Annotated in this window: 54 protein-coding genes and 1 pseudogene (1 of these 55 running past the window's edge); 30 read left to right on the forward strand and 25 right to left on the reverse strand. The window is 64.2% G+C overall.

Annotated elements, in window-relative coordinates:
* Window positions 1-123: 123 nt before the first annotated feature.
* The 3 genes and pseudogenes from CSQ99_RS10960 to CSQ99_RS10970 form a co-directional block, all read left to right on the forward strand.
* A pseudogene (locus tag CSQ99_RS10960) lies at window positions 124-405 on the forward strand (ArsR/SmtB family transcription factor); the annotation flags it as partial.
* Between the two features lies 1 nt (window position 406).
* The gene (locus CSQ99_RS10965; RefSeq protein ID WP_099039078.1) at window positions 407-898 is read left to right on the forward strand and encodes an SRPBCC family protein; all 492 of its coding nucleotides are present in this window, start codon (window positions 407-409) and stop codon (window positions 896-898) included.
* Complete coding sequence (locus CSQ99_RS10970; RefSeq protein WP_099039079.1) at window positions 895-1524, forward strand: maleylpyruvate isomerase family mycothiol-dependent enzyme; 630 nt, start codon at window positions 895-897, stop codon at window positions 1522-1524. The genes CSQ99_RS10965 and CSQ99_RS10970 overlap by 4 nt, the downstream gene beginning before the upstream one ends.
* Window positions 1525-1592: 68 nt before the next feature.
* On the opposite strand, the gene CSQ99_RS10975 is transcribed toward CSQ99_RS10970, so the two are convergent.
* The 5 genes from CSQ99_RS10975 to CSQ99_RS10995 all read right to left on the reverse strand — a co-directional run bounded on the left by CSQ99_RS10975 (window position 1593) and on the right by CSQ99_RS10995 (window position 6091).
* Window positions 1593-2867 carry an MFS transporter gene (locus CSQ99_RS10975; RefSeq protein ID WP_099039080.1) on the reverse strand — a complete coding sequence of 425 codons (1275 nt, stop codon included), beginning with the start codon at window positions 2865-2867 and terminating at the stop codon, window positions 1593-1595.
* A complete protein-coding gene (locus CSQ99_RS10980; RefSeq protein ID WP_099039081.1) occupies window positions 2864-3973 on the reverse strand; it encodes a PLP-dependent cysteine synthase family protein in 1110 nt (369 codons plus the stop codon). Before CSQ99_RS10980 ends, CSQ99_RS10975 begins: the two co-directional genes overlap by 4 nt.
* Window positions 3974-4080: 107 nt before the next feature.
* Window positions 4081-4494 (reverse strand): putative copper homeostasis (lipo)protein LpqS, encoded by a 414-nt coding sequence (gene lpqS / locus CSQ99_RS10985; RefSeq protein WP_099039082.1) that lies wholly within the window; start codon window positions 4492-4494, stop codon window positions 4081-4083.
* A gap of 308 nt (window positions 4495-4802) precedes the next feature.
* Window positions 4803-5723, reverse strand: coding sequence for a M56 family metallopeptidase (locus CSQ99_RS10990; protein WP_099039083.1), 921 nt, complete (start codon window positions 5721-5723; stop codon window positions 4803-4805).
* Window positions 5720-6091: a BlaI/MecI/CopY family transcriptional regulator gene (locus CSQ99_RS10995; RefSeq protein WP_099039198.1), complete on the reverse strand. Its 372-nt coding sequence runs from the start codon at window positions 6089-6091 to the stop codon at window positions 5720-5722. Before CSQ99_RS10995 ends, CSQ99_RS10990 begins: the two co-directional genes overlap by 4 nt.
* A 274-nt stretch (window positions 6092-6365) precedes the next feature.
* Between CSQ99_RS10995 and CSQ99_RS11000 the strand changes: the two genes are divergently transcribed.
* The gene (locus CSQ99_RS11000; protein WP_176560975.1) at window positions 6366-7106 is read left to right on the forward strand and encodes a response regulator transcription factor; all 741 of its coding nucleotides are present in this window, start codon (window positions 6366-6368) and stop codon (window positions 7104-7106) included.
* Window positions 7103-8296, forward strand: coding sequence for a sensor histidine kinase (locus CSQ99_RS11005; protein WP_099039085.1), 1194 nt, complete (start codon window positions 7103-7105; stop codon window positions 8294-8296). The genes CSQ99_RS11000 and CSQ99_RS11005 overlap by 4 nt, the downstream gene beginning before the upstream one ends.
* A 12-nt stretch (window positions 8297-8308) precedes the next feature.
* On the opposite strand, the gene CSQ99_RS11010 is transcribed toward CSQ99_RS11005, so the two are convergent.
* Entirely contained in the window at window positions 8309-8998 is a 690-nt protein-coding gene (locus tag CSQ99_RS11010; RefSeq protein ID WP_099039199.1) for a DUF305 domain-containing protein, read from the reverse strand.
* Window positions 8999-9377: 379 nt separating this feature from the next.
* Between CSQ99_RS11010 and CSQ99_RS11015 the strand changes: the two genes are divergently transcribed.
* From CSQ99_RS11015 to CSQ99_RS11025, 3 genes are all read left to right on the forward strand, one after another.
* On the forward strand, window positions 9378-10088 hold the full coding sequence (locus tag CSQ99_RS11015; RefSeq protein WP_099039086.1) for a YcnI family protein: 711 nt from the start codon (window positions 9378-9380) through the stop codon (window positions 10086-10088).
* A gap of 384 nt (window positions 10089-10472) precedes the next feature.
* On the forward strand, window positions 10473-10646 hold the full coding sequence (locus tag CSQ99_RS31320) for a hypothetical protein (protein WP_245908859.1): 174 nt from the start codon (window positions 10473-10475) through the stop codon (window positions 10644-10646).
* Entirely contained in the window at window positions 10643-12016 is a 1374-nt protein-coding gene (locus CSQ99_RS11025) for a hypothetical protein (RefSeq protein WP_099039088.1), read from the forward strand. Before CSQ99_RS31320 ends, CSQ99_RS11025 begins: the two co-directional genes overlap by 4 nt.
* 136 nt (window positions 12017-12152) lie before the next feature.
* Here CSQ99_RS11025 and CSQ99_RS11030 read toward each other — a convergent pair whose 3' ends face one another.
* Window positions 12153-13082, reverse strand: a complete 930-nt coding sequence (locus CSQ99_RS11030; protein WP_099039089.1) for an SDR family NAD(P)-dependent oxidoreductase — start codon at window positions 13080-13082, stop codon at window positions 12153-12155.
* Between the two features lie 54 nt (window positions 13083-13136).
* Complete coding sequence (locus CSQ99_RS11035) at window positions 13137-14027, reverse strand: alpha/beta fold hydrolase (protein ID WP_099039090.1); 891 nt, start codon at window positions 14025-14027, stop codon at window positions 13137-13139.
* 303 nt (window positions 14028-14330) lie between these two features.
* On the opposite strand from CSQ99_RS11035, the gene CSQ99_RS11040 reads away from it, so the two are divergent.
* The 4 genes from CSQ99_RS11040 to CSQ99_RS11055 all read left to right on the forward strand — a co-directional run bounded on the left by CSQ99_RS11040 (window position 14331) and on the right by CSQ99_RS11055 (window position 19880).
* Window positions 14331-17174 (forward strand): ATP-binding protein, encoded by a 2844-nt coding sequence (locus CSQ99_RS11040; RefSeq protein ID WP_141562658.1) that lies wholly within the window; start codon window positions 14331-14333, stop codon window positions 17172-17174.
* 124 nt (window positions 17175-17298) lie between these two features.
* Window positions 17299-17703 (forward strand): YciI family protein, encoded by a 405-nt coding sequence (locus CSQ99_RS11045; protein WP_099039092.1) that lies wholly within the window; start codon window positions 17299-17301, stop codon window positions 17701-17703.
* The gene (locus CSQ99_RS11050; protein WP_099039093.1) at window positions 17700-18845 is read left to right on the forward strand and encodes an RNA polymerase sigma factor; all 1146 of its coding nucleotides are present in this window, start codon (window positions 17700-17702) and stop codon (window positions 18843-18845) included. The genes CSQ99_RS11045 and CSQ99_RS11050 overlap by 4 nt, the downstream gene beginning before the upstream one ends.
* A gap of 72 nt (window positions 18846-18917) precedes the next feature.
* The gene (locus CSQ99_RS11055; RefSeq protein WP_099039094.1) at window positions 18918-19880 is read left to right on the forward strand and encodes a tripartite tricarboxylate transporter substrate binding protein; all 963 of its coding nucleotides are present in this window, start codon (window positions 18918-18920) and stop codon (window positions 19878-19880) included.
* Here CSQ99_RS11055 and CSQ99_RS11060 read toward each other — a convergent pair whose 3' ends face one another.
* The gene (locus CSQ99_RS11060; RefSeq protein ID WP_176560976.1) at window positions 19881-20549 is read right to left on the reverse strand and encodes a VldE C-terminal domain-containing protein; all 669 of its coding nucleotides are present in this window, start codon (window positions 20547-20549) and stop codon (window positions 19881-19883) included.
* A 210-nt stretch (window positions 20550-20759) separates the two neighbouring features.
* On the opposite strand from CSQ99_RS11060, the gene CSQ99_RS11065 reads away from it, so the two are divergent.
* Window positions 20760-22079: an acyltransferase family protein gene (locus CSQ99_RS11065; RefSeq protein WP_099039095.1), complete on the forward strand. Its 1320-nt coding sequence runs from the start codon at window positions 20760-20762 to the stop codon at window positions 22077-22079.
* Here the strand turns inward: CSQ99_RS11065 and CSQ99_RS11070 are convergent.
* On the reverse strand, window positions 22076-24958 hold the full coding sequence (locus CSQ99_RS11070; RefSeq protein WP_099039096.1) for an MMPL/RND family transporter: 2883 nt from the start codon (window positions 24956-24958) through the stop codon (window positions 22076-22078). The two genes, CSQ99_RS11065 and CSQ99_RS11070, sit on opposite strands and share 4 nt — an antisense overlap.
* Before the next feature lie 135 nt (window positions 24959-25093).
* Complete coding sequence (locus CSQ99_RS11075) at window positions 25094-25744, reverse strand: cutinase family protein (RefSeq protein ID WP_099039097.1); 651 nt, start codon at window positions 25742-25744, stop codon at window positions 25094-25096.
* A 376-nt stretch (window positions 25745-26120) separates the two neighbouring features.
* Between CSQ99_RS11075 and CSQ99_RS11080 the strand changes: the two genes are divergently transcribed.
* On the forward strand, window positions 26121-27323 hold the full coding sequence (locus CSQ99_RS11080) for a DUF7159 family protein (RefSeq protein ID WP_099039098.1): 1203 nt from the start codon (window positions 26121-26123) through the stop codon (window positions 27321-27323).
* A 15-nt stretch (window positions 27324-27338) separates the two neighbouring features.
* On the opposite strand, the gene CSQ99_RS11085 is transcribed toward CSQ99_RS11080, so the two are convergent.
* The 5 genes from CSQ99_RS11085 to CSQ99_RS11105 form a co-directional block, all read right to left on the reverse strand.
* On the reverse strand, window positions 27339-27779 hold the full coding sequence (locus tag CSQ99_RS11085) for a DUF5078 domain-containing protein (RefSeq protein ID WP_099039099.1): 441 nt from the start codon (window positions 27777-27779) through the stop codon (window positions 27339-27341).
* Between the two features lie 10 nt (window positions 27780-27789).
* Window positions 27790-28125 (reverse strand): DUF732 domain-containing protein, encoded by a 336-nt coding sequence (locus tag CSQ99_RS11090; protein WP_099039100.1) that lies wholly within the window; start codon window positions 28123-28125, stop codon window positions 27790-27792.
* Complete coding sequence (locus tag CSQ99_RS11095; RefSeq protein ID WP_099039101.1) at window positions 28122-31031, reverse strand: MMPL/RND family transporter; 2910 nt, start codon at window positions 31029-31031, stop codon at window positions 28122-28124. Before CSQ99_RS11095 ends, CSQ99_RS11090 begins: the two co-directional genes overlap by 4 nt.
* Window positions 31028-31456, reverse strand: a complete 429-nt coding sequence (locus tag CSQ99_RS11100; protein WP_099039102.1) for an MmpS family transport accessory protein — start codon at window positions 31454-31456, stop codon at window positions 31028-31030. Before CSQ99_RS11100 ends, CSQ99_RS11095 begins: the two co-directional genes overlap by 4 nt.
* Before the next feature lie 166 nt (window positions 31457-31622).
* Window positions 31623-32219: a TetR/AcrR family transcriptional regulator gene (locus tag CSQ99_RS11105; protein WP_099039103.1), complete on the reverse strand. Its 597-nt coding sequence runs from the start codon at window positions 32217-32219 to the stop codon at window positions 31623-31625.
* 63 nt (window positions 32220-32282) lie between these two features.
* Between CSQ99_RS11105 and CSQ99_RS11110 the strand changes: the two genes are divergently transcribed.
* Genes CSQ99_RS11110 through CSQ99_RS11120 form a run of 3 tightly spaced genes read left to right on the forward strand, consistent with a single transcriptional unit; the run spans window position 32283 to window position 34603 of the window.
* The gene (locus tag CSQ99_RS11110) at window positions 32283-33116 is read left to right on the forward strand and encodes a mycofactocin-coupled SDR family oxidoreductase (protein WP_099039104.1); all 834 of its coding nucleotides are present in this window, start codon (window positions 32283-32285) and stop codon (window positions 33114-33116) included.
* Window positions 33117-33126: 10 nt separating this feature from the next.
* Window positions 33127-34326, forward strand: a complete 1200-nt coding sequence (locus CSQ99_RS11115) for a cytochrome P450 (RefSeq protein ID WP_099039105.1) — start codon at window positions 33127-33129, stop codon at window positions 34324-34326.
* A gap of 49 nt (window positions 34327-34375) precedes the next feature.
* On the forward strand, window positions 34376-34603 hold the full coding sequence (locus CSQ99_RS11120) for a hypothetical protein (RefSeq protein WP_099039106.1): 228 nt from the start codon (window positions 34376-34378) through the stop codon (window positions 34601-34603).
* 64 nt (window positions 34604-34667) lie between these two features.
* Here CSQ99_RS11120 and fadD1 read toward each other — a convergent pair whose 3' ends face one another.
* Window positions 34668-36245 carry a fatty-acid--CoA ligase FadD1 gene (gene fadD1, locus CSQ99_RS11125; RefSeq protein WP_099039107.1) on the reverse strand — a complete coding sequence of 526 codons (1578 nt, stop codon included), beginning with the start codon at window positions 36243-36245 and terminating at the stop codon, window positions 34668-34670.
* A 135-nt stretch (window positions 36246-36380) separates the two neighbouring features.
* On the opposite strand from fadD1, the gene CSQ99_RS11130 reads away from it, so the two are divergent.
* Entirely contained in the window at window positions 36381-37742 is a 1362-nt protein-coding gene (locus tag CSQ99_RS11130) for an aromatic ring-hydroxylating oxygenase subunit alpha (protein WP_099039108.1), read from the forward strand.
* Window positions 37736-39409, forward strand: coding sequence for an FAD-binding protein (locus CSQ99_RS11135; protein WP_099039109.1), 1674 nt, complete (start codon window positions 37736-37738; stop codon window positions 39407-39409). Before CSQ99_RS11130 ends, CSQ99_RS11135 begins: the two co-directional genes overlap by 7 nt.
* Before the next feature lie 34 nt (window positions 39410-39443).
* Here CSQ99_RS11135 and CSQ99_RS11140 read toward each other — a convergent pair whose 3' ends face one another.
* From CSQ99_RS11140 to CSQ99_RS11155, 4 genes are read right to left on the reverse strand one after another with little or no spacing between them, the layout of a single operon-like run.
* Entirely contained in the window at window positions 39444-40262 is an 819-nt protein-coding gene (locus CSQ99_RS11140; RefSeq protein WP_099039110.1) for an enoyl-CoA hydratase-related protein, read from the reverse strand.
* Between the two features lie 9 nt (window positions 40263-40271).
* Window positions 40272-41492: a CaiB/BaiF CoA transferase family protein gene (locus CSQ99_RS11145; protein WP_099039111.1), complete on the reverse strand. Its 1221-nt coding sequence runs from the start codon at window positions 41490-41492 to the stop codon at window positions 40272-40274.
* Window positions 41489-42562, reverse strand: a complete 1074-nt coding sequence (locus CSQ99_RS11150; RefSeq protein WP_099039112.1) for an acyl-CoA dehydrogenase family protein — start codon at window positions 42560-42562, stop codon at window positions 41489-41491. Before CSQ99_RS11150 ends, CSQ99_RS11145 begins: the two co-directional genes overlap by 4 nt.
* Window positions 42559-43713: an acyl-CoA dehydrogenase family protein gene (locus tag CSQ99_RS11155; RefSeq protein WP_099039113.1), complete on the reverse strand. Its 1155-nt coding sequence runs from the start codon at window positions 43711-43713 to the stop codon at window positions 42559-42561. The genes CSQ99_RS11150 and CSQ99_RS11155 overlap by 4 nt, the downstream gene beginning before the upstream one ends.
* Window positions 43714-43871: 158 nt before the next feature.
* Here CSQ99_RS11155 and CSQ99_RS11160 point away from each other — a divergent pair, with 158 nt between their 5' ends.
* Genes CSQ99_RS11160 through CSQ99_RS11190 form a run of 7 tightly spaced genes read left to right on the forward strand, consistent with a single transcriptional unit; the run spans window position 43872 to window position 49740 of the window.
* Entirely contained in the window at window positions 43872-44738 is an 867-nt protein-coding gene (locus tag CSQ99_RS11160) for a mycofactocin-coupled SDR family oxidoreductase (RefSeq protein ID WP_099039114.1), read from the forward strand.
* A gap of 25 nt (window positions 44739-44763) precedes the next feature.
* On the forward strand, window positions 44764-45084 hold the full coding sequence (locus tag CSQ99_RS11165; RefSeq protein ID WP_245908860.1) for a hypothetical protein: 321 nt from the start codon (window positions 44764-44766) through the stop codon (window positions 45082-45084).
* 38 nt (window positions 45085-45122) lie between these two features.
* Entirely contained in the window at window positions 45123-46061 is a 939-nt protein-coding gene (locus tag CSQ99_RS11170; protein ID WP_245908865.1) for a thiamine pyrophosphate-dependent dehydrogenase E1 component subunit alpha, read from the forward strand.
* Between the two features lie 21 nt (window positions 46062-46082).
* Window positions 46083-47081, forward strand: a complete 999-nt coding sequence (locus CSQ99_RS11175; protein ID WP_099039201.1) for an alpha-ketoacid dehydrogenase subunit beta — start codon at window positions 46083-46085, stop codon at window positions 47079-47081.
* The gene (locus tag CSQ99_RS11180) at window positions 47074-47310 is read left to right on the forward strand and encodes a biotin/lipoyl-containing protein (protein ID WP_099039117.1); all 237 of its coding nucleotides are present in this window, start codon (window positions 47074-47076) and stop codon (window positions 47308-47310) included. The genes CSQ99_RS11175 and CSQ99_RS11180 overlap by 8 nt, the downstream gene beginning before the upstream one ends.
* A 22-nt stretch (window positions 47311-47332) precedes the next feature.
* Window positions 47333-48196, forward strand: coding sequence for an enoyl-CoA hydratase-related protein (locus CSQ99_RS11185; protein WP_099039118.1), 864 nt, complete (start codon window positions 47333-47335; stop codon window positions 48194-48196).
* An 8-nt stretch (window positions 48197-48204) separates the two neighbouring features.
* Window positions 48205-49740: an acyl-CoA synthetase gene (locus CSQ99_RS11190; RefSeq protein WP_099039119.1), complete on the forward strand. Its 1536-nt coding sequence runs from the start codon at window positions 48205-48207 to the stop codon at window positions 49738-49740.
* Between the two features lies 1 nt (window position 49741).
* Here CSQ99_RS11190 and CSQ99_RS11195 read toward each other — a convergent pair whose 3' ends face one another.
* The gene (locus tag CSQ99_RS11195) at window positions 49742-50899 is read right to left on the reverse strand and encodes a Zn-dependent alcohol dehydrogenase (protein ID WP_099039120.1); all 1158 of its coding nucleotides are present in this window, start codon (window positions 50897-50899) and stop codon (window positions 49742-49744) included.
* Window positions 50896-52104, reverse strand: coding sequence for a cytochrome P450 (locus tag CSQ99_RS11200; protein WP_099039121.1), 1209 nt, complete (start codon window positions 52102-52104; stop codon window positions 50896-50898). Before CSQ99_RS11200 ends, CSQ99_RS11195 begins: the two co-directional genes overlap by 4 nt.
* A gap of 85 nt (window positions 52105-52189) precedes the next feature.
* On the opposite strand from CSQ99_RS11200, the gene CSQ99_RS11205 reads away from it, so the two are divergent.
* Genes CSQ99_RS11205 through CSQ99_RS11215 form a run of 3 tightly spaced genes read left to right on the forward strand, consistent with a single transcriptional unit; the run spans window position 52190 to window position 54773 of the window.
* The gene (locus tag CSQ99_RS11205) at window positions 52190-52546 is read left to right on the forward strand and encodes a Rieske (2Fe-2S) protein (protein ID WP_099039122.1); all 357 of its coding nucleotides are present in this window, start codon (window positions 52190-52192) and stop codon (window positions 52544-52546) included.
* On the forward strand, window positions 52543-53592 hold the full coding sequence (locus CSQ99_RS11210; RefSeq protein WP_099039123.1) for an amidohydrolase family protein: 1050 nt from the start codon (window positions 52543-52545) through the stop codon (window positions 53590-53592). Before CSQ99_RS11205 ends, CSQ99_RS11210 begins: the two co-directional genes overlap by 4 nt.
* Window positions 53589-54773 carry an amidohydrolase family protein gene (locus tag CSQ99_RS11215; RefSeq protein WP_099039124.1) on the forward strand — a complete coding sequence of 395 codons (1185 nt, stop codon included), beginning with the start codon at window positions 53589-53591 and terminating at the stop codon, window positions 54771-54773. The genes CSQ99_RS11210 and CSQ99_RS11215 overlap by 4 nt, the downstream gene beginning before the upstream one ends.
* A 10-nt stretch (window positions 54774-54783) precedes the next feature.
* Here CSQ99_RS11215 and CSQ99_RS11220 read toward each other — a convergent pair whose 3' ends face one another.
* Together CSQ99_RS11220 and CSQ99_RS11225 are read right to left on the reverse strand one after the other, a co-directional pair.
* Window positions 54784-55497 carry an SDR family NAD(P)-dependent oxidoreductase gene (locus tag CSQ99_RS11220; RefSeq protein ID WP_099039125.1) on the reverse strand — a complete coding sequence of 238 codons (714 nt, stop codon included), beginning with the start codon at window positions 55495-55497 and terminating at the stop codon, window positions 54784-54786.
* Between the two features lie 9 nt (window positions 55498-55506).
* Entirely contained in the window at window positions 55507-56316 is an 810-nt protein-coding gene (locus CSQ99_RS11225) for a FadR/GntR family transcriptional regulator (protein WP_099039126.1), read from the reverse strand.
* 106 nt (window positions 56317-56422) lie between these two features.
* Between CSQ99_RS11225 and CSQ99_RS11230 the strand changes: the two genes are divergently transcribed.
* A protein-coding gene (locus CSQ99_RS11230; RefSeq protein ID WP_099039127.1) for a CaiB/BaiF CoA transferase family protein crosses the window boundary here: on the forward strand, window positions 56423-57671 show its 5' portion. It continues 1049 nt past the right edge of the window; only the first 1249 of its 2298 coding nucleotides appear in the window; the start codon lies at window positions 56423-56425; its stop codon lies beyond the right edge, outside the window.

Here is a 57671-nt window from a genome sequence, read left to right on the forward strand (position 1 = left end):
GATGACCGACCAGCGCCTGGGCATCCAACAGTTCCCGATCAGCGCGCTCCATGCCCTGCATCAACTCATCATCCCAGCTCAACGCCCATTTCATAGAAGGCACGCCGATTATTCAGCGCCCTCCTAGCTGACGGCACGCGACGGGCAATCGTCGAGTGCCTGGCTGATGGCCCATTGGCGGTTGGTGAGTTGGCTCGCCAGCTGCCGGTGAGCCGACCCGCTGTTTCACAACATCTAAAGGTGCTCAAATCGGCCGGACTGGTACGGGACCGGGCCGCAGGCACTCGTCGCGTCTACCAACTCGATATGGGCGGCATCGAGGCGTTGCGGGCGGACCTCGACCAGTTCTGGGCGAAGGCCCTTGGCAACTTCAAGCAAATGGCCGATCAAGGAGAAGGAAAATAGAATGAGCTCATCGCACGTCGAACCGATACGGCATCAGGTCGCCGTCCATGCCCCGATCGAGCGCGCATTCGCGTTGTTCACCAACAAGTTTGACGCGATCAAACCCCGCGAGCACAACCTGCTCGCGGTCCCAATCGCCGAAACCGTGTTCGAACCTCGCGCGGGTGGGCATATATACGACATCGGCGTCGACGGCAGCCGGTGTCAGTGGGCGCGAGTCCTCGTATATGAGCCGCCATCTCGTGTCGTATTCACCTGGGACATCGGCCCGACCTGGCAAGTCGAGACCGATCTCACCAAGACCAGCGAGGTTGAAGTGCGATTCATTGCCGAGTCGGAGGAGCGTACCCGCGTCGAGTTGGAACACCGCAACCTCGAACGCCACGGCACCGGGTGGCGCTCCGTCGCCGACGGAGTCGACGGCGAAGCAGGGTGGCCGCTTTACCTGTCGCGCTACGCCGAGCAGGTGGGAACCGAGGTGACATCGCCATGAGTGCAGTGGATGAGAAGTCTTTGATGGATATGGCCCGTGAGGAACGTGCCGACCTCGCGACCTTTCTCGCGACGTTGACGCCCGTGGAGTGGACGGCGCCCAGCCTCTGCGATAAATGGAGCGTCAAGGATGTCGTCGCCCACATGGTGAGTTACGAGGACCTCGGTTTAGTCGGACTGATCACGCGCTTTCTGAAGGGTCGTATCGTGCGCGCCAACGAGGTTGGTGTCGAGGAGTTTTCACCGATGACACCTGAGGACCTGCTGGAGTTTCTCAACAACCATCTGCAACCACGCGGGCTGACCGCTGGATTCGGCGGAATGATCGCACTTGTTGACGCCACGATTCACCACCAGGACATCCGGCGTGCACTCGGTCACCCGCGCGTCGTACCCATCGACCGATTGGAACGGATTCTCCCGCTCGTCCCTAGCAATCCACGGCTTGGCGCCGGAAAACGAATACGTGGGTTGCGACTTCAGGCGACCGATGCGGATTGGACGCACGGCAGCGGACCAGAAGTGGTTGGTCCCGGTGAGGCTCTGCTGATGGCGATGACCGGTCGCCGCGTGGCCATCGATGAACTCACCGGAGCTGGCCAGCCGATACTGGCCGGACGCTTCTGAGCGCTACGAGGGACTCGCAGCTGGAGCAATCCGTTCCTCCCTCAACTGTCTCGCGGCGAAGTGGCTGTCTATGTTGTCCGCGATTGAGCGGTATACGTTGGGGTGCTGGACAATTCGGGGACCAGGCGTCCGGTTCGGTCGAGCCGGTATAGGGCTGCGGCAGCTGCTAACCCGACAGCTGTCAACGCGAGCCAGATGAGTTCTTCGTGGCCAGCGGTGCGGGCGGCTTGCATCAGCGCGCCGGTGGCCAGATTGCCGGTCAGAATGCCGATGCCCACGATCGTGTTGTAGAAGCCGTAATGCGTGCCGACCAATCGGTTGTTGGCCAGCGAGACAACGGTGTCCATCTCGAACGGAAACACTGCAGCGGAGCCAGCGGCAAGCACTGCTGCTGTAACGACCAGGGCGATGACTGCTGCGAGCTCGCCGAACCGTGCTCCGTTGGGGAACGCAATCATCGGCGTGAAGGCCGCTGCAAGGATCAGCATGCCGATCACCAGCGAATGCCCCGACCCCCAGCGCTTGGTGAACCACCGGGTGATGCGTAGCTGCCCCGCGACGGCCACGAGCCCCGACATGACGAAGATCATGGCAACGGTGAGCGATTCATGTTCGGGTACGAGGATTTTGGCGTGCAATGGCAGGGCCAGGTACACCTGGAAGGACAAAACGTAACAGCCGATCATTGCAGTGGAGAACAGTAAAAAGGACCGGTTCGAGAGGACGGTCCGCCAATCCTGCAGTACGGTGCTCTTCTCGGTTTGCGGTGTCGCACGATGCTGCGGCAAGGCGAACAGCTGGGCCACGGTCAGGACCGCGAAGACAGCCGCCGCCGATGCGGCGACTATGCGGAAGTCGAGGGCCAACAGCGCAAGTCCGACCAACGGTCCGGCAAGTATTCCCGCTTGATAGAAGATGTTGAAGGTCGCGAACGCCTCCACGCGTCGTGGTCCTGAATCGGCGGCAAGGTAGGCACGCACAGCTGGGTTGAACAGTGCGCCCGCGAAACCTGTTGCTGCGGAGGCGATCAGCAGTGCGGGTAGCGAATCGGCAACCACTAATAGGGCGAATCCGCCGGTGCGCAGTATGCACCCGGCAACGATCAGCGGCTTGAATCCCAGGCGGTCAGCGAGTGTACCGCCGACGATGAACATGCCCTGCTGAGAGAAGTTCCGTACGCCCAGCACAAGTCCGATTGCCCACGCCGCAAGGCCAAGCGGTCCGGCGAGGTATCCCGCCAGATAGGGCATCAGCATGTAGAAACCGACGTTGATGCCGAACTGGTTGATCATCAACATCCGGCTGGGCCAGCCGAAGCTGCGAAACTGCGCGGAGAATCTCATCGCGGCACCACTGTCGGATCCGCAATGGACGGCGTACGTGTCCAGGATGTGACGACATGATTGCGTGGATCGGTGATGAGTTCTGGATTTCGTGGCGGACTGCCGGCAAGCAACCCGTTGACGCCGCAGTAGTCGTCGTTGTAGACGGTGTCGAAGTAGCGTTGTGGCCCATCGGGAAAGATCGCCGCGACAGTTGCATTCGATGGATTCGTCCTCGCGACCCATCCGGCGACCAGGGCGACGGCGCCAACACTCCAGCCACCTGTGGCGTAGTGAGTAGCCGCCAGTGTGCGGCATGCCCACACGGCCTCCCGGGGAGCGACCCAGTGAACTTCATTGAAGGCGGCGTAGTCCACATTACGAGGGTAAATACTCGACCCCAGCCCTCGCATCAACCGGGGTCGTGCAGGCTGACCAAAAATGGTTGAGCCGATTGTGTCGACCCCGATGAGCTGCAAATCAGGATTGGTTTCGCGTAGCACGCGCGCGATCCCGGCCGAATGACCTCCGGTGCCGACGGAGCAGACGAGTATCTCGATCGCCCCTAGTTGCGCTGACAACTCTTCTGCAAGACCCCGATAGGCGTCGACATTATCGGGATTGTTGTATTGATCCGGGTACCACGCTTCGGGGTCTGATTCGAGCAGTTCCATCACCCGATTGCGACGTGCCTGCTGCCACCCGCCGTCGGGATGCGGTTCGGTGACGACATCGACATCAGCACCGTAGGCGGTCAGCATCCGCGAGATGATCGGTTCGAGTCCGGGATCTGTGACCAAAGTTACTGGGTGGTCGTACACGGTGCCGGCCAAGGCTAGCCCCAGTCCCAATGTGCCGCTTGTTGATTCGACGATGCGGCCGCCGGTACGCAGGTCGCCGCGGGCGCGGCCTCTCTCGACCATGTGTAGCGCTGGACGGTCCTTCATCCCGCCGGGGTTGAACCCCTCGAGTTTGGCCCAGAACCCGCGGCTGTCGTCGGTGAACGGCGCCGAGATTCGCAGGACAGGCGTATTTCCTATCATCGTCGCCGGCTTGTCGAAGCGTCGCAGGCGTTGATGATGGGTCGCGTAGTGGTGTGGTGAGTGAACGGACAGAGCATGGCTCATGAACGCGGGTCACTTTCGGTGATGCCACGACAATCCTTGCCGCGGCGGCTGACATGAGTAGCGGTCACCGACTCACGCCTCGGGGACGTGAGTCTGGCGCTACCGAATCAGCGGCGCGCGATGCAGAGCCGAAGCAGCAGCTGCTGCCCGGCGACGAGACAACTACCCCATCTCGGGGGGCCTCGGATGACAGATGACGCACCTGTGGCCAAGCGCAGGAATGCGACGCCGATAACGGCGACGAGGCCGATCGCAGCCAGCAGCGTCACCGAACGCGGCAGGGCCGCTTCGGCGAAAGCTACCGGTGTCACGGCGACGGAACCGTCTTGCACATGTGGATGCTCGACGACAGCAGCAGAGTCATTCAAGGAGTGGGATGACAGTGCATGCGGACCATGATGCGCCGGGGGGCTGTGGTCGGTGAGCTTCCATCCTGTTCCCGCGGCGAGCACGACGAGCACGACCAGTAGCGCGATGACGGCGTGCCGTCGCGCACCAAAGGGAGCGTCGTTGTACCTCACAATGCAGCCGACTGTAGCAGCGGATCGAGCTTGATTCGGAGACCCGCCGATTCGACGCCATGTTGTAATCGCGCCGCGATAACCGCGTATCGCTGGCTCATCGCGCCGCGCAGTCATTTCGGTCATTGGCCGAGTTTTATTGACCAGTAATGCTTTTGACGAAACCTTTATCATTCGCGCACAGGCATACATGCTGCTTATCTACGGTTCTGCTCCGTAGATTTCCGTTTGCCTACCGAATCGACACTCGCTGCATACGTGATTGCTCCAGATCGGAATCACCCCCTGGGGGATATCTGGCCGGCCGCTCAGTGATGACACAGCAGTTCGATGAGGCCCGGCGCGCTGAGCATCACGGCCATGCTTCCTGCGAGCATCAGTCTCTGGCTCCATTTGGCACGCCCGCGAGCGGGCTGTGCAAGCCGCATCGCTCGCGCTGCCACCGCAGTGCCGGCCGCTGCCAGTCCTTCGGCGGGCACTGGGTGGCGTGCTTCTGCCATGGCAAGCAAACCGCCCAGGATGGGGCTGACACCGTGCCGCCGGGCGGCAGCGTCGTCGGCGCACATCTCCAGCAGGTCAGCGACCGCACGAGCGCTCTGTTGCATTAATGGCAGTGGGAGAGCCGCAGCCATTGCTCGCAGCATCATCAATATCTGGTGGTGCCGACCCGCGATATGTGCCTGCTCATGCGCCAGGACGGCCGCGAGCTCGGAGCGGGCCAATGTCGACCAAGCAGCGCTGGTTACCACGATTGCGGGAGGGTGCCCGGACACGCAGTAGGCCGCCGACCTCTGGGCGTCGATGATGACCACGCCGGGACGCGAGGTCGGCCGGCCCACCAGCAGCACAGCATTGGCGTGCTCCCGGCTTCGAGACCTCAGTCGCGTGACCCACCGACTGGTTCTGACCAAGAAAATGATGGACAAAGCGGTGCCGGCGATCGTCAACGCGATGGATCCGCTGAGGCCGGGTAGCCCCCCGTGCTCGGAGAGACCGAACAGCTCCAGGCACAAGGTGACTGCCGACGTGCCCAACATGCCGTCGATCGCTGCCACACCGATGAGCGCGACGGCGATGACCCACGCGATGAGCGTCGCTGCGATCGCCGTCAACCACGCCGCCACTCCCATCTGAGGGCTGACGCCGGACTTGGTGAGCCGTCGCAGTAGTGATGGCGAAAGCCAAGCCAGCGCGGCGCCGTAAAGCAGCAGCCATAAGCCAGTGGTCATCGTCGCCTGTTACCGCCACGACGCAACGCCGAGCGCAATTGTGCAGATTCTTCAGCGCTCATTTGCTCGACGAAGAAGGCCAACACAGCGTTGGTGTCGCCGCCCGTCTGGAATGCCGCGCGCATTAGTCGAGCGGAACGCTCTTCGCGGCTCATCACCGGGCGATACAAGTACGCCTTACCGCTGCGTTCACGGCTCAGCCACTCCTTGCGATACAGGTTGTCCATCGTCGACATCACGGTGGTGTACGCGATCTGGCGGTCGGCGGAGAGTTCGTCGAAGATCTGACGCACCGTCACCGGATCCTCGTAGTCCCAAATGAGGTCCATGATGACGGCTTCCAGGTCACCGAAACCTCGCTGCTGCATCGCGTACTCCGCATCGACACGGCCGGGGGCCACCGCGTCACTCGACTGGTCCTTCGACACAATGTAACGGCCGTCTTGTTCGGACGTCTGTGACACGCACACGGCCGCGCGGGTATGTGGGCAGGATCGGGAGTCGACAATCTCATGCCTTCCTCGTTGAACCTTCTCGTAGCACTACGTCGAATCGGTCTTGATTGCGTGAAGATCTGTTCAAGAATCCAGCTGGATCGCTTCACGAGGCCCCACGCGTGAGATGAACAGGCAACATAGTGTGATGGTCGGCCCAGGAGCGTCTCGACAGCCCACGTTTCGTGCACTGGTCGTCGACGATGAGGCACCGCTCGCCGAGGTGGTGGCCAGCTATCTGGAGCGCGAGCAATTCGAAGCCATCGTCGCGGCCAACGGTGCCGACGCGATTACCGTCGCGCGCGAACTCGATCCCGACGTCGTCATCCTCGATCTCGGTCTGCCTGGCATCGACGGTTTGGAGGTATGCCGACAGTTACGTACCTTCTCCGACGCCTACGTCGTCATGCTGACCGCCCGCGACACCGAATTGGATACCGTGCTGGGGCTCACAGTCGGAGCCGACGATTACATCACCAAACCGTTCAGTCCCCGAGAGCTGGTCGCCCGCATCAGAGCGATGCTTCGGCGGCCACGCACGATGCCCTCCGCGGACGCTTCGGCGCCGGGGATTCCTGCCCCGCCTCCGCGGCACTTCGGTCCACTAACGATCAACGTGTCCGCCCGTGAGGTGAGGATCGGCGGGGAGTCGATCCTTCTCACTCGAACGGAGTTCGACTTACTAGAGGCGCTATCCGCTAGACCCGGCATCGTTCTCAGCCGCCGTCAGCTTCTCGAAGCGATTCGTGACGAAGCCTGGGTCGGCAATGACCACCTGATCGATGTCCACATAGGTCATCTCCGTCGAAAGCTGGGTGATGACGCGGCAGCGCCGCGCTACATCGTGACGCTTCGGGGTGTCGGCTACCGGATGGGGACAGGACAATGATTCCTCGAGTGGCGGGAGACGCTGCACCACGGCCGTCGCGACGTCGACATGGCCTCGGCGTCCGACTCCTCCTGGCGCAAGCGACGGTGCTGTTGGCAGGAGTCTTCACAACCGCGGTGATCGCCGCGATTGTCGGCCCACCGCTTTTCCGGGAGCATCTTCATCGCGCCGGTGTGCCCGCCAACTCGATGGAAGAGGTTCATGCCGAAGAGGCGTACATCTACGCCACCGTGTTTTCGGTCGGTGGCGCTCTCGCGGTGTCGGCGCTCACCGCTTTGGCTGTCGGCTGGTATATCAGTCGTCGGTTGCAGCGCTCCGTCACCGAAGTCGCTTCTGCGGCAGCGGAGGTGGCGCAAGGACGCTATGACATTCGGGTTTCGCCGCCAGAATTGGGTGACGATTTCGAGGCCCTCGCCAGCGCCTTCAACCAGATGGCGTCCCGACTGCAAACAGTCGAGGCCACTCGCCGACGCCTGTTCAGTGATCTCGCGCATGAAATCCGCACTCCGGTATCCGTTCTCGAGGCCTACTTCGAAGCACTCGAAGACGGTGTTCGAACGTTGGATTCAACTACCGCCGCGATGCTGCGCGACCAGACCGGCCGACTCGTTCGATTCTCCGCCGACTTAGCGGCCTTGGCGCAGGCGGAAGACAGCTCACACTCTATGGAACCCGCCTTGGTGAATATTGAACACGTGGTCGATAAAGTGGCCACTGCGTCCGCCGAACGCTATGCCACCAAAGGTGTTCATCTGCAGATATATTCGAGTGACAGACGCCCTCTGGTCATGGGTGATTTCCAGCGACTTGAACAGGTCATGGCGAATCTGCTCGACAACGCACTTCGCCACACGCACGCCGACGGCAGCGTTGCGGTCACCACCGCGGTCGACTCTGACCATGTAGAGGTATCGGTGGTCGATACCGGCGAGGGAATCACCGCCGAGCATGTGCCACACATCTTCGAACGCTTTTACCGGGCCGACGCCGCACGCGACCGCGACCATGGCGGTGCTGGTATCGGGTTGGCGATCGCGAAGGCGTTGGTAGAGGCTCACGGCGGAACTATCGCTGCGCGCAGCGGCGGCCGGGGTCAGGGATGCACCTTTGCGGTGAGGCTGCCGAAGGCATCCTCACGCGAAGATTCGGCGGCCGCGATCACCAGCGCCAGCGGCCGGGGCGCAATCTAATCGGCCTCGGGGCTACAGGGACTTCAGCAATTGCTCCATCGAAGTGATTTCCTCCTGCTGCGACGACGAAATCTGTCGTGCCATGTCGATGGCGGGCCCAAACTCGCCGTTGTCAATCTCGTTCCGTGCCATCGAGATAGCGCCCCTGTGGTGCTCAATCATCTGGATGAGAAACAGTCGGCTGGCCTCAGTGCTCTTGGCGTTCTGGAGCGCCGCCATATCATTAGGCGACATCATCCCGTCACCGCTCATCCCCGGCATGCTTCCATGAGCCGGCATCTCGTGCCCGGGCATACTTCCATGCCCCGGCATCTCATGTCCGGGCATGCCGCTGGTCATCGGAGGCGCGCCGGCAACGCCCCACTGCGTCAACCAGCCTCGCATCGTCTCGATCTCGGGGGCCTGCGCCGCCTTTATTTCTTGAGCCAGTGAAACGACCCGCGGGTCAATGCCCTCCTTGGCCAGCAGCATGTCACTCATCTCGACCGCCTGCTGATGATGAGGGATCATGCCCTGGGCGAATGCCACATCAGCGTCGTTGTGCGCCTGCGCGTCGGTTGGGGCTGCGTTCGTTGACGATGGCGCTGATGTCGCAGCCGGGCTCGCCGATGGCTGAGTACTCGGCTCGGAATTGCTGCAGGCGCCAACGGTGACTAGTACTGCGGCCGCGGCAATCGCGACCGCAATCTGCTTGTTATGCATCCCTCGACCTCTCGTCAATGTGTCCAAGCGGGCGCCGAGCGCGACGAAGCGCATGACGTCCGTACTGTCCACGGTCCGCTCTCGGCATATGCGTCGTCTCGTTGTTTGATGAAGACTTCGTAAAGGTGGCACCGCCTGCGCGGCGGACGCGCGAAAACCCGACCCGCCGTAGGCCATCTCCACCCATCTACGGTCTTACCCCGTAGACTGTGCCTCGGTGAGGAAGAGCCCCGGACGCGCTCCGGTAAGCGGTAGCCGATCGCATGTGGGAGTGATGGTGTGGACGCAAGCGGACGTCCGTCGCTCAAAAGCAATTCTGAACTGAGGCAGGTACTTTCGAAGCCGATTCGAAGACTGCAATCACAAACGGAGGTGGTCTGTGTTGAAGATTCTTGTGCGCATCGTCGGAATATTCATACTCAGCGGCGTGGCGGCACTGCTTGCAAGTCCGTCAGCGGCCGCGCACGTCGACGCCATCCTCGAGGGTGGGGGACCGGGGGAGACGGGTCTCATCACACTGCGCGTTCCCGGTGAATCAGCTAACCCCGCCACCACCAAAGTAGAAGTGCGCATTCCCGACGACATTCAGATCCGCACCGTGCTGGCTCGGCCGGTTCCGGGCTGGAAACTCGATATCACGAAGAAGAAAACCAATCCGCCGATCTACAGAGACGACGGCACGCCCGTTGACGAGGTGGTGAGTTCGGTGACCTGGACTGCGACGGGCCCGGGAATCCTACCGGGCCAGTTCGACGACTTTGTCCTCGAAGCCGGGCCGCTGCCGGATATCGAGGCTTTGGACTTGCCCACGTATCAGACCTTCGTCGACGGGACCACCGACGCCTGGACGGAACCAGTGCCCGAAGGCAGCGACCCGGAATTCCCGGTGCCGTCAGTGAATCTCGGAGCGAGTTCGGACGGTGCGTCCGGCGGCGGGAGCGCTATGACTTCGGTGATTGCTTGGACCGCTTTAGGTTTCGCAGTGATCGCCGTCGCGCTAGGGATCTTCTCGATAGACCGGGCCCGACGATCCGCTCATCCCGCGCTTGGTGCTGAGGCGCCTCCCGAGCGCTCCACGACCACAGAATAGCAACGGCCCAACGACCGAACATCGTCAGAGATTTGATGGCCTGGGGCGCCTGGTCTTCTTGCGGAAGTGTTGTGCACCAGCGTGAACGCGCCGCGTACTCAAACAACAATCGGCTGGACGGATTTACACATGAGTAGAAGCTGTATTTGGCTAAGGGCGAGCGCAATTGGAGCGGCAGTCGCCTTCTTGGCGGCGTGTGGTTCGGAGCCTTCTGCTCCTAACTCAACTTCTGCTGCGCAGTCGCCCTCCGCGCAGGCCCCTGCGGCGACACCTTCGACGAGTGCTGAGGCGGGGACGGTCGTCGACGTCACCGTCGATAACGGCGCGGTGACACCCACAAACGCGGTGGTTCAAGCTGTCGCGGGACAGCCGATCATGCTTCAGGTGACCAGCGACGCCGTGGACAGCCTGCACGTGCATTCGGTGCCCGAACATGTCTTTGACGTGGCCGCCGCCCCAGACCAGCGCTTCGAGTTCACCGTCGACATCCCCGGTCGCGTCGCCGTGGAGCTGCACGACTTGCACGTCACAGTCGTCACCATCGAAGTGCGACCTTGACGAGCGAAGCCGCCGCGGTGACGGTCCTCGCGCACGGCGTAGGCGGATCGACCGATCTCCCAGTGCCGTTGTCGTACGCGCTGATTGGAGCCGCCTGGGCGTTGGCTGCGACATTCGCCGTCGTCGCTGTGGCCTGGCGGACGCCGCGTTTCGACCCAGCGAAGCCAGGACGCGAGTTACCGGCGTGGGTGACCAACGCCGTCGACTCCACGGTTCTACGATGGATCTTCGCGGCTGCCGCCGCGACCTTCTCGGTCTGGGTGGTCGTCGCTGCGATCTGGGGACCGCAGGGCAGTGACAATGCCCTACCCGGCGTGTTCTACGTGCTGCTGTGGGTCGGGCTCGTCGCCATCTCGGTTGTCGTCGGCCCGGTGTGGCGAGTGATATCGCCTGTGCGAACCATGTGGCGACTCTCGCAGGTCGGGCGGCGAAATGCGACGCCAACAGCGGGGCGGGCGCGGTACCGGCCGCGCTGGGGCTACTGGCCCGCTGTGGTCGGGCTGTTTGCGTTCGTGTGGCTGGAACTAGCGAGTTCCGATCCAGGCTCGCTGACGGCGATAAAGATCTGGATTCTCATCTACGTCATCGCAATGTTGCTTGGCGCAGCATTGTTTGGAACGACCTGGTTCGCCCGAGCCGACCCGTTCGAGGTGTACAGCGTGACCGTCTCGCGGCTGGCACCTTTCAGGAGAAATCGCGCGACAGGACGGATCGTCCTCGGGAATCCACTCGATCATCTGCCGACCATGCCGGTGCGGCCAGGCACCGTAGCGGTGATGGCGGTGCTCCTCGGATCCACCGCGTTCGACAGTTTCTCGCAGTCCGCTACCTTCAGCAACTTCGTCAATCGCAACGCTGCGGCCATTCCTCTGCTCGGAGATACCGCGGGTGGCACGGTGTTGCGAACCGTCGGGCTGTTGCTTTTCGTGCTTGCCGTCGGCGTGACATTCTCCGGTGCGGCTCGCGCGGCCGCCGGTGTCAGTCGCGAGCGACGCCGTGAGTTACCGGGGCTACTCGCGCACAGTCTCATTCCCATAGTCGTGGGCTACATTTTCGCGCATTACCTCTCTTATCTCGTCGAGCGGGGCCAGGAGACCATCGTGCGGCTCGGCGACCCGCTGGGCAGGGGCTGGCACCTACTCGGCCTGGACTCCGGCGACGTGCAGTACTTTCTTTCTCTGAATCCGACCTTGCTGTGGACGATCAAGGTCACCTCCGTGGTCATCGGGCATGTGTTGGCTGTGATCGCCGCGCACGACAAGGCATTGCGGGTGCTGCCCGTAGGTCATCAACTGACCGGTCAGCTCGCGATGATGCTGACCATGGTCGGCTATACCTTTGCCGGCCTGTACCTACTGTTCGGAGCGTGACCTGAGACCGCGGGAATCGGGACGCGGCATTACCGCCTCGGACAATGCGCCGGAGACGAACTTGGTAGGGACCATCAAGGCAGACTCCGGCCGTGGTTCTCAAACCCATGGCAGTGGGCTGGCCTGCGTGCGATGACTATCCAACCGCTGTCAGCGATGCCGCCTCGTGCCACAGACGTGTCGCGTTGTCACCGTCGAGCGCGTACTTCGCGACCCCGCCGGCACGACCGAGCGTCTCAGCGCGTTCGGTCACCACGTCGGCTTCGTTGTTGTTCTCGAAGTAGCGCCCCCCGATCCCGTCGACGAGCGGCGAGGCCGCCAACAGAACCGATGTCGCCGCGCCTTGTTCGATGGTCTTCTGAAACTCCTCGGGGGTGCGCAAACCACCGGTGTGCTTCTGGAGGCCGGTGGCGATCGCGCCCGGATTCAATGCGTTGGAGACGATTCCGTGGTCGGCCCACCGTGCAGTCACTTCGACGGCCAGCAGTACGGTCGCCGTCTTCGACTGACCGTAAGCGGTCATCGGATCGTAGGGGCGAAACCGGTAATGGAGGTCGTCGAATACCACAGGCGAGAACAGGTGGCCCGTGGAACTGACCGACACCACACGCGCGCCGCCAGCCGAGGCGAGAGGCTCCCGAAGTTCAACGACGAGCGCGAAATGGCCAAGGAAGTTGCTCGCGAACTGCATCTCACACCCGAGCGCGCTGCGCTGCAGCTCGGGCAGGGCCATGATTCCGGCATTGTTCACCAGAATGTGCAGGGGACCTCTCCACGCCCGCGCGAATGCCGAAATCGATGCGAGATCGGACAAATCGAGTCGGACCGCCTCGATGGCGTCATTTCCCGTGGCCTGTCTCAGCTCTTCGGCGACTTTATGGCCCGCGTCGAGTCGACGGACCCCCAGCACGACCTCTGCGCCGGCCGCCGCCAGTGCACGAGCAGTCTCCACGCCCAGTCCGCTCGTCGCGCCAGTGACCACCGACCGCTTCCCTGCGAGGTCGACCCCACGAATCACCTCGTCAGCTGTCGACTCGAATCCGAATGGCGTTGTGAACTTCTGCATTAGCTGATTTTCGTTCCGTCGTGGGGAATCAGCGCTGTGCCTTGGCCGACCGCATCAGTTCCCCGTCGCGGTGCCGCTCAGTGCTCGCGGCATGAAGTCGCGGATGTATCCGCTGATTTCCTCGCCGTGAGTTTCCAGTGCGAAGTGGCCGGCGTCGAGAAGGTGGAATTCCCCGTTGGGGAAGTCGCGGCGGAACGCCTCGGCGCCGGGGGCGCCGAAGATTTCGTCGTTCTTGCCCCAGGTGACCAGCAGCGGAGGCTGGTGGGTGCGGAAGTATTCCTGGAAGGCGGGGTAGCCGTCGAGGTTGAACTGGTAGTCCCAGAACAGTTGTAGCTGGACAGCGTCGTTGCCCTTGCGATCCAGGCCGAGTTGGTCGAGCTGCCAGGTTTCGGGCGCGATTCGATCGAGCCGATCGGCGGGTACGCCATGGGTGTACTGCCAGTAGGTGGTTTCGGGGGTGAACTTTTCGCGCACGCCGTCTTCGTTCGCAGCGCGGTCCTTGGCGTGGGCGAACAGGATGTCCCAGAACGGGGTGAAGCCTTCCACGTAGGCGTTTCCGCTCTGGGTGATCAGCGCGGTGATCCGTTCGGGCCGTCGGCTCGCGATCCGTAGGCCGATCGGCGCGCCATAGTCGTGGATGTAAAGGGCGAACCGGTCGAGACCTAGGTGAGTGATCAGGCCTTCGGTGATCTCGGTGAGGCGATCGAAGCTGTAGGTGAACTGCGTCGTTGTCGGCATCGCTGAGCGGCCGAATCCGATGTGGTCAGGGGCCACGAGGTGGTATGCGTCAGCCAGGGAGTTGATCAGGTTGCGGAACATGTGAGAGCTGGACGGAAAGCCGTGCAGCAGCAGCAACGTGGGGTTGTTCGGATCGCCGGCCTCGCGATAGAACACCTCGAGTCGGTCGATTGTCGCCGTGTTGTACCGGGTGGCAAAAGCACTCATTGACGTCACCTATTCGGAAGCTGCCGTCGCGTGCTCGAACCGGCAGGGCAGTGGGCGTGGTGTGCGAGTCGGCGTTGCCGACGCACTGGAGCCGACCACAGAACCATGCCGGTGCGAATCCGGGATGTACCCCAGTGGTTAAAAAGCTAAGCGGAAAACGGAACGAATGGGCGTTGAGTGATTGACGCCTGGCGCGCAATCGGAGCGGGCGGTGCCAGGGCGTTCCCAGGACGCGAAACTCGCGCATCGCTGCCAGACCGCGCTGGTCAGATCTATTGTCTGTGTTCAGTAGCGGAATGGGCTGTGTCAGCGTCTCAACCGGTGATGGGCGGGGGGAACACGTTGACCGGTGATCGGAAACACCCAGCTGGCGTCACCGGCGTCCTGCTCGGGCGGGCAGCCGAGTGCGCGATGCTCGACAAGCTCGCAACCGACGTCCGCGGAGGCTTCACCGGCACACTGTTGTTCATCGGCGAACCCGGTGTCGGAAAGACCCGACTGTTGCAGTACATGGCGGACTCAGCTGCCGATGTGACGACGCTATGGATTGTCGGAGCGCAATCGGAGTTGCGATTGGGCTTCGCTGCACTGCACCGGCTCGTCATGCCCTATCTCGACCGTCTGGACAGGCTGACCGGCCCGCACCGCAATGCGCTGGAGGTGACGTTCGGCCTCACCGGGGGACCACCACCGAGCCGACTTCTGGTGAGCCTGGCTGCATTAGCGTTGCTGTCGCACGTCGCCGCGGAGCGGCCGGTGGTCTGCCTGATCGACGATGCCCAGTGGCTGGACCAGGAATCGCTTGCCGTTCTGGGATTCATCGCGCGGCGCCTGCACGCCGACCCCATCGGGATGGTGTTCAGCGCCCGCGAACACGCCGGCGACCTGATCGCGTTGGACGGATTGGCGACTCGGCGGATCGCAGCACTGGATACGGCGTCGGCTCACAGCATCCTCGACGAAGCCGTTTCCGGCCCACTGGATCCGCGAGTGTCAGCGCGCGTGATCGACGAGACAGGCGGCAACCCCTTGGCGATGCTGGAGCTTGTCGGGGAACTCAGCGCCGAACAGTTGGCCGGGCGGTTCCCGTTGCCGCGCCGACTGCCGGTCGGACGCCGGGTTGACGTTCACTTCCTGGCGCAGGTCGCCACACTGTCCCCGGACGCCCGAACCGTACTACTCGTCGCCGCGGCCTGCGCCGACGACGATCCATTGACCGTGTGGCTAGCCGCTGCGCTGCTAGGTGTAGCTGCGGCAGCGGCCGACCCCGTTGTGCAGCAAGGGATCCTATCCCTCGAACCGCGCGTCGCGTTCCGGCATCCCCTCATACGCTCGGCGGTGTACGACGGTGCGACCCCCGAGGAGCGCCAGCGTGTGCACGACGCTCTAGCCACAGTGGCCGTCGGTAACGGTGATGACGACCAGGCCGCCTGGCACCGGGCGGCCGCCGTGACGTCCCCCGACGAGACCATCGCCGCAGACTTGCAGGCCTCGGCGGAGCGAGCTCAGCGAAGGGGTGGCTACACCATGCAGGCCGCGTTCTTGACGCGCGCGGCTGAGCTGTCGCCCCACACCCGAGACCGTGCGCTGCGGTATCTGGCTGCCGCGGAGGCCCACCTGGCGGCCGGTGACGGCCCGCTCGCCGAGGCCTTGCTGGACTTGGCGACTTCGGGGCACGACGGCGCCGGCATGCACGTCGCGGTGCAGCGCCTGCGCGCAGCGATCTCGGTGTTCTTCTCTCGGCACAAAGACGCGCCCGCCATCCTGTTAGGTGCGGCGACGAAGGTGGAGCCGGCCGACCTCTCCTTGATCCGGCAGATTCTGTTCGATGCCATGCAAGCCGCAATCGTCGCCCGCCAATACACCAACGGCACGACCCTTGAAGAGGTGGCGCATGCGGCGCTCGCTGCCGGGCCGGACCCGCGCCGGCCGCCCAGCGGCATCGACTTGCTTCTGGATGGTTTCGCAACCCGCATCGCCCGGGGTTACGCCGATGCGGTCCCGCTGCTGCGGGCCGCGGTGGCAATGATGTTCACCGACGAGACGGCTGCTCACGCCGGCATCCCGTCGACGATTCTGGGATGGTTCGCCGCCGACGACGTGTGGGACGAGCACGGTCGTCGGGCGATGTTCGAACGCGCCCAAGCAATCGAGCGCCGCCAGGGGGCACTCGGGGCGATGCGGATCACGCTCGCCGGGCTCTCGACAAGCCAGGCCTGGGCAGGACAGATGGACGATGCCGAGAACAGCTACGGTGAGGCCGCCGAGATCTCGGCGCTGATCGGGGTGCCGCTTCCCGCTACGACCGGAGTGTTGTTGGAAGTGCGTGCCTGGCAGGGCCGCGAAAGTGAGAGCCGCGCGGTGGCGTCCTCGACCGCTGATTGGGGTCGTCAGAAGGGCGCCTCGATTCTCGAGATCTTCGCGCTGATGGGTCTGACCGTTTTGGAACTCGGGCTCGGCCGCTACCCGGAAGCGCTTCGATGGGGACTGCAGATCTTTCACGATGACCCGCCGGGCTTCGGGAACCGGGTGCTGCCCGAGGTTGTGGAGGCCGGCGTACGTGGCGGCGACCGAGCCGCTGCTCAAGCGGCGTTGACGCGGCTGACCGAACGCGCGGTCGTCGCTGCCACTCCGTGGGCTCTCGGTCTGCTGGCGAGGTCGCGTGCATTGATGGCGACCGATGCTGAGGCCGAGGTGCACTACCGGGAAGCGATCAGGCAGCTGGCGGGGACCGCGGTGCGCACCGAACTCGCGCGTGCGCACCTCCTCTATGGCGAATGGCTTCGTCGTCAGAAACGTCGCCGCGACGCGCATGCACAGCTGGGCACGGCCTATGACATGTTCATGGCGATGGGGGCCGCCGCGTTCGCCGCCCGTACCGGTGTCGAGCGGCGCGCCGCAGGCGACGCGATGGCGGATGCAGCGGGAGCGCGCAACGCCTTCGGCCTCACACCGCAGGAGGCCCAGGTGGCGCGCCAAGCTAGCTCCGGCGCGACCAACGCCGAAATCGCGAGTCGACTGTTCATCACGACGTCCACCGTCGAATACCACCTCAGCAAGGTCTTTCGAAAACTGGGCATAACCTCCCGCCGACAACTCGCGGCGGCTCTCACCGAAGGCTTGGACGGAGATGCCAGCAGCGAGTGACGTTGACATATTGGCGACTGCGGAACTCCGCGGAAGTTCATCGAGTGTCGAGAACGTAGCGGCGGTTCCGTCCTAGGGGATGAGTGGCCACCACGGGCCGCCAGACGACGGAGGAGAAACGACAATGAAGTACTTGCTGCTGAAGCACTATCGCGGGGCCCCGGCGGCGGTAAACGACGTCCCGATGGACCAGTGGACACCGGCGGAGGTCGACGCCCACGTGCAGTACATGAGCGACTTCGCGAAGCGCCTGCAGGAGACGGGGGAGTTCGTCGACAGCCAGGCCCTGACCCCCGACGGTGCGTTTGTCCAATACGGCGGCGAGGGTCGCCCGCCGGTGACCGACGGTCCCTTCGCCGAAACCAAGGATCTCATCGCGGGCTGGATGATCATCGACGTCGAGTCCTGGGAACGCGCGGTCGAGCTGGCGGGGGAGTTGTCCGCCGCGCCAGGCGCCGACGGTAAACCGATCCACGAGTGGCTCGAGGTTCGGCCGTTCCTCACTGAGACGTCCAAGTTCACCGAGTGAACGAGTCGCTGCTGCGCGACCTCGTTCCCGCGGTGATCGGTGTCCTCGTCCGGCGCGGAGCAGACTTCGCGTCGGCCGAGGACGCCGTCCAGGAGGCGCTGATCCGGGCGCTGGAAACCTGGCCCGACGATCCACCGCGCGATCCGAAGGCATGGCTGGTCGCGGTGGCATGGCGCAAGTTCATCGACGTAACCCGTGCCGAAACATCCCGGCGGGCAAGAGAACTCGCCATGGAGGTCGAGCCGCCGGTCGGCGAGGTGCCCGCCACCGACGACACTCTGCGGCTCTACTTCCTGTGCGCGCACCCCACCCTGCCGGAACCTTCGGCCGTCGCGTTGACGCTGCGCGCGGTCGGCGGCCTGACCACGCGGCAGATCGCCACGGCGTACCTCATCCCCGAAGCGACCATGGCTCAGCGGATCAGCCGGGCCAAGCGAAAGATCGCTGGGCTACCGCTCGATGAGCCCGGCGACCTTCCGACGGTGCTGCGGGTGCTCTACCTCGTCTTCAACGAGGGCTATAGCGGCGACGTCGACCTGGCCGCCGAGGCGATTCGCCTCACCCGTCAACTTGTTGCTCTGACCGATGAGCCCGAAATCGCGGGCCTGCTCGCGCTCATGTTGCTGCACCATGCGCGCCGCGAATCTCGCACCGGTCCCGGCGGCCGCCCGGTGCCGCTCGCCGAGCAGGACCGAACACGTTGGGACACCACCCTTATCGCCGAGGGGGTGACGATTCTGCAGACCGCACTGGCCCGCGACCGGCTGGGCGAATATCAGGCGCAGGCCGCGATCGCCGCCCTGCACGCCGACGCCCGCAGCGCCGCCGACACGGACTGGACTCAGATCGTCGAGTGGTACGACGAGCTGCTGCGGCTCACCGACAGCCCGGTGGTCCGGCTCAACCGTGCGGTGGCGGTCGGGGAGTCCGACGGACCGCAGGCCGGTCTGGCCGCGTTGGTCGACGTGAGCCCCGATCTGCCCCGCTACATCGCGGTGACCGCGCACCTTCGCGAACGCGCCGGTGAACTGCAGCGTGCCGCCGAGCTGTATGCCGAGGCCTCCCGCGTCGCTGTCAGCGTTTCGGAGCGTGACCATCTCACCCGGCAAGCCGCGCGGGTGCGGCAACTGCTGCGGCCCTGACTGCGGACATCGGCGCACGTTGGTGTAAGTAGAGGGGGCGCTCACAAACCAATCAAGGAGTCCACACCCCCGATGATCAGATTCGCGCTCGGCGTCCTGCTGGCCGCTTCACTCACGCTGACGGGTTGTCAGGAACCCGAGCGAACTTCAGCGGGACAGGGCTATCCGGCCGGACCCGTCACGATGACGGCGGGAGCCAACCCGGGGAGTGGCTTCGACATCACGATCCGTGCGGTCGTCGAGGCCTTGGAAAAAGAACACATCGTCGATGTGCCGCTGCCCGTTGAGAATCGGCCGGGGAACAGCGGAGCAGATTTCCTCGCCACGATGGTGGAGCGGTACAAGGGCGACGAGAATCAGGTCTCGGTGACGTCGCTGTCGATGATGATGAACGAGCTGCTCGGCAAGTCGACGTACGGCTACGACGACGTCACGATGATCGCGCGCTTGATCACCGAGTACTACGTCGTCGTCACGCGGCTTGACTCCCCGTACAACAATCTCGACGACGTCATGTCGGGGATCAAGGCGGATCCCAAAGGTGTTGTGGTCGGCGCCGCCAACGACGATCAGGCACCCTTCGACCTGCTGGTGGCGGCGGCCGGGGGCGACGCATCGACCATCAACTACGTCCCCTTCGAAGGCGGCGGAGACCAGATCAAGGCGCTCGAGAGCGGCGAGATCAGCGTGGCGATCGGCGGTGTCAGCGAGTTCGTCGACCTGTTGAGCGCAGGAACCCTCCAACCGCTGGGGGTGTTGTCCGAGGAACGGCTGCCCGGCCTCGATGCGCCAACGGCCAGGGAGCAGGGCCTCGACGTCACCCTCTCGAACTGGCGGGGCCTTTACGGGCCACCGGAGATGCCGCAGGCCGCCGTCGAGTACTGGCAGGACGCGCTCGGCAAAATGGTCGAATCACCTACCTGGAAGCAGATCGCGAAGGACAGGCATTTCACCACGACGTTCATGGTCGGCGACGAGTTTCAGGCCTTCTTGGAGGAGACCCAGGCCGACGTCAAACAAGCACTCGCGTTGTGATCAGTTGTCCGGCAGCGGGCTCATGGAGCTGATGTAGTAGGTCTCATCGCCGGTGGCATATCCGCCGCCGGCGGTGGCGATGTGCACATGGTCGAAGTGGTTGGCAGTCTCGTTGCCGTAGTCCGCGGTCCAGCTCGGTGCGCCGATGCCGGGGTAGTAGCCCTGCCGCCAGATCACATGCAGGATGCCCCACCGCTCGGCGTTCGCCAACGCCAGCCCGGCGATCTGGTTACCGAGTTCGATGCCCTCTTCGCTGCTGTGGTTCGGGATCATGACGTCGATCGCCAAACCATTGGGATGCCACCTCAACGGATCCTGTCGATACCCGCCGATGGTGGTGATCTCGGGGAACATCACGCTGATGGCACGGGCCGCCCAAATGGTCCTGACCTGCAACCCGTTCTCGGGAGTGACGCCCTTCGGCAGCTCGAACGGGAGCTCGCGGGCGGCGGCTGGGGCACTCGCCGCGAGCAGCTCGGCCTCGGCGGGAATCGGGACCCGCGGCGCGGCCGGCGGTGCGGACTCGGGAGAGGACGGCGCTGCCGCCGCGGGCTCCGCGCTGCGTGGAGTATCGGCGTTCTGTGCGTACAACATGGCACCGGAGACCACCAACGAAACCACGACCGCCAACCAGCGGCCGCGGCCGTTAGCTAACAGGTTTCTCGCCACGGAAGAGCACTTTACTGTCGTCGCCGACGCGGTATCGCCTTCTTGGTGGTCTCGTAATGTTCTCTTAGGCCCGATGGCCTCGACGGCCAGCAAGTTCTACGCCCACGAAAACCCCAAAAGAGTCGCCGGTCCGGAGTGTTGGGTCGCCAACCGCCGCGAAGGCGTAGTACTACTCATCCACAGTCGCCCTCGGCACGGCATCCTGAACGCATGATGCTCACCAAGCCCGTGTCCGGTGCTGGCAAGGTCGCTGCCGAGACTCCCCCCGACCGCGACCGCGCTGTCGACGTCGCCCGGCTCGCCGCCCTTGTGGTCGTGATGTTCGGGCATTGCGCGCTGCTGCTGGCCACCATCGACACGGCCGGACTGCGGATCGGCAACCTGCTGGGCGAGATGCCCGCGATCGCACCGATCACGTGGATCGTCCAGGTCATGCCCCTGTTCTTCCTGGCCGGTGGCGCGGCAGGCGCCTATGGGTGGCATCAGAGCTCGTCATGGGGCACCTGGCTGTTCAAGCGAGCGCAGCGTCTGTGCCGGCCGGTGTTCTGGTACCTCGCCGCGTGGTCGATCGGCATCGCGGTGACCTATCAGCTCCTCGGAGCCGACTCCGCGGCAAGCATCGGACGCGAGTGCGTGGCGCTGCTGTGGTTTCTCGGTGTCTATCTCGTCGTGCTGGCCTTCGTGCCGGCGCTGACCCGCATGTCCACCGGCCGCGCCGTCGCCGTCGCGGTCGTCGCGCTGATCGCCATCTCTGCGGGGTTCGACGCGATCCGATTCGCCGTCGGCGCACCGATGGCGGGCGTGGCGAACTTCGTCATCGTCTGGCTGATCCCGATGGTGATCGGGGTGGCCTACGCGCGGCATCTGATCGGCCCGCGCGCGGCACTCGTCGCCGCCGCATCCGCATTCGTCGTGCAGCTCGTGCTCGCGGCCGTGGGACCCTACGAGGTCTCGCTCGTTGTGACGGGAACGGAGCGGATCTCCAACGTTTCGCCTCCGACGCTGTTGCTCGCGCTGCACTGCACCTGGATGTCCTTTCTGTTCGTGGCCGCCGCAGGCGCAATTCGGCGGTGGGCGCAGCGGCCCCGCGTCTGGTACGTCGTCGCGATGGGAAACGGGGGAGCGATGACGCTGTACCTCTGGCACATCCCCGCGATCGCGGTGGCCACCTTCACTCTGCACGCCATCGGCCTGGATGCGTATCAGGTTGACGCACCGTACTTTTGGGCGATACTTGCATTGCGGGCGGTGGTATTCGCGGTCGTGATGGCCGCCATGTTCTGGATGCTCTCACCGCTCGAGCATCGTCGACTCCCTTGGTGGGACGCGCCCGTCGCGGCCACCGGTGTCCGGTCGACCGCGGCAGGCCTGCTCATCGTACTGGCCGGCGTGGCTCTGGTGCTGCTGGCCAAGAACGGTCTTGGCGATCTTCATGGACTGATGACGCTCGGCTGCTTCATCGCGGCAACCGCCGCCGCGCGCATCTGCGCGGGGCCGAAACAGCAGTCGCCGCAACCGGTTACGGCCTAACGGTCGACGAGCTGCTGCTCCGGCGGTTTGGGCTTCGGCCACGGAACGGGCACCGGCCGGCTACGCACCACCTGCGGCCACCAGAACCACTTCCCCATCAGCGCCGCGATGGACGGGGTCATGAACGCGCGAATCACCAACGTGTCGAAAAGGAGTCCCATGCCGATGGTCGAGCCCATCTGGGCGACCACCGTGAGCTCACTGACGACCATCGAGATCATGGTGAACGCGAACACCAGCCCGGCTGAGGTGACGACCGATCCACTCCCGCCCATCGCGCGGATGATCGCGGTGTTCACCCCCGCGTGGAGTTCTTCCTTCAACCGCGCGACCAGCAGCAGGTTGTAGTCGGCGCCGACGGCCAACAGGATGATCACCGCCATGGCCATCACCATGAACTGCAGTTCGATGCCCAACACGTGCTGCCAGATCAGCACCGAGAGGCCGAATGATGCGCCCAGCGACAACACGACGGTGCCGACGATGACCGCGGCCGCGACAACACTGCGGGTGATGATCAGCATGATGGTGAAGATCAGCGCCAGCGCGAGGATGGCCGCGATGAGCAGGTCGTAATTGTTGCCGTCCTGCATGTCCTTGAACGCCGCGGCGGTCCCGCCGAGGTAGATCGTGGAGCCCTCCAGCGGCGTGCCCTTGATCGCCTCCTTGGCCGCATGCTTGATCGCCTCGATGCGGTCGATACCGTCGGCGCTGAGCGGATCTCCCTCGTGCTGGATGATCATCCGGACCGCATGGCCGTTCGGCGAGATGAAGCTGTCCATGCCCCGCTTGAACTCTTCGTTGTCGAAGATCTCCGGGGGCAGATAGAACGTGTCGTCGTTCCAGGAGTCGTTGAACGCGTCGCCCATGGCGGACTGGTTCTCCGACATCGCGGCCTGCTGATCCTGCATGCCGCCCTGGGTGGCGTGCATCGTCAGCATCATCGTCTTCATCGTCTTCATCGACTCGATCTGCGGCGGCATGAGCTCCAGCAGTTGTGGCATCAGCGCATCGAGTCGCTCCAGGTCAGGAAGCAAATCCTGGACGGCCTGGGTTGTCGTGTCGACACCGTCGATCGTGTCGAACACCGACCGCATCGACCAGCAGAGATTGATGTTGTAGCAGTGCGGTTCCCAATAGAAGTAGTTGCGAATCGGGCGGAAGAAATCGTCGAAATTCGCTATGTAGTCTCGCAATTGGGCGACGTCGACGGTCATGTTGCGGGTTTTCTCGACCATGCTGTGCGTGGTCGCGCTCATCTCGCCCATCAGGTTCGACATGCGGGTCATCGTGTCGATGGTGACCTGCATCTCGTCGGCCTGCGTGAGCATGTCGCCCATGCGGTCCTGTAAGTACTTGCGGTTCAGGTCCTGGCCCACTCCACCCAAACTCATCTGCGCCGGAATCGTGCTGAACTTCACCGGTTTACCGTCGGGGCGGGTGATCGCCTGGACCCGCCCGATGCCCGGCACGCGGAAGATGGCCTTGGCGATCTTGTCGATGACGATGAAGTCGGCGGAGTTGCGGAGGTCGTGGTCGCTCTCGATGAGCAACAACTCGGGGTTCATGGTCGCGGGAGAAAAGTGGCGTTCCGCTGCCGCGAAACCCAGGTTCGCAGGAAGGTCGGGCGGCAGGTACTTGCGGTCGTTGTAGTTGGGCTGATAGCCGGGCAGGGTCAGCAGGCCGATGAGGGACAGCGCGACGGTCGCGAGGAGGACCGGGCCCGGCCAGCGGACGATTGCGGCACCGATCTTTCGCCAACCGCGAATGCGCATGGCGCGCTTGGGTTCCAGCAGACCGAATCGGCTCGCCACGGTGATGATCGCCGGCCCCAACGTCAGCGCGACCAACACGCCGGTGGCCATACCCACGGCCAGCGGCACGCCCAGAGTCTGGAAGTACGGCAGCCTGGTGAAGCTCAGACAGAAGGTGGCGCCCGCGATCGTCATACCCGAGCCCAGCACCACGTGCGCGGTGCCGTGAAACATCGTGTAGTACGCCGATTCTCGGTCCTCACCGAGCGTGCGCGCTTCCTGATACCGGCCTATGAGAAATATGGCGTAGTCCGTCGCCGCGGCTATCGCGAGCGTGACAAGCAGGTTCGTCGCGAACGTCGACAACCCGATCAGCTCGTGATAGCCGAGGAACGCCACCACACCGCGCGTCGCCGACAGCGTCAGAACCACCATCACGATGACGAGCAGCACAGTCCGTATCGATCGGTAGACGAGCAACAGCATCGTGATGATCACCGCGAAAGTGACCATCTCGATGATCCGGATGCTGCGGTCGCTCGCGATCTGCTGGTCGGCAATCAGCGCCGAACCACCGGTCACGTACACCTTCACGCCCGGCGGGGGCGTCATCCCGTCGACGAGCTGGATGACCTGCTCCACGGACTCGTTGGACAGCGCCTCACCCATGTTGCCCGCGAGATACACCTGCACGTATGCGGCTTTACCGTCCGCGCTCTGCGCCCCGGCCGCCGTGAGCGGATCGCCCCAGAAGTCTTGAACGTGCTCGACGTGTTTGGTGTTGGCTTCGAGTTCGGCGACGAGTTCGTCGTAATACTCGTGTGCCTCGGCGCCGAGCGGCGCGTCCCCTTCGAGGAGGATCATCACCGCGCTGTCGGACTTGTACTCCTCGAAGACCTCGCCGACCTTCTTCATCGCGATCACCGACGGCGCTTCGGCCGGGCTCATCGAGACCGACCGCATCTGGCCGACCACCTCGAGCTGCGGAACGGTGACGTTCAACAGGGCGACGATGACTACCCAGCCGATGATGATCGGGACCGAAAAGAGGCGGATCCACCTGGCGATCCCGGTGCGGCGCTTCTGCTCGTGCGGCGCGGCGGGGTCGCGGGTCGGAGCGCTCATCGCACGGTCATCAGGCGCGACGGGACACTTGCGCTGAAATGCCCAGCTTGAACACAGTTGGGCACTTCGCGGAGCTCCTCCCTAGATTGTTAAGCTTGCCTTAGTTCCTACCAGATCAGGGCTGCTAGCGGCCACTCACAGCCGCCCCACAGCGAACGAAGCCGCCTGATCGACCAATCCCGTCCGGACGTATGCGCCGTGGGCGCCCCAGTCCCGCCCGCCTTCGGAACAAATCGGATCGTTGGGCACACACATCTCGACGGTCTTTGCGGCGTAGAGAGGACCAACGCCGGGGAGCGGGCCTGGCGACAGTGAATCCGCGAAACTGCTCCTCGGACCGCCGAACAAGGCAGCCGCGGCGACGTGGTCGGCGACCGCCGATGGCATTGCGGCGGTGGCCAGATCGACCACGGCGGCGCCCTGGGAGTAGCCGCCGAGCACCATCCGCGTATTCGGACAACTGGCGGCCATCGACTGCACATGAGCGCTCACATCGTCACGCCCGGCAGGTGTGCTGCTGCTGAAATCGCGACTTGCGGGGTAGTTGACCGCGTAGACCCCGACCGAACGCGCGCCGAGTTGTGAACGCAGTGAGTCGACGAATGCCTGCCCGGTCCCGCCGACGCCTGGCGGTTCGGTGGTGCCGCGCGCGAACACGACCTCGACGTCGGGACAGGGTGCCGCGGCGGCGGGCCCAAGGGCGATCAGTGGGATCGGCAGGGCGGTTGCTGTCAGTCCGAGAAGCCCGAAAATACGCGATATGCGCAATAACCTGGTCATACCCATACGTCGTTTCGCGGTCCCGAGATGTCACATCGGGTGTGATTAGCCGACCTGTAAAACTGACGCGCTCGTTAACACCGTGCCTACCAGCAAATAAATGCGAGGTGCGCATGGGGATTTCCGTGACAGCCGGGTCTGTTGTGCTTGGTGATCTGGAATGAACTTCAGGGGACCAAAGTGGCGCCTGTTTCGGGTCACGACGTTCCTCGTCCGATCAATGGCCTGGTAATACGGCGCGCGGTGCGGCGATATATGCCATAGCGTGTGAATTGTCGCAGGTCACCTCGACTGCGTCAGGCAGGAACAAGCAAATGATGTCCGGTTAGCTTCGCGGGGGCGCGCGGCGGCCAAGGTTCGCCGACGAAGGTGGTGGGCAAGCGTGGAGACAGTGCTCGGACTGTCCGTGACGTCCAACAGTGTCGGCTGGGTGCTCCTCGACGGACGCGGCACCGAACCGGCGACCCTCGACCACGACGTCTTCGACGTCTCGGTGAGTCCGGTCGATGACGGTGACATCGCCACGTACGTCGCCGCCGTCCAAGGGGTGCAGGCGATCGCAGCGACGAGCGGCCACGAACTCACGTCGATCGGCCTCACGTGGACCGCCGGCGCCGCCGCGACGGCCAACCTGCTGCTGACGTCGTTGCCCGACCTGGGTTTCGAAAAGGTGGTTTCCGTGCGACTTTCGGAGGCCGCCGCAACGTGGGCGCAATTGTTCGACGCTGCACTCGGATTTGGGAAGGCGGTGTGCGTCGTCGAGCCGTCGGCCGCGACGCTGCTGTCGTTCGGGTGCGGCGCGGTGCACACTTCCGCCACCCAGATACGGGAAAGTGACGACGGCCTGAGCCGGTGGCTGAAAGACGCATTCGACGTCAACCATCTGGACCCTGAGCATCTGTTCCTCATCGGTTCGCGCGGAGACGTCGGACTGATCTCTGAGCGGCTCAGCGAGACGCTCGGCATGCCGGTCGTGACGTCGAACGAAGCCCAGTTGATCCTCGCGAGGGGTACCGCGCTGATGGTCGGGTCGAACGCCGAGACGGTTGTCGTGCCGTCATCCGGTGAGCTACCTGCGGCCCGAAAGTCAACTGCTGCTGGAGCTTTGGGGCGCAAGCTGGCGTGGTTCAGCCCGCCTGCCCGCGCCGCCGTCACGCTCATGGCCGGCGTAGTTGCGCTGTTCGTGCTGGGCCCCATGCTCCTCAGTCAGCCGGAATCCCCGTCGACGGAGGATCAATCGGCAACCAATCCGTCGGGGACCTCGGTGGTCATCCAAGCGGTTCCGGCATTGCCCTTGCCGCCACCGGCGAAAGAAGTCGTCAAGCGGATCATGAAATCGGCACCGACGCCCATTGCTTCCCGCGTATCGGCGCCACCCGTCGCGGAGGTGAGCGCACCGGAGGCGACCGCCGCCGAAGGGCTGACCGTACCGGCCGAGGTCCCACACCTGCCGGCCGAAGGCACGCCGCACCTACCCGGGGCGGCTCCGGGACTCGCGGCGGAGTTGCCTACCGCCCAGGGTGCTCCCGCGCCGACAACGCCTACGCAGGCAGCGCCTGTTCCGGTGTGGAGCGCTCTCCCGTAATCGGGCCGCTAGCGGTTACCAGGTCCAGACGGATGGATCATTCGGCGGGTAGTTCATGCAGACGTCCGTCGCGTGCGCGACGACGCCCTTGTTGTTGAAGAACAACTTGGCCCAGTTGCCCCAACGGGTTGCCATGAACTCGTAGTAGACGTTCGTCGCGGTGTTCTCCGAATACTGCCTGCGACCCGCGTAGTCCAACGAGAAGAACCAGTAGATGCGGTTGCGGGCGCCGGTCTGTACGTCCAACGGACGGTTCTTGTAATCGATCATGTACCGCTCGTAGTACACCGGGTCGGTGTCGCGCGTGGCGGCCATGTACTGGTCGACGGTGCACGGGGTCTTCATGATCCGATTCGGGATCGGGTACTCGTCGGTGGCGTCGGCCCCGGCAACGCCCGGGAAAATCATCGCCGCGCTTGCCAACGCGGCTGCCGCCATGCTCGCTTTGCGTAACATCTCGTTCTCCTTACTGCTGCGCCGTTTGGGCGGCGAGAATCGGCAACTTGTCCGGGCAGTAGAGGCGCAGAGCGCCACCCAGGAACTGGTATGCCTGCTGGGTGGTGCTGTCCAACACGAGCTGATCATGAATGAACTTGGCCGAATCTGCCGCAGTCACGTCAACGCCCCTGTTCAACCGCTTGCACGTGATCTTGGCGATCCAGGCGTTGAAATCCTTCTGCCCGTAGATGCCGTATGTGTGCAGCTCGTTGGTGAAATCGGTGTCAACGTCGGCCTGCGCGGGCGCTGCCGACAGCAGTGCTGCGGCGGCGAGCGAGATCCCGACTCCCAATAGACGTTTCACTGCTGTCCTCCCTCATCCCCGACATGGGCCAACTGCTGCGGCGGCTTGGGCCACGGCGAGGGCACTGGCCGTGCCCTTACTCGCTGTGGCCACCAGAACCACTTACCCATCAATGCTGCGATGGACGGTGTCATGAACGACCGAATGACTAGCGTATCGAACAACAGGCCCAGCCCGATGGTGGTTCCGACTTGTCCGATGACTGTGAGTTCGCTGACCGCCATCGACATCATGGTGAAGGCAAACACCAGGCCCGCAGATGTGACCACCGATCCACTGCCGCCCATGGCCCGGATGATGCCGGTGTTGATGCCCGCATGCAGCTCTTCTTTGAGCCTGGACACAAGTAGCAGGTTGTAGTCCGCGCCGACGGCCAACAGGATGATGACCGACATCGCGAGCACCATCCAGTGCAACTCGATTCCGAGAATGTGCTGCCAGATGAGCACCGATAGCCCGAATGAGGCGCCCAGCGAGACCACGACCGTGCCGACGATGACCGCTGCGGCCACCACGCTTCGCGTGATGATCAACATGATGACGAAGATCAGGCCCAGCGAGGCGATCGCCGCGATCATCAAGTCGAAGAGGCTGCCGTCGGACATGTCTTTGAACACCGCCGCCGTACCGGCCAGGTAGACCGTTGATCCTTCCAGCGGCGTGCCCTTGATGGCTTCCTTGGCCGCCTGCTTGATCGCATCGATTCTCTCGATGCCTTCCGGCGTCATCGGATCACCGTCGTGGGCGATGATGAATCGCACCGACTTGCCGTCCGGCGAGATGAAGTTCTCCATGCCCTTCTTGAACTCGGCGTTGTCGAAGACCTCCGGTGGGAGATAGAACGAGTCATCGTTCATCGAGGCGTCGAATGCCTCGCCCATCGCCGACGAGTTGTCCTGCATCGCGGCCATCTGGTCCTGCATGCCCTTTTGGGTGGCATACATCGTCAGCATCATGGTCTTCATGGTCTTCATGGTCTCGATCATGGGCGGCATCAACGTGACCATCTGAGGCATCAGCTGATCCAGACGCTCCATGTCGGGGATCAGCTGCTGGATGTCGTCGGTCATGATGTCGACGCCGTCGAGGGTGTCGAATACCGACCTCAGCGCCCAGCAAACCGGGATGTTGTAGCAGTGCGGTTCCCAGTAGAGGTAATTGCGGATGGGCCGGAAGAAGTCGTCGAAATTCGCGATGTTGTCCCGCAATTCGGCCACATCGACGGTCATGTCCTTCATCTTGGTGACCATCGAGTGCGTAGTCGCCGCCATCTCCGCGGTGAGCGCGGACATCTTCGTCATGGTCTCGATGGTGGTGTTCATCTCGTCGGCCTGGACGAGCATGTCCGCCATTCGGTCCTGCAGATACTTCTGATTCATCTGCTGGGTGGTGCCCTGCATGCTGATCTGGAACGGGATCGACGTGTGTTCGATCGGCTTACCGTCGGGCCGGGTGATGGCCTGGACCCGTGAGATGCCCGGCACCCGGAACACGGCCTTGGCGATCTTGTCGATGACAAGGAAGTCCGCGGAGTTGCGTAGATCGTGGTCGCTCTCGATCATCAGCAGTTCGGGGTTCATTCGTGCTTGGGAGAAGTGCCGATCGGCCGCCGCGTATCCCTCGTTCGCCGGCAGGTCAGCGGGCAGGTAGTTGCGGTCGTTGTAGTTGGTGCGATACCCGGGCAGGGTCAGCAGACCGACCAGTGACAGCGCGATGGTCGCGACCAGGATGGGGCCGGGCCATCGCACGACGGCAGCGCCGATCTTGCGCCAGCCACGCACCCGCAACGCACGCTTGGGCTCGAGCAGATTGCCGAACCGGCTTGCGACCGTGATGATCGCGGCGCTGAGCGTGAGCGCGGCCAAAACCCCGACCGTCATGCCGATCGCCAGCGGGATACCGAGCGACTGGAAGTACGGCAGCCTGGTGAAGCTCAGGCAGAAGGTGGCGCCTGCGATGGTGAGGCCGGAGCCCAGCACCACGTGGGCCGTCCCGTGATACATGGTGTAGAAGGCCTGTTCACGGTCCTCACCTGCGGCGCGGGCCTCCTGATATCGGCCGATGAGGAATATCGCGTAGTCCGTACCGGCGGCGATGGCCAATGTCACCAGCAAGTTGGTGGCGAAGGTCGAGAGGCCGATGATCTCGTGGTAGCCGAGGAAGGACACCACACCGCGGGCCGCGGCCAACTGCAGCACGACCATCACGAGGGTCAGCAGCACGGTGATGATCGACCGGTAGACGAGCAGCAGCATCACGATGATCACCGTGAAGGTGACGAGCTCGATCATCTGCATGCTTCGGTCGCCGGCGATGTGCTGGTCGGCGGCCAGTGCGGCCGGACCGGTGACGAACGCCTTCACGCCCGGTGGCGGCTGCATGCCGTCGACGAGGGTCTGGACGGCTTCGACCGACTCGTTGGCCAGCGCCTCGCCCTGGTTACCCGCGAGGTAGACCTGGACGTAGGCGGCCATACCGTCGTTGCTCTGCGCGCCGGAGGCCGTCAGCGGGTCGCTCCAGAAGTCCTGCACGCTCTGGACGTGCTTCGTGTCGGCTTCGAGCTTCTTGATCATCTCGCCGTAGAAGGCGCGCGAGTCCTCGCCGAGGGGCTTGTCGCCCTCCAGGACGATCATGGCCGAGCTGTCTGAGTTGAACTCCTCGAATACCTGACCGACGCGTTTCATCGCGATCATCGACGGCGCGGAATCCGGGCTCATCGAGACCGCGCGCATTTGCCCGACCGTTTCCAGCTGGGGCACAACCACATTCACGACGGCGATCAAGGCGATCCAGATCAAGATGATCGGGATCGCGAACGCGCGGATCATCCGGGGGATGAACGGCCTCGCAGCGTGCTTGGCTGGCGGAAATGCGTCGGTGGGTGCGTCGCTCGTTGGTGCACTCATGCGGACTTAACAAAGCAGAAGGTTTGCGCGTTCAAGCCGTTCGAAGTTCTTTCGTCTTTGATTTCGTCGTCGACGGTGATGCGGCAGGTGATCGAGGATCCGTCACCCTGCGCGACGATGTTCGGTGCGGCCGACGGGGCAGTGGTCTGCAACGTCAGCGACCACGGCAAGCCGGCGCCGTCGATGCGCTGTGGTTTGGCGTCGAGGTCCAGGTAGTTGATGTCCGCGTATGAGCCCGAACCGAAGATCTCGTATTTCACGACCTTGGGGTCGAAGGGCTCGGGGTCATCGGCGAAGACCTTCGGGGTCACGATGATGCCGTCGGCCCCGAAGAAGGTGCGGATGCGGTGGACCGTGAATCCCGCGACAGCCACCACGATCACGATGACGAGCGGAATCCAGATTCTCTTGGCGAGGCCGATCACACCGATCGCCCCCGACCCTTGCCACCCATATTTATGCGCCCTCGAGTTTCGTCCGGTGTCTGTACTTCACCTGTGCATAACTTAGCCCGTATAAGTTCTCACTTGCCACAGGTTATCTCAAGTTTTTGTGCTGCTGCCCACCACCGTTGCGGCCATGTGATCTGGGTCACGACGAGGGCATTTCGAAGCGCTCGAGGTAGTGCTTTACGAAGGCTTCGGCCTCGCCGTGGCCGCGGGTGATGCCGAGTCCACGTTCCAGCAGCACGATCCGTGCCAGGCTGGTCACGATCATAGACATCACCACGGGCGGAAAGGCCGCCATGTCGACGCCGTGTGCCCGCATCGCCAACGTCACCGCGCTTTCCTCCACGTCACCGAAACGCTGCGCGTAGGCGGCGATCTCACTGCGGATTTCCTTGCGGTGATTGGCCAGCGCCATGAACTCCATGAACAGCCGCGCGCCGTGAGTGCTGTTGAGCTGCCACAGCGCGTGAAGGGGCTGGTCATCGGCGAGGGCCTGGCGCTGACGAGTCAAATTGGTCTCGGCGCCGTCGCGCAGCACGGCCAGGAACAGGTCGTCCATGCTCGGGAAGTAGTAGTGCACCAGTGCGGGCTTGACGCCTGCCTTGGCCGCCACCCGCCGAGACGTCGCCGCGGCGTAGCCCTCCTCAAGCATTACTTGGGCAGTCGCCCTGATGAGCGCATCGCGTGTCGCGGACGTGCGTCCACCTCTTGACCGTTCACCAGTGGTGCTGCTAGACATGGCCGCAGTCTAGATGTTGGGCGATCGCCCAACAATGGGTTTGCGACATGGAGGAGCGTCTGGATGGCCGGTCGGGTGGCGGGGAAGGTCGCGTTCATCACCGGGGCGGCGCGCGGCCAGGGCCGCAGTCACGCGGTGCGGTTGGCCCAGGAGGGCGCCGACATCATCGCGATCGACATCTGTCGCGGTTTCGACGACTCGACGGCGCCGGCCGCCACGCCCGAGGACCTCGCCGAGACCGCCGACATGGTGAAGAACCTCGACCGTCGCATCGTGACCGCCGAGGTCGACGTCCGCGATTACGACGCACTGAAGGCCGCACTCGACAGCGGGGTCGAACAACTCGGTGGGCTCGACATCGTCGTGGCCAACGCGGGCATCGGCACCACCGGGGTCAAGTTGCACAAGATGCGCGAGGACATCTGGGACGAGACCATCGACATCAACCTCGGGGGAGTGTGGAAGACGGTCAAGGCCGCGGTACCGCACCTGCTTGCCCGCGGCAGCGGCTCGGTCATCATCACCAGTTCGGTCGGCGGCACCAAGGCCTACCCGCAGGTCGGCCATTACATCGCTGCGAAACACGGTGTCGTCGGTCTGATGCGGACATTCGCAGTCGAACTCGGCGCCAAGAACATCCGCGTCAACACCGTGCACCCGACCCATGTGTGCACCCCGCTGCTGATGAACGAGTCCACCTATCGGCTGTTCCGTCCCGACCTGGAGAACCCCGGACCCGACGACCTGGCGCCGATCTGCCAGTCGTTCCACTTCCTGCCGATCCCGTGGGTGGAACCGGTCGACATCAGCAATGCGGTCCTGTTCCTGGCCTCCGACGAAGCCCGCTACGTCACCGGCGTCACCCTGCCCGTCGACGCCGGCAGCCTACTGAAATAGGGGATTTCGCGTGACGACCACCAACGACACCGCGGTTTACTACGACCCCTATGACGTCGACATCGTGGCGAGCCCGTATCCGACCTACGCGCGACTGCGCGACGAAGCGCCGCTCTATTACAACGAGCGCTACGACTTCTGGGCGTTGTCGCGGTATGTCGATGTCGAGAAATCCCTGAACAACTGGGAGACCTTTTCCAATCAGCGCAGCGACATCCTCGAACTGGTGAAGTCCGACTTCGACATGCCCAAGGGCGTGATGATGTTCGAGGATCCGCCGATCCACAGCATGCTGCGGGGCTTGATGGCGCGTGTGTTCACGCCGAGGCGAATGGCCGAGATCGAGGACCAGATTCGCCGCTACTGCATCAATTGCCTTGACCCCCTTGTTGGTTCGGACAGCTTCGATATCGTGGCCGAACTCGCTGCGATGATGCCGATGCGGGTGATCGGCATGCTCTTGGGCATCCCCGAGTCCGACCAGGTCGGGTTCCGGGACCGCAACGACGCCAATCTGCGGACCAAGCCGGGCGCACCGATGAAGGTCGCCAAGGCCGACGCGATCGCCGACGGCCGGATGTATGCCGACTACGTCGAGTGGCGCTCGAACAACCCATCCGACGATCTGATGACCGCGCTGCTCAACGTCGAGTTCACCGATGAAGAGGGCGTGACACGCAAACTTCATCGAAAAGAAGTGCTGCACTACACCCAGGTGGTCGCCGGGGCGGGCAACGAGACCACGGGCCGGCTCATCGGATGGCTCGCCAAGGTGCTGGCCGAGCACCCGGATCAGCGCCGCGAGGTCCACCGCGACCGATCGCTGCTGATCCCCGCGATCGACGAGACGCTGCGCTTCGAGCCGACCGGCCCGCACGTAGCCCGTTACATGGCAAGGGATTTCGAGGCATACGGCCAAACCGTGCCCGCGGGGGCTGCGATGCTCCTGCTGTTCGGGGCCGCCAATCGCGATCCGGCGCGCTACGAGGATGCCGATACCTTCAACATCCACCGCGGCGGATCGCACCTGACCTTCGGCAAGGGTCTGCACTACTGCCTCGGCGCCAACCTCGCCCGGCTCGAGGGACGCGTCGCGCTCGACGAGTTGCTCAACCGGTGGCCGGAGTGGGGCATCGACTACGAAACGGCGCAGCTGGCACCGACATCGACGGTTCGCGGCTGGGAGCGGCTGCGCATCCTCGTGAACTGATCTGCACCCATGCCGGTTTAGAACTACGAGCTTGGGGCAAGCAATATGCATGTCAAAGCTACTTCGTACGGCGATCGTCGCGGCTGTCTCCGCCCCGATCGCGGCACTCTCGGTGGTTACCGCGGCCAGCGGTGCGGCGCAGCCCCTCAACTGCCCGCCAGGGCAGTACTGGGACCCGGGAACCAACACCTGCAAAAATTCAGTGCCGCTGAACTGTGCGCCGGGGCAGTATTGGAATCCGATCTCGAACCTCTGCCGGCCGCTGGGGCAGGTCTAGTGCCTGGGCGATTTGTGGAGTTGTAGCCGCGGTGAGCGCGGCTGCGGCTCCACAGATCGCTTATTTAGGCGCGCGAGTAGCGGGTACCGCGCGGCTCGCGGACCCAGAGTTCACCGCCGCCGGGCGTCGGACCCTGGGCGGCGAGTTCGCGCTTGAGCACCTTGTGCGTGGCGGTCGTCGGTAAGTCGCGCGCAATCCGGACAAACCGGGGCCACGCCTTGGGGGAGAGGTCGGGCTGCGCCGCGAGGAATGACTCGAAGCTCGCGGGTGTGAGCGCGGCGCCATCGTTGAGCACGACCGCCGCCATGATCTGGTCGCCGACGTTCTCGTCAGGCACCGCGTACACGGCGACGAGGTTGACGTCGGGCAACCGGATGAGGATGCGTTCGATCGGGGCGGCCGCCATGTTCTCGCCGTCGACGCGTAACCAGTCGCCGCTGCGTCCTGCGAGATAGATCCAGCCGTCGGCGTCTCGGTAAGCCAGGTCCCCGGACCAGTACATGCCGTGGCGCATGCGTTCGGCGGTCGCGTCCTCGGCGTTGTAGTAACCGGTGAAGAAGCCCTGCCCGTCGGTGTTGACGAGTTCGCCGATCGCTTCCTCGGCGTTGATCAGTGCACCGTCGGCGTCGAAGCGCGCAGGCAGGCATTCGGTGACGGATTCGGCGTTGTAGATCGCGACCCCCGGAAACCCTTTGCCCAGTGAGCCTTTCGGCGTGCCTTCTTCGCGGGTGATGATGACCGCGTTCTCGGTGGAACCGAAGCCGTCCCACACTGTGCAGTCGAATCGCCGCTGGAACGCCTCGATATCCCGGTCGCTGGCCTCGTTGCCGAACGCGATGCGCAACGGCGTGCGTGCGTCGTCGGGGTGTTCCGGCGTCGCAAGAATGTAGGCCAGCGGCTTGCCGACATAGTTCATGTAGGTGGCGTCGTAGCGACGGATGTCGTCGATGAAGTTCGATGCCGAGAACTTCGCGGGCGCCATCGCCGCACCCCTGGCGACCGCGACACCCCAGCCCGCCACCAGGGCGTTGGAATGGAACAGCGGCATCGACAGGTAGCAGGTGTCGTCCTCGGTGACCTCGAACTTCTCGACGAGGGCCTGACCCGACATCAACACCATGAAGTGCGACACCCGCACCGGTTTGGGGTTGCCGCTCGTCCCCGAGGTGAAGATCAGCATGTAGGTGTCCATCGGATCGACCTCGCGCAATGGCGTCAGTTCGCCCGCGGTTTCGATCATGCGCGCCCAGTCGTCGGTCGAGGTGTCGGCGACACGCACCCCGTCGAGATCGAGTCCGTCGAGCAGCGACCGGTGCTCGCCGTCGGTCACCACGATCTGACAATCGGCCCGCCGGATGTCGGCGGCGAGCGCATCACCCCGTCGCGTCGAGTTGATGCCGCACAGCACATAGCCCCCCAGCGCTGCGGCTGCCATCTGATTCAAGAATTCCGGCGTGTTACCCATCAACACCCCGACGTGCACCGGGCGGTCGGGATCGAGCAGCGAAAGCAGCGCGGCGGCGCGAGCTGACGCATCGCAAAGGTGCTCACGCCATGTCCAGCTGTCGTCGCCGTATTTCACGGCGGTGGTGTCTGACGTCAGGCGCTCGCGCAGCAATTGCTGGATGGTCTCGCTTGGCATGCTGGTAGTTCTAGCATCCGTGCCACTCCGCCGTTCTGCGGCAGCCCGCTCGATGACTCGAGACGGCCCCGGGCCCGAATTGCTATTTTTGCTAAGATACGAAAACTGGCCGCCGGGGCGTGATGGGGTGAGCACATGACCGACGTGGAGTGGACACCGCTCCCGGTGCCGTGGGCCGTGCGCAGCGCGGACCGCATCCCCAAACAGCGCTACTACGACCAGGACTTCTATGCGCTGGAGACCGAATTGTTCTGGCCGCGGGTCTGGCAGATGGCGTGCCGCCTCGAGGAGATCCCCAAGCCCGGCGACTTCGTCGAATACGAGATTCTGGACCAGTCGATCATCGTCGTGCGCGTCGACGTCGACACCGTGCGCGCCTATTACAACTCGTGCCGCCATCGCGGAATGAAACTCGTCGAGGGCTGCGGGTCACGCCGCACCTTCGTGTGCCCGTTCCACGGATGGTGTTGGGGGCTGGACGGCAAGAACACCTTCGTGCTGCGCTCGGAGATGTTCGACGACGCGAACCTCGACGCCTCCGAACTCGAGTTGACGCCGGTGCGGTGTGAGCTGTGGGGCGGTTGCGCGTGGATCAATCTCGACGACGAGGCACCACCGCTGCGCGACTGCATCGAACCGTTCGCGTCCCGTCACGATGAGTTCAAGGTGGAGGCGCTGCGCACCGAGTGGTGGAAGTCGTGCCTGCTGCCGGTGAACTGGAAGCTGGCGACCGCGGCCTTCATGGAGGGCTATCACGTACCGCAGACGCATCCGCAGCTGCTGCCGTCGGCGTACAGCCCCGATTCGTCGCACACGCATCCGGTCGTGCAGGCAAGCCTGTATTTCATGCGGACGCTCGGATCCGGAATGGGCGGTATGACCCATGAGAACGACATCCGGATCGCCGAAGGGCTGCAACACATGTCGCTCCCGGACGATCCGGCGCAGGCGATGGCGACATGGCGCGGCGCGGTAAACGACGCGGTCACCAAGTGGCACAGGGCCCGCGACTGCGACTTCCCCGACCTCAACGACCTGGATCGCCGCAAAGCGATTGATGCGATCGGGTTCTGCTTCCCGCACTACTTCATCCTGCCGCAGTACAGCAGCGCGTCGTCGTATCGGATACGGCCGCTCGGCCCGGAGGAGACGCTGTTCGAGGTGTGGTCGCTGACCCGCTACCCGAACGACCAGGCGCCGGGCAGGCCCACCGCACCCGAGCCGCTCGCCCCCGACGATCCGAGCTGGCCGATGATTCCCGCCCAGGATTTCTCGAACCTGCCGCGGCAGCAGAAGGGCTTGCACGCCAAGGGGTTCGAGTACATGCGGTTGTCGAATCAGATCGAGGGGTTGATCTCGAACTTCGAGCGGGTCATCGACGGCTTTCTCGCGGGCTTGCCGTACGAGAGCCTGGTGCCGGCGATTCAAAAGACCAACACGACGATCGACGTGCCCGTCGCAGACCTCGGGCTCTCGGAGAAAGTTCCTACATGGTGAATTGGGATGCGTCCGTCGACCTTCTGATAGCGGGGAGTGGCGGTGGCGGGATGGTCGCTGCGCTGGCCGCGCTCGACTCCGGGATCGAACCCCTGGTCGTCGAGAAGCAGGACCTCGTCGGCGGGTCTACCGGAATGTCCGGTGGCATGGTGTGGCTGCCGAACAACCCATTGATGCGCGCCGACGGAATACCCGACACCCACGAGGACGGCCTGGCCTACTTCGATGATGTGGTCGGCGACATCGGGGAAGCTTCGTCGGCCGCCCGCCGTGAGACATTCTTGACCGCAGGCAGCGACATGATCAATCTGCTTGTGCACAAGGGTGTTCGACTTGTGCGGTGTCCGGGCTGGAGCGACTACTACCCGAACCACAAAGGTGGCAACGCGGCCGGGCGGTCGGTCGAGGGTGTGCCGTACAACGCCGCCGAGCTCGGAGACTGGAGTGACAAAGTCCAGCCGTCGATGGCGAAGAACTACGGGTTCGTCGTCAAGACCAACGAGTTACGCGCCGTGCAGTACTTCAACCGTTCGCCACGGGCGTTCGCCACGGCCACGCGAGTATTCCTGCGCACCAACCTCGCGAAGCTCCGACGCCGTGACCTGATGACCAACGGTGCGTCGCTCATCGGTCAAATCCTGAAGGCGCTGCTCGATTTCGGCGGCGAGCCGCCCATCTGGACCAACGCCGCGGTGGACGACCTGATCGTCGAAGACGGTCGCGTCGTCGGCGCCCGGGTGACGCGCGACGGCACGACGATGAACGTCGAAGCCCGCAAGGGTGTGCTGCTGGCCGCGGGCGGGTTCAGCCGCAATGCGGACATGCGCCGTCAGTACAGCGGCGACCAGCCCAACGAGGGCACGTGGTCGATCGCCAACGCCGGCGACACCGGCGAGGTGTTGCAGACCGCGATGGCGCTGGGGGCGAAGACCGACCTGCTCGATGAAGCCTGGTGGCTGCCAATGGTCTTCATCCAAGATCCGGGGGCGGCGTCACTGGGTTCCGGGCGCCAGCGTCCCGGCGCCATCTACGTCGACAACACCGGCAAGCGGTTCTGCAACGAGTCGAACTCCTACGTCGAGGTCGGCAAGGCGATGTATGCGAACAAGGCGGTGCCCTGCTGGCAGGTGTTCGATGAGGGCTATGTCCGTCGCTACGTGTCGGGGGCGAATCCGCTGAAGAGGCGCAGCCTGTCAGAGGCGTTGATCGAACAGGGTGTGGTCAAGCGGGCCGACACGATCGCCGATCTGGCGCGGCAGATCGACGTGCCCGCAGGCGCCTTGGAATTCACGGTCAATCGGTTCAACGAGCACGCCGCCAAGGGCCTTGACCCCGACTTCGGGCGCGGCCAGTCGGCGTACAACGTTTGCCTCGGCGACCCGGGATACAAACCCAACGCCGCCGTCGGTCCGCTCGACGCGGCCCCGTATTACGCGACCAGGGTGTTGCCCGCCGACGTCGGCACCTGCGGGGGAGTGATCACCAACGAGCACGCTCAGGTGCTCAACGAGCGTGATCAAGTCATCGAAGGCCTTTATGCGACGGGCAATATCACCGCGACGGTGATGGGTCGCAACTACCTGGGCGCGGGCGGCAGCATCGCGAACACGATGATCTTCGGTTACGTCGCCGCCCGCCACGCCGCTGGGGCGGATTTGGCGCGCTGACGCACCGCTGCGGTCGGTTTGCGCGCCGAATTCGCTACGAGTCGTCGATGAAATCGCGTGGCTTCTTGCCGGATTCGATCAGTTGACGCCGCCGCTCCTGAACGTCGCTGGCCGCCCCGACCATGTTCGTCAGAATATGGCTGACCTGAAGATGCACCCGCATACCCATCAGCTCATATGCCCGCTTGACGTTGTTCTTCACCGCCATCGACGTCGTCAGTGGAATCTGGCCGATCTTGCGGGCCATCTCCTCCACCGTGTCCTCGAGCCGATCGCGGGGCACTACCTTGTTGAGCAGCCCCCACTCCAGCGCCTCCTGCGCGGACAGCGTGGGCGCCAACAGAAGCCAGTCCATGGTCCGATGCCAGTTCATCAACAGCCACGGCTCGATCATGGTGTGACCGCCGGGCTCGCCGAGGCTGTGCGCGAGCGGCATCTGGAAATATGCATCGTCGGACGCGACGCAGAAATCCGTCAGGAGGCCGAGATAGATCCCGCCACCCATGCAGTAGCCGTGGATCTGCGAGATCGTCGGCTTCGGGAACTCCCACAGATACAGCGTCGGCCACAGGAACAGGTCGGCGGTGCCCTTGTAGAGATCCTCGAACGTGTCGCCGAAGTCCGGATACGGGTTCTCATCCGGACCCCACCGTGCGACGTGCCCGCCGCAGAAGCCCTTGCCGTTGGCCTTCAGGATGACGACCTTGATCTCCTTGTCGCGGTCGGCTTCCCGCAGGCACGCGTCGACCTCCTGAACGAGCTGGGCGTCCTTGGTGTTGGCCTTGTCGGGCCGGTTGAGGATGATCCGCGCGATGGGTGGCTCGCGCTCGTAGATGACCGCTTCAAGTGCCATCGTGGCCTCCTAGAGAATTGCTCCGCTGTCCTTTGCCGCCGAAATGTCATCCCAGTCGAGGTCGAGCTCCAGTAGGATCTCCTCGGTGTGTTGCCCGTGTTCGGGTGCGCGTGCCGCCGCGGGCGGAGTTTCGTTGAATTGCACTGGGGCGGCGACGATCTGGTACTCGTTACCCTGGTCGTCCACATTGGGTACGACATAGCCGTTGGGCCTGACCTGCGGATCATTGAGTGTCTCTTTCGGAGTGGCCAGCGCCGCCCACACACCCGGTTCGTCCGCGAGAACGGTGCGCCAGTGGTCCAGATCCTCGCTGGCCAGCCGTTCTCCGACAAGCGCGCACGCCTCTGTCGCGTTGGCTATCAGGTTGCTCGACGGGACGAACCGCTCATCGGTGGCGAGTTCGGGGAGGCCGATCCGTTCGCAGAAGCCCGCCCAGAATCGGTCCGGCTGCAGAAAGACCATCTGGATCCAGCGGCCGTCGCGCGTCTTGTAGCGATTCACCAGCGGATTGATCGCAAGGCCCGGTGGCGCGCCGGGGATGCCGTCGATGTCGAAGAGGTCGGCGACCGATATCGACGGCGCGATCGACCACATCGCCTGCGCCAACAGCGATGAGTCCACGATGCTCGGCTCGCCGGTGCGCTCGCGATGAAACAGCGCGGCACACACCCCGCCCGCGAGCGTGATTCCCCCCTGCAGGTCACCGAATCCGGGGCCCTGCACGGCGGGCGTCTCGGTACCGAACGGTGTCATCGTGTACGACACCCCGCCGCGAGACAGATAGGTGGCGGCGTCGAAACCGCCCTTGTCGCGATCAGGCCCGCGCACGCCGGTGCCGGTACCGCGCGCGATGATGATGTTCGGATTGAACGAACGGACGTCCTCCACCGTCAGCCGGGCCCGTTCCAGCGGACCGGGCAGCCAGTTGGTCAGGAACACGTCCGCGGTGGCGAGCAGGCGTCCGAAATACTCGCGGCCGGTCTTGGACTTGATGTCGAGGGCAATGCTGCGTTTGCCCCGGTTGCCGATCTCGAGGATGAAGTCGATGTGCGCCCGCGCGTTCTCCTTCGTGAATCCGCCGATGACCAGCGCCCGGCCGGGATCGCCCGCCTTGACGTCCTCCACCTTGATGACATCGGCGCCCCAATCCGCGAGCGCCGCGCCTGCCGAGGGAACGTATGTCCACGATGCCAACTCGACGACACGCACACCGCTGAGAACTCCGGTCATTGCAATCCCCTCCCCACTTCCTCGAGATAACGGTCGGACGAACCGAGGAACCCGCTCCAACCCAACAGACGCTTCAGGTACAGGTGCGCGTCGTGCTCCCACGTGAAGCCGATACCACCGAACACCTGGATCGCCGTATCGCCGACCTTGGTCAGCTGCCCGGCGAATGCCTTGGCGCGCAACGCAGCTAGGTGGTGTTCCGCGGGTTCGGCCGCATCGGCGGCCCACAACGCGTGCAGCACGCCGCTGCGTGCCAGTTCCACCGCCTCGTACATGTCGACACACAGATGCTGGACAGCCTGGAAGCTCCCGATCGGCTGGTCGAATTGCTTGCGCACCTTGGCGTACTCGATGGCGAGGTTCATCACTGTGGTCGCCGCGCCGAGCGCGTCGGCGGCGTAGGCGATCACCACGTCGTCGACGATGGCGCGGATCGCCTGGTCGGTTGCCGACGCGAGCCGTTGCGCCGACACATCGTCGAGCTCGACATCGGCCAGCATGCGCGTCGGGTCCACATGGCGGCACGGCGTCATGGCCACGCCCACCGACGACGTGTCGACGGAGTACAACCCGACGCCGTCGCCCTCCGCGGCGAAAACCAGGACGACGTCGGCGTCGTCAGCGTCCGGGAGGCCGGTGACGGTGCCACGCAGCGTCGAGCCATCGATCGCCGTCGGCCGCGGACCCGCCAGCGGGCCCAGCGTGGCGATGGTGGACCCCTTGGCGATTCCGGTAAGCAATCCTGCCGCAGTCTTGTCAGCATCCGTGCGCACCAGCGCCCGCGTCGCCGCGACGGCGGTGGACAACCAGGGACCGGGGTACAGCGCGGCCCCGAGTTCTTCGGCGACGACGCCGGCTTCGACCATCGTCATGCCTGCGCCATCGAAGATCTCGGGCACCAGCAAGCCGGTGACGCCCATCGCCGCCAGCCCGCGCCAGACCTGGTCGGCACCGGCCACCTCATCGTCGAGTCGCGGGCGCACATATGTTGCCAAGCTTGCCTTTTCGGCAAGGTAGCGCCGCACGGTGTCGCGCAGCGCAGCCTGTTCGTCGTCGAGTTCGAGGTTCATCGCCTCGGCATACCCAACACTCGAGTCGCGGTGATGCCCTTGTTGATCTGGGTGGTCCCGCCGGCGATGGTCAAGGAACGCGACGACAGCCGACGGTCGGCCCATCGTCCACTGTCCAGCGGTCCGAGTACGTCGAACGCTAGCTCGGCGAGGTCCTGGCCCAGTTCGGCCCACACGCTCTTGGCGAGGCTGGCCGATCCGAGCGCATCGCCGCCGTGCAACATCGCCGATATTGACCGCTTGCACAACAACTCGAGGTACTTGATGCGCACGGCGACCTCGCCCAGCCGGCGCAATGTCGAACTGTTCTCGAGTGCAGGCCTGCCGTCGACGACATGCTCCTTGAGGTCGGCGACGAGGTCGCAGAGTTGGGCCTCCATTTGCGCGTACAACCGCGCCGCGCCCGCCCGTTCGTGGCTCAACGTCGTGGTCGCGACCTGCCAGCCCGAGTTGAGGGGTCCGAGCAGTGCGTCACCGGGGACCCGGACATCGGTGAAGAACACCTCGGCGAAGTCGGCATCCCCGTTGATGGTCACCAACGGTCGGACCTCGATGCCGGGCAACCTCATGTCGACGATGAGACAGGAGATGCCCTTGTGCTTGGAGACGTCTGGATCGGTACGCACGTACAACTGACACCAGTCGGCCCGATGGCCAAGCGATGTCCAGATCTTCTGGCCGTTGACGACGAAATCGTCGCCGTCGCGCGCCGCCCGCGTGCGCAGGGAGGCCAGATCGGAACCGGCGTCGGGCTCGGACATGCCCTGACACCAGATATCGTCGGCCCGCACCATTCGGGGGAGAAGTTGTCGCATCTGCGCGTCGGTCCCGTACTGCATGATGGCGGGTGCGATATTGTTCATGCCAATCACGTTGAGCGGCACGGGAGCTCGTGCCCGCGTCGTTTCCTCCGCGTAGACCAACTGCTCGAGTACCGTCGCCCCACGCCCGCCGTATTCCTGCGGCCAGGACACCGCGCCCCAGCCTGCGTCGGCCACCGTCGCATCCCACGCCCGCAGCATCTCGAACGCCTGTGCGTCGCGGCCGCGCTGCCGGTCGGCGGCCCGCACCGCATCCGTCAGGTTGGTGGACAGCCACGTCCGCAACTCCTTGCGGAACGGTTCCACCTCCGCCGGATATGAGAAGTCCACGGTTTCCTGTTCGGGATCGAGCTGATTGGTTTCTTTATAATTTTAGGTAGTATAGCTACCGCTGGCGTTACAGTCGCAGCCATGTTGCGGCGCGGATATCGGGGATGTTCCGGGGCGGCCGCATGCCGTCGGGCCGTCACACGCAGAGAGGTTCGGTCATGGGCAGGGTGACGGGCAAAGTGGCGCTGGTCAGCGGAGCCGCTCGAGGTCAGGGGCGTTCGCACGCGCGCATACTGGCCGCCGAGGGCGCCGACATCATCGCCGTCGACATCTGCGCCGACATCGAAACCAACGACTACCCACTCGCACGGCCCGAGGACCTCGACGAGACCGCGAGGCTGGTCGAGAAAGAGGGTCAGCGCGCGTACACGGAAATCGCCGATGTCCGCGATCGCACCGGGCTTTCGGCCGCGATCGACCGCGGCGTGGCCGAGTTCGGCCAACTCGACATCGTGGTCGCCAATGCCGGCATCTGCCCGATGACCGCGGGACTGCCTCCGCAGGCGTTCGTCGACGCGGTCGACGTCGACCTCATCGGAGTCATGAACCTCATTCACGCCAGCATGAAACATCTGCACGCGGGCGCCTCCATCATCGCCACCGGTTCGGTGGCTGCGTTCATGGCGACGGCGGTGAACACCGCCGGTATGGATGGCGGACCCGGTGGCGCGGGTTATGCGTTCGCCAAACAGGTTGTCGCGCATTACGTCAACGATCTGGCTCGCACTCTGGCCCCAGAGCAGATCCGCGTGAACGCTGTGCACCCCACGAACGTCAACACCGACATGCTGCACAGCCCACCGATGTACAAGGCATTTCGGCCAGACCTGCCGAATCCTACCCGTGAGGACGCCGAAATGGTCTTCCCGATGATCCAGGGGATGCCGATTCCTTATGTGGAGCCCGAGGACATCAGTGAAGCCGTGCTGTTCCTGGCCAGCGACGCCGCCCGCTATGTGACCGGCCAGCAATTGCGCGTCGACGCCGGTGGCTTTCTGAAGATCAAGCCGTGGTCTGGCCCATAGGACCGAAAAGAGGGGAGTAGCAACGGTGCCCAGAGGGATCATGTACGTGGAGACCATGCCGGCCTCGCCGGATCGTGAGGCCGAGTACCACACGTGGTACAACGACACACATCTGGCACAGATCCTTTCGGTGGAAGGCATCGTTTCCGCACGCCGGTTCGCTCCGAATGATGGGGCAGGCCCCTTCATCGCGATCTATGAACTCGACTGTGACGACCTCGATGCCGCGGTACAGCGCCTCGGGGAACTGGGCGCCACCGGATCCATGACGGGCCTGGACAACCTCGCGATGGATCCAAAGCCAATTCCCAAGGTGTACCGCGAGATCGGAACTCTGGGGCCGTGACGTATCCGTTGGAGGTTCAACGCCGGATCTATGCGCTGATGGTGCTGATGAAGGCCGCGGACGACAGGCTGAGCAAGGGCATCGGGACCGGCGAATTCATGTGCGTGTATTGGCCGTCGCGCGGCCAGGAAGCCATCGCTGCCGCGATGGGTGTCGCGCTGCGCGCCGACGACCAGCTGGTGACGACCTATCGCGGCTTGCACGATCTGATCGGCAAAGATGTTCCGCTGGAGGAGATCTACGGCGAGATGATGGGTCGCACCGTCGGTGCCAGCCGCGGCAAGGGCGGCACGATGCACATCGCCAAACCCGATAAGGGTGTGATGCTGTCGACGGGCATCGTCGGCGCCGGACCGCCGGTCGCGGTCGGACTCGCGATGGCGGCCAAACGCAAGGGCCTCGACCGCGTCACGGTCGTGAGTTTCGGTGACGGCGCGACGAACACCGGATCGTTCCACGAGGCCGCCAACATGGCCGCGCTGTGGGATCTGCCGATCGTGTTCGTCTGCCAAAACAACCTCTTCGCGGAGATGACCCCCACCCGCGACACGATGAAACTCGAACGCGTCGCCGACCGCGCGGCGGGTTACGGCATGCCCGGTGTGCAGGTGGACGGCAACGATCCGCTTGCAGTTCTGGGTGTGCTCGCCGAGGCGATCGGCAAGGCGCGCAACGGTGAGGGCCCCACGTTCATCGAGTGCGTGACCTTCCGCTTCCGCGGCCATTACTTCGGCGACCGGATGCCGTACATCCCCAAAGAGCAGCTATCCGCGGCGATGGAGGCCGACCCGGTGCCTCGCTTCCGGAAACACCTGATAGACGACGGCATCTGCACCGACGACGAGCTCAGCGGCATCGACGAGGGCGCCCTCATCAAGGTGCAACAGGCCCTGGACACAGTCATGAGTGCCGACACACCGTCGATCGACGAACTCGACCGCGACGTGTACGCGGCCCCGATCCGCTATCCCGTCTGAGGAAGACACCCAATGGCCGAGATGGACGAGAAGGAAATGACGATGCGCGAGGCGCTGAACCTCGCGCTCGATCAGGCGCTGGCGGCCGACGAGCGGGTGTTCCTGCTCGGCGAGGACATCGCCGACCCGGGAGCATCTGGCCCGACGGCCGGGCTGTCGACGAAGTACGGACACGACCGGGTGCTGGACACACCGATATCGGAGGCTGCCATCGTCGGCGCCGCGATCGGTGCGGCGATCGACGGGCTGCTGCCCGTCGCCGAGATCATGATCATGGACTTCATCGGTCTCGCCGCCGACCAGCTGATCAACAATGCCGCCAAATTGCGGTTCATGACTGCCGGACGCACGACGGCGCCGATCACCGTGCGCACCCAGGTGTACGGCGGACTCGCCACCGGCGCAACGCATTCGCAAACACTGGAAGCCTGGTTCATGCACATCCCGGGTATGAAGGTCATCGTCCCGTCGACGCCGCGCGACGGGAAGGGCCTCCTGACATCGGCGATCTTCGATCCAGACCCTTGCCTGTTCGTCGAGACCATCCGCCTGCAGGGCCAGAAGGGCTCAGTGCCAACGGATCCCGGCTTCGCGATCCCCCTCGGCCAGGCCGACGTCAAGCGCCCCGGTTCCGACGCCACCCTCATCAGCTATGGGCGCAGCGTCCTGGAGTGCTTGAGGGCCGCCGAGCAGCTGCAGGAACAAGGCGTCGACGCTGAGGTCGTCGACCTGCGGACCCTGGTACCGCTGGATCTCGAGACCATCGTCGAGTCGGTGCGTCGCACCCGAAGGGCGGTCGTCGTGCACGATGCCGTCCAGTTCGCCGGCCCGGGTGCCGAGATCGTCGCCACCCTGCAGTCGGAATGCTTCAGCGAGCTCACCGCGCCGATCGAGCGGGTGGGCGCACGGTTCGTGCCGACGCCCGCGGCGGCGGCACTGGAGGCGCAACTCTACCCGTCGGCAGGACGGATCGTCGAGGCCGTAACGCGGGCCCTCGCCTCGGCGGGCGCCCGTGGCTGACTTCATCATTCGCATTCCGCGGGTATCGGTGGCCGTCTCGGAGGCCGAACTCACCGAGTTTCTCGTCTCCGCCGGCGAACAGGTCGAAGAGGGGACACCCATCTACGTCATCGCGACCGAGAAGGTGGAGCAGGAGATCGAGGCGGGTGCGTCGGGCACCGTGCAGTGGACCGGCGAGATCGGAACGACCTATGACATCGGCGCCGAAATCGGACTGATTGTTTCGTGAGAAGACACAGAAAGGTATCTACATGGATCTCCAGGAGACCCGCGAGCGGATCATCTACGAGAAGGACGGCGCGATAGCGAAGATCACGCTCAACTGGCCGGAGAAGGCCAACGCGCAGGACCAGAAGCTGGCCGAGGAAGTGGACGCCGCGCTGCTTGACGCCGACCGTGATTACGACATCAAGGTTCTGGTGCTGAAGGCGAACGGCAAGGGCTTCTGTTCGGGACACGCGATCGGCAACAACGCCGTCGATTACCCGTCGTTCGTCGAGAACGCCATGGTGACGGGTCACCCGTGGAAGGCGCAGTCCGATCTGTTCGTCAAGCCGACCCTGAATCTGTGGGAGTTCTCCAAGCCGACCATCGCCCAGGTCCACGGCTACTGTGTTGGTGGCGGCACGCATATGGGCCTGACCACCGACATCGTGATCGCCTCCGAGGACGCCTACTTCTCCTACCCGCCACTGCAGGGGTTCGGCATGCCATCGGGTGAATGTTCCATCGAGCCTTGGGTTTTCATGAACTGGCGGCGTGCGGCCTATTATCTGTTCACCGCTGAGGTGATCGACGCGAAGAAGGCCCTCGAGGTCGGGCTGGTCAACGAGGTGGTCAAGCGCGAGGACCTCGACGACCGTGTCGACGCCATCGCCCGCCACATCGCCCAGGCTCCGCTGACGACGCTGATGCTGACCAAAGCCAATCTCAAGCGGGCGTGGGAATTGATGGGCATGCGAGTGCACTGGCAGAGCTCGAATGACCTCGTCGCGCTCGCGTCGATCAGCAAGGATGTGCAGGAGCTGATTCAGCGGGTGTTCAAGGACAAGGTGCTGCCGTCGGAAATGGCCAAGCGTCAGGCCGCCGCTTCCACCGACGGCGCCTCCGCCTAGGGCCGCCCTTGAATATCTCCGATCACGCGACCGCGGCCGGGAACTCGGTAGCCGTGGTCGTCGCGGAGGGCGATACGGTCACGTACGGCGAGCTCTACGCCAACAGTCGCCGTGTTGCCGCGCTGCTGTACGAGGCCGGACTGCGGCCCGGCGACGGTGTCGCGCTGGTGCTGCCGAACCGCGCCGAGTTCTTCGAGATCACTTGGGCCTGCCAACTTTCGGGGTTGTACTACAGCGCGGTGAACACGCACTTCACGGCCGACGAAGTCGTCTATGTCGTCGACGATTCCGAAGTCAAGGCCCTGTTCGTCGACGAATCGATGGCCGAGCTGGCCGCGCACCTTCTCGAGACCAATTCCGGTGTCGACGTGCACATCAGCGTCGGCGCCGCACTGCCCGGCTGGAGGCCCTACCGTGACGCGCTGGCTTCCGCGGGTGATGCACCGCCGGTCTGTGACGGCACCGAGATGCTGTATTCGTCGGGAACCACAGGGCGGCCAAAGGCTGTTCGCCGGCCACTGCCGACCGATGGCGGGGGGTCGTGGGCGCAGAAGGTGCTCGAGCATTCATTGGGACAGCGCTACGCGATGACCTCGTCGAGCGTCTACCTCTCGCCGGCCCCGCTGTATCACGCGGCGGGCATCAACTACACGATGGCGGTGCAACGCGTTGGTGCCACGTCGATCCTGATGCGAAAGTTCGACGCCGAGGCGGTGTTGCGACTCATAGAGACCCACCGCGTGACCCATGCGCAGTTCGTTCCGACGATGTTCGTGCGGATGCTCAAGCTGCCCGAGGCCGTCCGGAACTCCTACGACGTGTCGAGCCTGCAGTGCGTCATCCACGCCGCGGCGCCGTGCCCGGCCGAAGTCAAGTACGAGATGATGGAGTGGTTCGGTCCTGTCATCCACGAATACTACGGAGGGACAGAAGGGTTCGCGGGCACCGGGATCGGGCCGCAGGAGTGGCTGTCCCATCCCGGCTCGGTCGGAAAGCCGATCACGCCCGTGCACGTTCTCGACGAGCAGGGAGTCGAGGTCGCCGTCGGCGCATCCGGAGAGCTCTTCTTCGAGGGCGGGCCGGACTTCGAGTACTTCAAGGATCCGGACAAGACGGCGTCGGTCTCCAACGACCGCGGCTGGCGATCGCTGGGTGACATGGGATTTGTCGACGATGACGGCTACCTGTACCTGACCGATCGGTCGACTTTCATGATCGTCTCCGGTGGGGTGAACATCTACCCGCAGGAGGTGGAGAACCTCCTGATGATGCATCCGAAGCTTGTCGACGCGGCGGTATTCGGGGTGCCGAACGACGAATACGGCGAGGAGGTCAAGGCCGTCGTGCAGCCGGTCGGGGGAGTCGAGGCGGGACCCGCACTCGAGGCCGAACTGATCGACTATTGCCGAACGAACCTCGCTACCTACAAGTGCCCTCGCACCATCGAATTCGACCCGGAACTACCGCGGGATCCCAATGGAAAGCTCTACAAGCGGCGCATCCGCGACCGGTACTGGCAGGGCCGAACGTCGCGCATTTTGTGAGTCAGTCCAGGCTGAAGTCGATGACGCCGCGGACGATCTCACCGTTGAGCTGGTCGCGGTAGCCGTCGTTGATCTCATCGAGCCGGTAGCGCCTGGTGATCATCTCGTCGAGTTGCAGCTGCCCGGTTTGATAGAGCTTGGTGAATCGGGGGATGTCCACCCGCGGGTTGCACGATCCGAACACCGTGCCGACGAGGTTCTTGTTCCACAGGATGAACTCCTGCAGGTTGATCGCGATGGAACTCGTCGTCTGCCTCGTCATCCCCGTCAGCACACACGTGCCGCCCTTGCGCGTCAGGCTGAGCGCCGCCTGCACATCGTCCTCGGTGATCAGCGAAGGCGAGACGATGACGCTGTCCGCCATCACCCCGTCGGTGAGATCGCGGACCAGGTCGGCGGCTTCGTCGGTCGACGTGACGCTGTGTGTGGCACCGAATCCCAGTGCGGACTTCTGCTTGAACTCCACCGGATCGACAGCGATGATCTGCGCGGCGCCGTTGATGCGTGCACCCTGGATCGCCCCGGTGCCGATGCCGCCGACACCGATGACGACGACGGTGTCGCCGGTGCGCACCTTGGCGCGGTTCTCCGCAGAACCGTAGCCCGTCGGAATACCGCAGGACAGCAGCGCCATCGGTAGCAGTGGCAGGTCGGGATCGATCTTGACGATCGAATCCGGCGATACGACAGTGTGTTTCGAGAACGCACCGACCTTGGACAGGTGGCCGAGGTTGCCGCCTTCGGTCGTGTGATGGCGGAAGGTGCCGTCGGTGGGCATGCCGGGAATCATCACCTGGGCGCCCATATCGCAGATGTACTCCATCCCGGAGTTGCACCATCGGCAGCGACCGCACACCGCGACAAAGGAGGTCACGACGTGGTCGCCGGGTTTGAACGCCGTGACGCCGGCACCGACTTCCAGGACGACGCCTGCGCCCTCGTGGCCACCGATCAACGGGAACATCGACGGCAGCCCATAGGACTGCATCACCTCGTTGGACGCGGACATGTCGCCATTGCGGATGTGCTCGTCGGAGTGGCACAGCCCCGCCGACGCCATTTCGAGCAGCACCTCGCCGGTCTTCGGCGGGTCGAGTTCGAATTCCTCGACCGACCACTGGTGGCCCATGTCGTGCAGGATCGCTGCGCGTGTCCTCACGAGGCGGGCCTAAACGTGACGGGCAGATGCTTGGGGGAGCGGAATGGCATACCGACGATCTTCGTATCGTCGTCGGCGATTAGTTGGAAATCGGTCAAACGGTCGAAGAGGCTCGTCAGCATCGCCTTCGTTTCGACCCTGGCCAGATGCATTCCCAGGCAGCTGTGAATGCCGCCGGCGAACGAGATGTGTGCGCGTCGCGGGCGGTGGATGTCGAACACGCCGGGGTTGTCCCATCGTTTCTCATCGCGATTAGCCGCGCCCATACACAAGGTGATCGACGCGTCCTTCGGGATCGTCATGCCGTGCATCTCGACGTCGCGGGTGGTGTTGCGTGCCACCAGGACCAGCGGGGTCTCGAAGCGGATCCCTTCCTCGATGGCGGCGGGAATGAGGTCGCGATCCCGTTGCAGCGCCTCGAGCTGGTCGGGATGAGTCAGCAACAGCTGCAGCAGATTTCCCGATGACCGATACGTGGTCTCGAGTCCGGCAGGCAGCAGCAGCCGCAGAAACGAGATGATGGCCTCGTCGGTGAGCTTCTCCCCGTCGATCTCGGCTGCGACGAGGTCCCCGATGACGTCGTCGGTCGGCGTGCTTCGCCGTTGATCCACCTGCTGCTGAAAGTAGGTGCCGAGTTCGACCGACGCGTTCAGTCCCGCTTCGATGTCCTCGGTGATGGAGATCAAGTCCAGCGATAGCCGCCGGAACATCTCGAGATCCTCCTGCGGCAGGCCGAGCAGCGCCGCAGTGACGCGCGTCGGGAACTCGAACGTCACCGCCTTGACCAGGTCGACCTCGCCGTCGTTCTTGAACTCGTCGACCAGCTGATCGCAGATCGGGTCGATCACCTCGGGTTCCCACGCCGCGAGTGCACTCTGCTTGAACGCCTTGCTCACCAGGCTGCGATGGTCGTGATGCTGCTTGCCTGCCATGCCGAGGATCGTCGGCCCGAAGACCAGCCCGATCGTCTGGTTGTACATCTCCGAGGCGAACACCGTGTCCTCACGGAAGGCCGTGAAGACGCTGTCGAAGTCGAACAACGTCCAGTTTTCCGGGTTCTTGAGCTCCTCGGGCATCAGGTCGCTCTCCATGAGCGTGCCGCGCCATACGGGCTGTGTCCTGCGCATGTGGTCGAAGTGGGGGTAGGGATCGTGCACCAAATCGGGGGCGCTCGGCTGGTCGTGCGCATCCGTGCTGGTTGTCACACATGCCTCCCGGCGGCAGCTCTAGCAAGTCGGTCGCTCTATCTTTACTATTTTAGTATTCTAGGTCAAGGGACGAGGAGGTCGTATGCAGCGCTTACCGGTGTGCGCGATCGAAGACCTGCCTCCGGGAACCATGAAACTGGTGCAGGCCGGTAAGTACGGCGTGGGTGTCTACAACATCGACGGCTCGCTCTACGCGATCGCGAACTACTGCTCACACGAGGGCGCACCGCTATGTCTGGGCTACGTCAGGGGGACCACCGAATACGCCCCGGAGATGCCCGACCAGATTCGCCATGTGCGCGCCGGTCAGATCGCGCGCTGCCCGTGGCATCAGTGGGAGTTCGACATCACCACGGGAGAGAACCTCGCCGACCCGAAGAAGAGAGTCCGCACCTATGAGGTGGACGTTGCGGATGGACAGGTGTTCCTCACGGCATGATCATCGACGCGAACGTCCAGCCGCATTTCCGGTACAACTCCGAGATCCGGCGCTACCTTTCGGCGCCGCACAAGCTGCGCGCCATCCCCGACGTCGAGCAGCAGTGGTACCAGGCGCCGGGCGGGGACTACCGCCAGGACCTCTACGGCGACGGCTATCCGGGCTCCGACCCCGAGACCGTGGCGCGTCATCTCTTCGGCGAGAACGGTGCTGATTACGCGATTCTCAATCCGCTGACGCGCGGCAACATCGCCGACTATCTGTTGAACAGCCGGATCTGCGCGGCGGTCAACGACTGGCTGCTGGATCGCTGGTTGGATTCGGATACGTCCAACAGGTTCCGCGGCACCATCCGCGTCAACCCCGAGGACGTCAGGGGAGCGGTGGCCGAGATCGAGCGACTGGCCGACCACCCGAAGATGGTGCAGGTCGGTGTCCCGATGCAGTCGCGCGAGCCGTATGGCAAGCCGATGTTCGAGCCGATCTGGGAAGCGGCCGCCGCACACGGACTGCCGGTAGCCCTACACATCAACGGCGGCAACGGCGTCGACCATGCGCCAACGTTTGCCGGCCACGCCTACACCTATCCGGGCTATGCCGCTTTCATGCCGCTGAACTCGTTCGTCCATCTCGCCACGCTGATCATCGAGGGCATGTTCGGCAGGCACCCCGACCTTCGGTTCGTGTTCGCCGACGGCGGCTACGACATCCTGACACCGCTGATATGGCGGCTGGATACCTTCTGGATGTCGATGCGGGACCAAACCCCTTGGGTGGACCGGTTTCCCAGTGAGTATCTGCCAGGGCACGTGCGGTTCTGTTCGTCGGCGCTCGACGGGCCGACTGATGTTGGCCAGGCCGAACGGTGGATGGACTTCACCGACAAGGCCGACCTGCTGATGTACGGCTCGGGCTACCCGCACTGGTCCACCGCTCGACCCGACGCCGCCGTCGCCGGTCTCAACGAGTCCCAGAGGGAGAAAGTGCTGTGGCGCAATGCAAGTGATCTCTATCGGGTAGCCGAGGTTGAAGGGAGCCTGACATGACAACTGTCGAGGACGTCGCGGACAGGACAGCTGCCACCGATATCGCGGTGACGATCGTCGACACCGACGTCCACCCGCTGCCCGTGTCGGGTGAGGTGCTCAAGTCGTACGCGCCTGCGGAGTGGAAGGACAAACTGTGGCCGACGGGTAACGCGGTCTCGCCGGTTCCGCATTTCTACGACACGCCGGACTCGTACAAGACCAACTCGCTGCGGGTCGACGCCGGCCCGCCAGGAGGCGGTGTCGCGGGCAGCGATCCGGACTTCGCCGCCAAGCAGTTGCTGGTCGACGCCGGCGTGAGTATCGCTGTGCTGGAACCGATGTGCGACGCGCAACTGCCGCAGGCCGAACATGTCCTCAAGGCCGCCCACAACGACTGGCTCGCCGACGTGTGGCTGGGCGAGGCCAACTGGCACGGCCGGTGGCGCGGCGCGATCAGCGTGACCGCCCAGGATGCCGAAGCGGCCGCCCGGGAGATCGAGCGCTGGGCCGGACACCCGTACATGGCCGAAGTGTTGATCACACCGCAGACCCGCGGAATCCCCTTCGGCAGCCCGCACTTCGATCCGATGTACGCGGCCGCGGCCCGCAACGGTTTTCCGGTCGCCACACACCTGATGGGACAGACGCCGTTCGAGTTGATCCCGGTCTATCCGGTCGGCAATCCCGCGCACTGGCACGACTTCTTCGCGTCATGGCCGCTGTTGTACGTGTCGCATCTGATGAGTCTGGTGTTCGACGGCGCCTTCGACCGCCATCCCGATCTCCGCGTGGTGTTCGTCGAGGGCGGCTTCACCTGGGCGCTGCCTGCCATGTGGCGCATGGACCGAATATGGGAGCAGCGCAAGGCAGATCTGCCGCATGTGCGCCGCAAGCCGTCGGACTACGTCCGCGAGCATGTGCGGTTCACCACGCAACCACTCGAAGAGGTCGACCTCGGTGAGTACCGCGAGTACCTCGAGATGATGGACCTCGGCGACAACATCATGTTCTCCACGGACTACCCGCACTGGAGCTATGACTCGCCGGACTGGGCGATCAGGCGTTTCCCGGCCGACCAGCGCGAGCGAATCATGCGCGGCAACGCCACGGCGCTATACGGCTTGCCCGCCACCGTCAAGGCCCTGCCCTCGGAACTGCCTGCGATTTCGGTGCCCAAACGATCGCTGGGCGACTGCTAGCGCACCGAAATCACCTCGAGGTGCGACGTTCGGCCTCCAGTGGGACGACGGGGGTGCGGGCGTGCGGGCCGCGCGTGATGGCGTGCAACCGGATCTCGGGCAGATCGACGGACGGGTCGAGGGTATCGAGCCATGCCACCGCGTCGGCGACATCGGCCGCGCGGATCGCGTACATCTCGAACGGCACGTCCTGCAGCATCTCGGTCTCGACCGGTCCCGGTGTGACGATGTGCACGTTGATGCCGTCGCGGTCGACCTCACGCGCGAGTGCTCCCGCGAACGCGTTCATTCCGGCCTTCGATGCGGAGTAGGCCGTCCGCGCGAGCATGGGCTCATGCGCCGCCGACGATGAGATGAACACGAAGCGCGAGCCCTGCTTCATCTTCGGTAGGGCTGCAGACGTGACCACGAAACACGAGTCCAGGTTCGCTGACATGGTCGCGCGCCACTGAGCGAAAGTCTGTTTGCGGGCGTAGGTTCCGCCAAGGATGCCGGCGGCATGCACGACGAGGTCGATCTCGTCGAGCGCATCGACCGCGGGTGCGAACGTCTCGGGTTGCGCCGCGTCGGCGACGGCATACCGCGCACCGATCTGCGCCGCGGCGGCGCGCAGGGGTTCCTCGCGCCGGGCGGTCAGGACGACGTCGTAGCCGAGTTCGGCGAGCTTGCGCCCGCACGCGTTTCCGATTCCACCGCTGCCGCCGGTGACCAGGGCGCTACGCACACGGCACCCTTAGACCTTGCGTCGGGCCAGTGCCTGCGGCGACAGCGCCACGATCCGTTGTTCGGGATCGGCTGCGCTGAAGTAGGTCTGGGTGTCAGCGATGTGGCGGGCCGAAAGCTTGCGGGCGCGCTCGGCATCACCGCCTTCGATGGCGTCGGAGATCTTGTTGTGAATGGACATTGCGATGCGGCGCTGACTCATCGACGGGTACTCGCCCCGCGCCGTGGTCTCCTGGGCCCACCAGTTCAGGTGACCGGTCCACAGCGTCTCGAGACTGCCCACCACGGCGATCATGGTGTGATTGCCGCAGCCGCGGACGACCTCGTCGTGGAACTGCCCACCGATCTCGGTGAACTTTGCGCCGTCCTCGATGTGCTCGGCCATCGACGCGTTGATCTCGTTGAGCTTCGGGACGAGCTCATCGCCGCGATCGGCGCGTCGCGCCGCCAATGCTGCGCACATCGGTTCGAGTTCCTGAAGTGCAGCACCCAGATCGGAGAGGGGAACGGTGTCGCTCTGCAGCAACAGTCCGAGCATGTACGCAGCGCTGGCTTTCGCGGGCGCGTGCACGACGGCGCCACCGCGGTTGCCCCGGCGTACGGAAACCAGACCCTCGGTTTCGAGGATTCGAAGGGCTTCGCGCAATGACACCAGACTGACCCGGAACTGCTCGACGAGCACCTCCTGGCGCGGCAGCAGGTCACCGTCGGAGAGTTCACCGTCGATGATCTGGCGGCGAAGTTCATCCGCGACTATCTCGGCTGTCCGGCGCGAGCCGAGTCGGCGGCGAGCCTCGGGCCCAATTCCCAACGTGGTCATATCGCCAACAATGCTAACAGTGAAAGCCCCGCTACCTGGGGTGTACATAATCGCTATCTGACAAAAGTTACTAATATGACAAAGAAACCACGGGAGGCTCTAGCGGGTGAGTGACGTAGAGGGTGTAGCACCTGCACCGCTGCATGATCTGCGCGTCGTCGAGATCAGCGATCGTATCGCGGGCGCCTACTGCGGCAAACTGCTGGCCGATGCCGGTGCCGACGTCATCAAGGTGGAACCCCCCGACGGGGACCCACTGCGCCGTTTCACCGCATCGGGTGCCGTGCCGCCCGACGGCAAGGATTCGCCGCTGTTCGCCTATCTGAACGCCGGGAAACGCAGCACGACAAGCTTTTCCGACGAGCTGTTGACCGGTGCGGACATCGTGATCGTCACCGCGACCAGATCCGCGGCTGCCGAGCGCGGAATCGATCTGCAGCGACTGCTGGAACAGGCACCGCGGCTCGTCGTCGTCACCATCTCCGACTTCGGCTGGACGGGTCCGTGGGCGGAGCGCCCCGCGACCGAATTCACCTTGCAGGCCGACTCCGGACTCACAGGTTTCCGCGGCGATCCCGCCGGTCCACCGATCTCGGTCGGCGGCGATCTGGGGGAGTACCAAGGCGGCGTGTGGGCGGCATACGGTGCGCTGGCTGCGCACCGTTGGGGTCGCGGCGTGCATTTGGACATGTCGATGCTCGAGGCCATCACGCTGATGCAGAGCGGCGAGTGGCTGCACTCGCAATTGCTGAAGGCACCACACGTTCGGCGCTCCGTCGAAGTGCCCTCGATCGAACCGGCCAAGGACGGTTTCGTCGGCATCAGCATGGTGACCGGTCAGCAGTGGCTGGACTTCGCCGCGATGGTGGATTGTCCGGAGTTCACCGAGGTGCCCCAGCTGCAATTCCAGATCGGGCGCTGGGATTACCGCGACTGGATCCGGGAGCGGATCGACCCGTGGATGCGCGAGCGCACTGTGGAAGAGATCGTCGAGCTGGGACAGCTGTTCAGGTTGCCGCTGGCCGCGCTGGGAAACGGCGCCACAGTCCGCGAGATGGACCACCTTCTGGAGCGCGGCGTGTACGTTGACAACCCGGCCGGGTTCGCGCAACCGCGTCCACCGTGGCTGATGTCGGACGCCGCACCGTCCTCGATTCGCCCCGCGCCGGCGATCGGCGCCTCCGATGCCGAGTCCCTATGGGAGCCAAGGCAGTCCACGGCTGGACCGAAGACCGGGCGACCTCTGGCCGGGCTGCGGGTCGTCGATTTCACCGCGTTTTGGGCGGGTCCGTCGGCCACTCACTCCCTGGCGGCGTTCGGCGCCGAGGTGATCAAGGTCGAGTCGATCCAGCGGC

It is taken from the genome of Mycobacterium neglectum (assembly GCF_002591975.1).
Lineage (GTDB): Bacteria > Actinomycetota > Actinomycetes > Mycobacteriales > Mycobacteriaceae > Mycobacterium > Mycobacterium neglectum.

Bases quoted from the DNA above. Each gene is read 5' to 3' on its own strand.
- CSQ99_RS10965 (WP_099039078.1), top strand. From the start codon at position 407: ATGAGCTCATCGCACGTCGAACCGATACGGCATCAGGTCGCCGTCCAT.
- CSQ99_RS10970 (WP_099039079.1), top strand. From the start codon at position 895: ATGAGTGCAGTGGATGAGAAGTCTTTGATGGATATGGCCCGTGAGGAA.
- CSQ99_RS10975 (WP_099039080.1), bottom strand. From the start codon at position 2,867: ATGAGATTCTCCGCGCAGTTTCGCAGCTTCGGCTGGCCCAGCCGGATG.
- CSQ99_RS10980 (WP_099039081.1), bottom strand. From the start codon at position 3,973: ATGAGCCATGCTCTGTCCGTTCACTCACCACACCACTACGCGACCCAT.
- CSQ99_RS10990 (WP_099039083.1), bottom strand. From the start codon at position 5,723: ATGACCACTGGCTTATGGCTGCTGCTTTACGGCGCCGCGCTGGCTTGG.
- CSQ99_RS10995 (WP_099039198.1), bottom strand. From the start codon at position 6,091: ATGCAGCAGCGAGGTTTCGGTGACCTGGAAGCCGTCATCATGGACCTC.
- CSQ99_RS11000 (WP_176560975.1), top strand. From the start codon at position 6,366: ATGGTCGGCCCAGGAGCGTCTCGACAGCCCACGTTTCGTGCACTGGTC.
- CSQ99_RS11005 (WP_099039085.1), top strand. From the start codon at position 7,103: ATGATTCCTCGAGTGGCGGGAGACGCTGCACCACGGCCGTCGCGACGT.
- CSQ99_RS11010 (WP_099039199.1), bottom strand. From the start codon at position 8,998: ATGCATAACAAGCAGATTGCGGTCGCGATTGCCGCGGCCGCAGTACTA.
- CSQ99_RS11030 (WP_099039089.1), bottom strand. From the start codon at position 13,082: ATGCAGAAGTTCACAACGCCATTCGGATTCGAGTCGACAGCTGACGAG.
- CSQ99_RS11035 (WP_099039090.1), bottom strand. From the start codon at position 14,027: ATGAGTGCTTTTGCCACCCGGTACAACACGGCGACAATCGACCGACTC.
- CSQ99_RS11045 (WP_099039092.1), top strand. From the start codon at position 17,299: ATGAAGTACTTGCTGCTGAAGCACTATCGCGGGGCCCCGGCGGCGGTA.
- CSQ99_RS11055 (WP_099039094.1), top strand. From the start codon at position 18,918: ATGATCAGATTCGCGCTCGGCGTCCTGCTGGCCGCTTCACTCACGCTG.
- CSQ99_RS11065 (WP_099039095.1), top strand. From the start codon at position 20,760: ATGATGCTCACCAAGCCCGTGTCCGGTGCTGGCAAGGTCGCTGCCGAG.
- CSQ99_RS11070 (WP_099039096.1), bottom strand. From the start codon at position 24,958: ATGAGCGCTCCGACCCGCGACCCCGCCGCGCCGCACGAGCAGAAGCGC.
- CSQ99_RS11075 (WP_099039097.1), bottom strand. From the start codon at position 25,744: ATGGGTATGACCAGGTTATTGCGCATATCGCGTATTTTCGGGCTTCTC.
- CSQ99_RS11085 (WP_099039099.1), bottom strand. From the start codon at position 27,779: ATGTTACGCAAAGCGAGCATGGCGGCAGCCGCGTTGGCAAGCGCGGCG.
- CSQ99_RS11095 (WP_099039101.1), bottom strand. From the start codon at position 31,031: ATGAGTGCACCAACGAGCGACGCACCCACCGACGCATTTCCGCCAGCC.
- CSQ99_RS11105 (WP_099039103.1), bottom strand. From the start codon at position 32,219: ATGTCTAGCAGCACCACTGGTGAACGGTCAAGAGGTGGACGCACGTCC.
- CSQ99_RS11110 (WP_099039104.1), top strand. From the start codon at position 32,283: ATGGCCGGTCGGGTGGCGGGGAAGGTCGCGTTCATCACCGGGGCGGCG.
- CSQ99_RS11120 (WP_099039106.1), top strand. From the start codon at position 34,376: ATGTCAAAGCTACTTCGTACGGCGATCGTCGCGGCTGTCTCCGCCCCG.
- fadD1 (WP_099039107.1), bottom strand. From the start codon at position 36,245: ATGCCAAGCGAGACCATCCAGCAATTGCTGCGCGAGCGCCTGACGTCA.
- CSQ99_RS11130 (WP_099039108.1), top strand. From the start codon at position 36,381: ATGACCGACGTGGAGTGGACACCGCTCCCGGTGCCGTGGGCCGTGCGC.
- CSQ99_RS11135 (WP_099039109.1), top strand. From the start codon at position 37,736: ATGGTGAATTGGGATGCGTCCGTCGACCTTCTGATAGCGGGGAGTGGC.
- CSQ99_RS11140 (WP_099039110.1), bottom strand. From the start codon at position 40,262: ATGGCACTTGAAGCGGTCATCTACGAGCGCGAGCCACCCATCGCGCGG.
- CSQ99_RS11145 (WP_099039111.1), bottom strand. From the start codon at position 41,492: ATGACCGGAGTTCTCAGCGGTGTGCGTGTCGTCGAGTTGGCATCGTGG.
- CSQ99_RS11150 (WP_099039112.1), bottom strand. From the start codon at position 42,562: ATGAACCTCGAACTCGACGACGAACAGGCTGCGCTGCGCGACACCGTG.
- CSQ99_RS11160 (WP_099039114.1), top strand. From the start codon at position 43,872: ATGGGCAGGGTGACGGGCAAAGTGGCGCTGGTCAGCGGAGCCGCTCGA.
- CSQ99_RS11170 (WP_245908865.1), top strand. From the start codon at position 45,123: ATGGTGCTGATGAAGGCCGCGGACGACAGGCTGAGCAAGGGCATCGGG.
- CSQ99_RS11175 (WP_099039201.1), top strand. From the start codon at position 46,083: ATGGACGAGAAGGAAATGACGATGCGCGAGGCGCTGAACCTCGCGCTC.
- CSQ99_RS11185 (WP_099039118.1), top strand. From the start codon at position 47,333: ATGGATCTCCAGGAGACCCGCGAGCGGATCATCTACGAGAAGGACGGC.
- CSQ99_RS11205 (WP_099039122.1), top strand. From the start codon at position 52,190: ATGCAGCGCTTACCGGTGTGCGCGATCGAAGACCTGCCTCCGGGAACC.
- CSQ99_RS11210 (WP_099039123.1), top strand. From the start codon at position 52,543: ATGATCATCGACGCGAACGTCCAGCCGCATTTCCGGTACAACTCCGAG.
- CSQ99_RS11215 (WP_099039124.1), top strand. From the start codon at position 53,589: ATGACAACTGTCGAGGACGTCGCGGACAGGACAGCTGCCACCGATATC.
- CSQ99_RS11225 (WP_099039126.1), bottom strand. From the start codon at position 56,316: ATGACCACGTTGGGAATTGGGCCCGAGGCTCGCCGCCGACTCGGCTCG.